This is a genomic window from Ruegeria sp. AF7 (assembly GCF_056541885.1).
On sequence record NZ_JBQFYX010000008.1, the window covers coordinates 57,672 to 112,300 of the forward strand.

Consider the following 54,629-nt stretch of genomic DNA (forward strand, 5'->3'; position numbering starts at 1 on the left):
CTGGCCGAACTGGCCCCGCTGGATCCACGCCAGATGTTCATTTGCCACAAAGAGCTGTTCTATAGCACCTATTCCAGATGGCCCGAGAGCAAGAAAGCCTATGTTGCCGACTTCCTCGCGCGCGAGTATCAGGTGGACAAGCAAGGGGCCCGTGCCGCGCTGTTCGGCCATGAGCCGGATATGAGCGGCGAAGACCGGATCAGCGATGACATAATCGCGCGGGTCGGTCCGTGGGGTTCGGTAAGGAAAGGCTGAAATGTTCGGGTTATTGCGCCTTTTGCTGATCTTGTTGGTGATCCAGACGATCGCCTATGTCGCGCTGTCTTTCTACTCGCGCGGGATACGCCGTCGTAAACTGGAAAGTTGGTGGGATGAGAAGGGCAAGACGGGCAACAAGGACGCTTTTGTCGAACGCGGATTGCATGTGTATGACAATTCGTTCCGGCGCAAACTGATCCTGGGTGTCTATATTGTGCCATGGGTGGCGATTGGCGCGCTGATCTACATCGTGAATTACATGTGAGGGTTTAGGCATGGCCTATGTGAAATGGGCGTTCATCATCATCTTCTGGGGAACGATCGCGGCGGTCCTGCAATACTCGCTGCCGCAACATGATGTTGTGCGTATCGTAAACACCTACGAAGAGCGGCAGGATTTGAACGACTGGACACGGATTTTCTGGTCCGAACCCGAAGACCAATCCACCAGCCTGTCCAACCGGGATGTGCAATTCATTCAGGCTGTGCGCGAAAATGGCAAGCCGATCGTGTACCGAAACGAAGACACCGGGTGGGGGTGGCCACCCTACTTCAAGTTCGACACGGCAAACCTTTACACCGAAGCCAATGATGCGAAATCGACCAAGGAAAATCCGAAATGGGTGGTCGTGACCCATTACGGGTGGCGCAACGAGTTCATGTCGATCTTTCCCAACGCCATTTTCATCAAACATGTGGAAGGGCCGGATGTGCAGGTCATTCCCTGGTTCAACATCATATTCCTGACAATTTTCGCCGCGCTGGTCTGGGCGGTTTGGGTGCGCTGGCGCAGGTTCCGAAAGGCCCGAATTGATCCGATGATCGAGAATGTGGAAGACGGCTTTTATGCGGCCGGTGACGCGATTGAAGAACGCCGAAACAGATTTCAGCGCTGGCTGGACAGCTGGAAATCGAAATAGGCCTTAACGTCACGGGCGTGTTTGTGGCACGCCCATTGGACCAAAGATATCGGCTACCTGACAACAAATTCTGCGTGCAAGGCGCCCGCCGCTTTGATGGTTTTCAAAATGTCGATCATATCCTGGGGTGATACCCCCAGCGCGTTCAGACCTGCGACAACCTCGGACAGGGTCGTTGCTTCGGGGATTTCGGCAAGGCCGGTTCCTTCTTCCTCTTCGATGCCTGCAATAGTGCGCGGAACGACCACTGTTTCGCCCCTGGCAAACGGATTGGGTTGCACGGCAATCGGTGCTTCCTGAACTGTCAGGGTCAGATTACCCTGAGAGACAGCCACACGCGATATCCGAACCTCTTGTCCCATAACAATGGTGCCAGACCGCTGATCGACTACCACACGCGCCTTTGCTTCCGGCTCGACCAGAATATTCTCGATACGCCCGATGGCATGGGCCGTTGACACTGCCTGAGTTGCAGCAATGTTGAGTTCAACCGTGCCTGAATCGCGCATGATTGCCACAGCTCTGTTGAACTCGGTGTTTATGGCAAACTCAATTCGCGCGGCCGTGGTGAAATCAGGCTCTCTCAATGCCAGGCGCATTTGGGTCAGAGTTGACAAGTCAAACTCAATTTCACGCTCAACACGCGCGCCGGACGGGATCACACCCGAAGTCGGCACCCCACGCACGACCGACGCGGCCTCTCCTTCAGCGGAAACGCCACCTGCAAGGATTGTACCCTGTGCAACCGCATAGATTTGCCCGTCTGCTGCGTTCAGTGGGGTCATAACCAGCGTCCCCCCCAACAGGCTGTTTGAATCGCCTATCGCCGAAACCGTTACATCAATTTGGCCGCCGACTCTGGCAAAAGGCGGCAGACTGGCTGTCACCAGAACGGCTGCCACATTCTTTGGCCGGAAATCCTCGCCCGTTACGTTGACACCCAAACGCTCCAAGATGTTGGACATGATCTCTTCGGTGAAAGGAGAGTTGCGCAATCCGTCACCGGTTCCGTTCAAACCGACAACCAGGCCATAACCAACAAGATCATTACCTCGGACACCGTCGAAATCGACGAGGTCCTTGAGGCGGATTGCCCCCGCCCAGGCCATACCGGGGAGAAGTATCAGGAGAAGTATCAGCACCCTCATCTCAGGAAATTCACCAGCGAAAGGTTCGCATTGCGAACGGTTACCGAATAGAGACTTTCCAACTGAAACTGCACCGTTTGCAATTTCGCCGCTGTTTCATAAGGATCGACCGCGATCAGTTCGTTCCGGCTGAATTCCAGACTGGTTCGGGCCATCGAATTTCGCGTAGCGGCTTGTTCGATGCGGCCCTCGGCGCTGCCGACCTGGGCCCGCAAGTTTACTGTGGCATCCTGTGCGTTCGCCAGATCGACACCCAGCTGGGTGAACAGGGCGGTGCGCTGGTCGGAAGAAAGAGCCAACGTATTGTCGGTGGCTAATGCCGCTATTGCAACATCCCTCAGGGCCGCCTTGAATGCCGGGTCGGTTGCCGTGAGTGGCAGCGTAACGCTTTCATTTTCCGAGATCTGCATAGGAGAGAGTGTGGTGCTCGCGCCCTGATAAATCATGGCGTCAAACCCCGCAGGGCTGTTGAACCATGTGTCGGCAGCCAAGCGTATGTCGGCGACGGTCACAGCCCCCGTCAGTTGTGTCTTCAACGCAGCCAACAGCGTGTCAGTCGAGGGCAGTGGCGAGACATCCGTGGCTGTACCCGAAAACAGACTGCGCCCACCAACTCGCGTGTTGAGCGCCGATACCATCGTGTCGAGCTCATTCCTGGCATGATCTGACGCCTGCGCATGATTTACCGGCTGATTGGCCGTTCCGTAGGCCAACAGAGACGCGGTCATTTCGCCAACCGAATCTCCAAATGTCTTCAGGCTCAACTGCATGGCATCCGTGAACAGGGCCGCTTCGGCTGTGGCGATGCCAAAGGCGTCAAGCCTGGCAAGCGAACGGTCCAGATCCAGGATCTGAGAGTAATCTCCGCCAAGCCGACCAGATATATCCTGCACTTTGCCGGTGGACATCTCGTAAGAGAGAGTTTCAATCTGTGTTTTGATTTCAGTGGCGCGGGTGCGAAGGGTCATACCGCGCGCCAGATCGCCGATGGCAGTCAAGTTCTTGCTCATAACCTCAGAAGCGTTTCCATAAGCTCATCGACGACCGAGATGACACGCGCGTTTGCTGCGTATGTCTGTTCGATCTGCATGAGGCGCTGTAATTCCTGATCCGTATCGACGCCTTGTTCGGCCTCAATCTGTGACATTTGTTGTTGGCTGTTGCTGGCAAAAGCCTTCCGCTGCTCCGCAGCGTGAGATTGCGCCCCGGCTTTCGACATAAGCGCCTCGGTCAACTCGGCGGCGCGCATGTTTCCAGTGCCAAACAGCCCGCCAGGTACGGCGCGCGCGTCATTCAGAATGGCACCGAAAGCACGCAGTTGCGACGCTTGCCCGGGATCGCCCGGTGTTGCGGCACCCAGCCCCGCGCGGAGCTTCCAGCTGTCGCCGCTGTTGTCGGGGTCCGCAACCGAATTCAGCGAAATGCGCGATGACAGCCCGACAAAGGTAGTCGGGTCGAACCGATTTCCGTTATCTGTGAACAGACCGGGATCTGTCGCAAGTGCTGTGGGATCCAAGCCTGGCGTTTCAAATCGTTCGAAAAGATCGCGGGCAACGGTATCAAGCTGCAACTGTGCTTCAACAGTCAATTCATCACGGACCAAAAACTGGGCTGCCAATGCGCCACCGCGGATTTGCGCAGTGTCCCCGCTGGTGCGCACCGGATTGCCGTTCATAGCCAATCCGGACAGCAGACCATTTGCGACCGTCATGTGGGGTTTCGTCTCACCGGTCGTGGAAAAGGTGAACTCGGACGCTTTGCCTTCCAGAAGTATCAACCCGCCGTCTGAATAGAGGGACACCTGATCGTTGGCACGTGGCACAACGTTGACCGGGATCAAAGTATTGACCTGATCGATCAGGACTTGCCGTTGATCCAGCAAGGCCCCGATATCGCCGCCGGAATTTTGAATGGCCGGAATCTTTGCGTTCAGAACTTCGATGTCTTTCAGAACCAGGTTCAGGCTTTCGATCTGATCGCCTATCTTGCGGTCCGCGTCCGAGCGTGCCTGTCGCACACCCTCAGAAGCCGCGTTAAGCTCTGCCGTAAGGTCGCGCGCCGCGCGCGCCACTTGATCAAGTCTTTCGATCGAGTCGGGTAGACTGGCTGCGGTGATGAAGCTGTTTTCCAAGGCAGACATACGGCTGGCAAGGGATGGCGTGCTGTCTGCTGTTCCTACAAGGTTTTCGAACCGTGAGCGGAAATCCGAAATGGAGGATTGAAAGGCAAGCTCGGCGTCTGACGACCGTCTGTTGGCCGTCAGAACCGGGTCCTGATGCCGGATTACCCCAACCGCACGCACGCCATTGCCAGATATGGGACTTGTCGCCAGTTCAAGGGACCTGCGCGCATAGCCCGGTGTCAGGGCATTCGCGATATTCCCCGAGACCACAGCCGCCCCGCGACTGGCCGCTGTCAGCCCACCCAATGCGTTATTGAGTGCCGTCGACATATTCATGAGGCCGCTCCTTTCCTTTGGTCAGCGCCTGGATCAGCGCTTCAAGTTGGTCGTTTCCTGAAGCATCTCGTCCACCGTCTGGATCACCGTGGCACTGGATGAATAGGCGCGTTGTGTCTGGATCAGAGATGTCAGCTCGGTTGCCACATCCGTGGTGGATTCTTCGCGTGCGAAGGAAACGATATCACCGGTTGGGCCTTCGCCCGCGTTCCACAGAAAGAACGTGCCGCTTTCGCGGGAAGGCGCGTAGGTTTGACTGTCCAGCGCTGTCAGGCCGTTGGGATTGGGAACATCGGCCAGCGGGATCTGGAACATTCGGCGGCTGACACCGGTATCGTAGAATGCATAGACATAGCCACTTTCATCGACCTGAACGCTGGTCATCGTACCAACGGCAGATCCATCGCGCGTGATTGAAACCGGAGCAAATGTATCGGATAGCTGAGTAATACCATCGGCATCGCCGATCAGCCCGATATTGACCTCCATCGGGCCGCCAGCGACGTTGACCATGACACTGCCGGTTGCCGGATCGTAAGCGCCGCCGGTTACAGGGGCGACGCTGGCCAGTGTGCCACCGGCTGTTCGATTGTCGGTAAACGTCAAAGAATATTCCCCGATAACCGCGCCACCGGATGCCGAATCGCGCAGAACCATGGTCCATTCATTGCTGCTGCCAGTTGCCGGAACGGTCGGGATCAGTTGAATATCAATACTTTCGGATTTCCCGAGATTGTCGAAATACTCGACTGACAAAGGTTGTGTATCGCCCGGCGCACTCGCATCTGTTGCCGTTGCGGGAAGGTTCATACGCAGGTTCATCTTTGTCGTTGGGGCACCGGACAACTGATTGACGCTCAACTGAATTGGTTCAAGCGCGGCGGGCGTGTCGCGTGGAACGGGCGGGATGGACCCGTCTGCCGCAGCACGCCATCCCAAGAGAACAAGACCGGATTCGGTCACCAGGTATCCTTCTTCGTTGGTCCGGAAGGAACCCGTGGTCGTCAACAACATCTCGTTCGAATTTGCGCCGACCTGCGAGCTGGATCGTACCGGCAACATGCCGCGTCCGCGCACTGCAAGATCGGTAGAGTTGCTGGTGGTCACCAGTGATCCGCGCTGATCAATCATGCGCTGGCTGGTCGTGCGCACGCCCCCTGCCGAGTAACTGCCACCCTGGCCAGACGTGACCATCGAATGAAAGTCAGTTTCCACTCGTTTGTATCCGTAGGTCGAAGAGTTTGCGATGTTGTCGGAAATCGTTGCCAACCTGTTGGCGTTGGCCTTCAACGCCGCCACACCGGCATTCAGCGAAGAGGAAATTGTCATTGGCGCGCCCTTCTGTTGCGTCAAGCTTCGATGCAACAGGTAACGCGCTGCCCCTTAACAGCGCGCTAACAGGTAAAATGCGTTCTATCCTTTAGGGTCGCCGCAGATAGGGTCGCCGCAGAAATATCACTTCGATTCTGTTGTTCCGAACCGCCATCGGATTGTCGGTGAAGAGTTTTCGGTCAGCATGACCTGTGACGCGATCCATCCGGCTTGCCGCTACGCCTTTGTCCTGTAACAGCTGGCGGACTGATTGCGCCCGGGAAGTGGACAGATCCCAGGTGGTATTGCGAACCTGCACAACAGGAGATGCGCTGACATGGCCTTTGACAGCAATCGGGTTGGTCACGAGATCCGAAGAACGCGCTATGATCAAAGCAAGCGCCCGCAAGATCCCGGTTGGTTTCCCGGAACCGGGGTCGAACAGTGGCTGGGTGTCCGTATCGAATAGCTCAACAACGAATCCTTCGTCGGTGACGCGTGTCACGATATGCCTGAGAAGCTTATCCGACACCTCGCTTTCACCGGTTCGCCCCAAAAGCTGAGCTTCAAGCGTCGAGAAGTCTTCGGTGTCACCTTTGCCACCACCGATGGCATCCAAACCGGTTGACCCGCGTGCCTGACGGGATTCAGTTGCGTGTTTGGTGCTGGCCCCGGCACCATCCCGCAGCAATGTCTTTTCCGACAACATACTGTCGCCGCCAAAAGCACCGTCTCCGCCGCCGGATTCGGGGCTCAGAGGGATTGTCGGGGCGAAGTAATCCGCCAACCCTTTGCGTTGCTGTTCAGTTGTCGCGTTCAGCAGCCACATCAACATGAAGAAGGCCATCATGGCCGTGACAAAGTCGGCATATGCAACTTTCCACGCACCGCCGTGGTGACCATCACCACCCGACACACGCTTCTTCTTGATGATGATTGGCGCCGCATTGGTCTGCGCACCCATCTCCACCACCTATATTATCACCCGACTTTTTGCCTAGCAGCGCAGGTCTTAAGGTGGCCTTAATACTTAAAACTGTTTGGAATTCTGCCTAGCGTGGCAAGCTGATCGATGCACGACGCAGTATCAATGACAAGCGGTTAAAGCTGTTTTCGATTCCCTCAGCTTCCGGTTTGGCAAAAAAGGCGTCCAATTCCTCGTGAACGCGAACGGCCTGATCCAGCAGCAGATCAGACCCTTCGGCGTATAGCCCGGCCTTGATCATCACTTCGGACTGCTCGTAACTGCCCACGAGTTTTCGGGTTTCTGTGATCATCTGGTTCTCGGCCTCGGATGCGGCTCCCGGCAGGCTCCGCGACACAGATCTGCTGACGTCAATGGCCGGGAAACGCCCCCGTTCGGCGATGTCGCGGCTGAGTACAATGTGCCCGTCCAAAACGCCGCGCAGAATGTCAGCGATGGGTTCATCCATGTCCGAACCGGCCACCAAAACGCTGAATACCGCAGTAATATCCCCCTGTTCCTGCGTTCCGGGACCTGCGCGTTCGCAAAGACTGGCAATCAGGGGGGTGACAGAGGGTGGATATCCCCGCAAAGACGGGGATTCCCCCATAGAAACAGCGATTTCACGATGCGCCTCAGCGAAGCGGGTCACGGAATCAGCCAGAAAAAGAATGTTCAGACCCAGATCCCGCAGATACTCGGCCGTCGACATGGCCGACCAGGCACACCGCCTGCGCGCCAATGCCGACTGGTCAGAGGTGGCGGCCACCACGATTGTGCGCTTCATGGCTTCGGGGCCAATGGCCTGCGCGACAAATTCATTCACCTCGCGTCCGCGCTCGCCAATCAGAGCGACTACGACGACATCGGACTGCATAGACCGGGCCAGAGTGGAAAGCAGGGTCGATTTACCGACACCCGACCCGGCAAACAACCCCACCCGCTGCCCGCGTACGACGGGCAACACAGTGTTGAGAACCGACAAGCCGGTGACCATCCTCTGCCCCAAAGGTTTGCGTGTCACGGCTGGTGGAGGGGCCTGCATGATATCGCGCGTCTGCGATCCGCTCAGCAGCGGTTTTCCATCCAAGGGCCTGCCAAAGGGGTCGATTACCCGTCCAAGCCAGTGCAATCCCGGTGCAAAATCTGGTGATGGGTCAAGGTAGACGCGATCCCCCAGGCTGACCCCATCGGGGGCCGCATTGGGGAGCATTTTAATATGGCCAGAACCGACATGAAGCACCTCGCCCACAAGATCGGACCCGACGCGCCGCCGCAATGTCAGCAAATCCCCGACCCGGGCATGCGTGTTCAAACCACCGATTTCGATCAGACCCTGCGCGACGCCGGTGACCAGCCCCACGTGACGGACTGCGGTCATCCTGTCGAGTTCGTGTTTCAGAAGTACCGGGTCGAGATCAGACATCGTGGAGGCTCCAACTGAGTTCTGAAAACGGTTTCTAAAGGAATCGGGGTTAAGCCTTGATTGAAATTGATCGAGGGAGAAGCCCCGATGTTCTATGACCTGAACGTCTTTAAGACAGCGTACGCAATGGCAACCCATGCCGGGCAACGGCAGGCGGTCATTGCACGCAACATGGCGAATGCCGATACGCCGGGCTATCAGCCGCGCGATATCGAGGCCTTTCAGAAAGCTTTCGAAACCACCGGGCATGACGTGACCATGGACGCCACGCGGCCGGGCCATCTGCATGGCAGTATCGGTGCGCAAAACTGGGCTGAGGTTGAAGCTGTCCCATCAGGTGATCCCAATGGCAATGGTGTGTCGCTTGAGGAAGAGATGCTTAAATCGGTCGAGGTCAAACGACAGCACGACCGAGCGCTGGCGATCTACAAATCCTCAATGGACATTCTGCGCACCAGTTTGGGTCGCGGATAAGGGGCGGCAGGTATGAGCGATTTTTCCCATTCCCTTGCTGCGTCAGCCAGTGCTTTGCGCGCGCAATCCGCGCGGTTGCGGCATGTGTCCGAAAACATCTCGAACGCGGACACGCCCGGCTATCGACGCAAAACCGTACCGTTTGAAACCGTGCAGAAAAACGGTGGGGACATGGTGCAGGCTGGCCGTGTGACGCTTGACCAGCGTTCGCTGAGCCGCATCTACGACCCCGGTCATCCGTTGGCAGATGAAAGTGGTCACTTCCAGGGCTCAAACGTCGATTTGATGATTGAAATCGCGGACGCGCGGGAAGCCCAGCGCAGTTATGAGGCCAACCTAAAGATGTTTGATCAGACGCGGCAGATGTCGTCGTCGCTGATGGAATTGCTCAGAAAATAAGGACTGCCAGAATGGATATCCGATCACTCAACGCCGCGCAGAATTATGCCGGCGCACGCTCTGCCACACAGGCCGATCCCGATCATGGCGGGGCGGCACAAGGATTGAGGGCGACCTTTCAGGACTTTGCAGCCACGCTCAGACACAGCGAACAGATGTCTCAGTCTGCGATGGTCGGTCAGGCTGATCCCCATGCACTTGTTCAGGCGCTGGCCCAGACCGAACTTGCGGTAGAAACCGCAGTGATCGTCCGCAACAAAGTGGTCGAAGCCTATCAGGAAATCCTAAGAATGCCGGTCTGACCCGATGCTCAGCGAAGGGCTTTTCTATGACATCGTTCGTCAGGCGTTGTGGGTTGCGGTCATTACATCCGTCCCGATCCTTGCCGTTGCTCTGGTTTCTGGCCTGATTGTCGGTCTGTTCCAGGCGCTGACCTCGATTCAAGAGATGACCCTGACTTTTGTTCCCAAGTTGATCGCCATTGTCGTCGTGTTCTGGATTTCGATGGGGTTCATGACTCAGACCCTTGTTACGTTTTTTACCGGAACGCTTGTTCCCTTGATTGCAGGAGGCCGCTGATGGACACGGCTTACGTCACCTTGTCACGTCAGTCCGGGCTGATGAGTGAAATGCGGCTGGTGGCAAATAACATCGCAAATGCCAACACGACCGGATATCGCCAGCAGGGGCTGGTGTTTTCGGAGTACATTCGGGACATGCCGAACAATCCGTCCCTCTCCATGAGCCGGGCCGAGGCGCGCAACACGACACTGCAACAAGGCATGCTTACGGAAACCGGAGGGCAGTTTGATTTCGCCCTCGAAGGGGACGGGTTTTTTATGGTTGAAACCCCGGATGGTAACCGGTTGACGCGTGCGGGCAGCTTCTCGCCAAATGCCGAAGGCGATCTGGTTGCGATGGATGGCGCACGCGTTCTGGATGCCAACGGTGCCCCGGTCTTTATCCCGCCCGATGCAGCTTCGATTGATGTCGGGAGTGATGGAACGTTGAGTGTCAACGGCCAATTTCTGGGCCAGTTGGGCGTTTTCAACGTCGCTGATCCGCAGAAGCTAATACGCGAAGGAAATACGTGGTTTCGTGCCAACGGTGCGATAGATCCAGTTGATGAACCCGTTGTTTTGCATCGTTTTCTCGAAGGTTCAAACGTCAACGCCATTCAGCAGGTGACCCGCTTGGTGGAAATCCAGCGCGCCTATGAGCTGGGGCAAAGCTTTCTTGACAGCGAAGACGAACGCGTTCGCGGAGCGCTCAAGGCGCTGATGCGCTGATCGGAAAAAGGAGAGTTTGTCATGCGAGCCCTGAAAATTGCCGCCACCGGAATGACCGCGCAACAGATGCGGGTCGAGACGATTTCCAACAACCTGGCAAACATGAACACCACTGGCTACAACGCCCGCCGGGCCGAATTTGCCGATCTGCATTATCAACAGATGGCGCGCGCCGGAACTGTAAACGCCTCGGACGGAACAGTATTGCCGACAGGTATTCAACTTGGTCTGGGCGTGCGGCCCGCAGCTGTTACCGTGCAACTGGAACAAGGTGCTTTGTCAGCCACCGGCAGTGATCTGGACGTGGCGATCGAGGGGCGCGGATATCTGGAAGTTACGCTGCCCAGCGGTCAGTCGGCGTATACGCGTGACGGCAGCCTCAAGCGGTCGGCAGAGGGTCTCATTGTCACCTCCGACGGTTATGCGGTTTCGCCGGAACTCACCGTTCCCGACGACGCACGGTCAATTTCGATCAATGCCGCTGGCGAGGTCTATGCATATTTCGACGACACTCCCGAGGGGCAATTGCTGGGTGAGTTTGTGCTTGCCAGCTTTTCGAATGCCAAGGGGCTGGAAGCCGTTGGCAGCAATCTGTTCAAGGAGACCGAGGCGTCGGGTGCCCCGGTGCTGGGAACTCCGGGAAGTGATGGGCTGGGTACATTGCGACAGGGTTATCTGGAAGACAGCTCGGTCGATGCAGTGCGCGAGGTAACCGAACTTATCGAGGCGCAGCGCGGCTATGAGATGAATGCCAAGGTGATCTCAGCTGTGGATCAAATGATGAGCGCGACAACGCAGGTGCGATGATGCGAGGACTCGGCATATATTTGGCACTACTGGCTCCAATCGCAGCACAGGCTGACATTGTGGTCCCAACCCGCACGATCCGGGCCAAGGAGATCATTTCTGCAACTGATTTGAAAACAAGCTCGACGGATGTCCCCGGTGCGGTGACTGACCCTAATCTTCTGATCGGGCAAGAGGCGCGGGTGGCACTGTATCCCGGCAGGCCGGTCCGAGAAATTGATGTACGCCCCCCCGCCATCGTTGACCGCAACGATCTGGTCGTCCTGATATTCGACCGCCAAGCCTTGTCGATAACTGCGGAAGGCCGCGCCTTGGGGCGTGGCGCTGCTGGGGATCGCATCCGGGTCATGAACCTGTCGTCCAGAACAACTGTAACCGGCCAAATCCGCGCGGATGGCCAAGTCGAGGTTAAGTGATGACCGGACTGTCGAAAACTCTCCTTCTCATAGCTTTGTCTTTGGCCGCGTGTGGTCGTCTGGATCATCTTGGCAAGCCCCCGAGTTTTACACCAAACGAAGAATCTCCCGAGCAGGTTGCCATGCTGTGGCCGGGTCTGCCCTTGCACACGCAACCACAACGCACCGTTGACCGCTCATCTCTCTGGAGCGGAGGGCAGCAATCGTTGCTGGGCGACCAGCGGGCGATCAAGAAAGGTGACATTCTGACAGTGGTCATCGAGCTGGATGAAAAAGCTGAGATATCAAACAACACCAGACGGTCCAGATCAGGCTCGGAAAACCTTGAGGTTCCTGGCCTCTTTGGTTTGCCCCAGCGCGTGCAAAAACACTTACCTGACGGGGCATCACTGGATGAAGCCGTGTCAATCGAAGCGGATTCCTCAAGTTCTGGGCGGGGATCTGTGAGGCGAAACGAGAAACTAACCCTGCGTGTCGCCGCGACGGTTCTGGATGTTCTGCCGAACGGGGTTCTTTCGATTTCCGGCTCGCAGGAGTTGCGGGTCAATTTTGAGCTGCGCGAGCTTTTGGTGGCCGGGTATGTCCGCCCTCAGGATATCTCGCGACAAAACGAAGTCACCTACGACAAGATCGCCTCGGCGCGGGTGTCTTATGGTGGAAGAGGTCAGATTACGGATGTCCAGCAACCCCGATACGGCCAGCAAGTTCTTGATTCACTCTTGCCGTTCTGAGGTGCGACCGTGATTGCAAAACTGGTTCCAGTCGTTTTCCTGATTGTCGGCCTGGGTGCGGGTATCGGTGCCGGGCTGTTTCTGTCACCTTCGGGCGAGCCCGACAAAACAGCCGCCGAAAAAGAAGTGGCAAAAGAAGAGAAGGCCGGTCACGAGAAGTCTGAAAAGTCCAAGGAAAAAAAGCCAGCCTATGGGTATCTAAAGTTGACCAAACATTTTGTCGTTCCGGTGGTTGGGGATGACGAAATCGAAGCGATGGTCACTTTGTCTCTCAGCATTGAGGCGAACACAGCAATTGAAGAAACGTTTTATTCCATTGAACCCAAGCTGCGGGATGCCTTTCTTCAGGTTCTGTTTGATCACGCAAATAACGGGGGTTTTGATGGGACGTTCACCGAATCCCGAAATCTGGATGTCTTGCGTAAGTCCCTGTTGGAAGAGGCAAAAAAAGAACTGGGTGAAGATGTTTCAAAAGTGCTGATCATAAGCGTGAACCGTCAAGATACCTGACGAAGTTCGCTTCACGGTACGGATCCGGCCAGCATTAACGGGTTTGTTTCCGGGCAACGGCCTGCCGGTGGTATTTCAGTTGCTGCTCCCGCAGGGTTGCGACGGCTTGTTTGCGTCCAAAAGCTATTCTGAGCGCTTCCATACCGGCGAGTTTCTGAGCGCGCGTTTGAGCAAGTCGCATGTTCAACGCGCGGCGCGTGGCAGATTCCCAGCCACGCCAAAGAATGTCTACCCCCGATATCTGATATCCTTCAGTCAAACCGCTGGCTTTGCGCATCTGGTCAAGCTGATGATCCAGTGTCGCCAATTGGTGCTGAATTCTGGCCTCGGCCTCGAGGATCGGGCGGAGTGTCTGAAATTGCTTCTGGAAAGCGACGTCGGCTATTTTTTCCAGCCCGTTTAACTGAGTGTCCTTCATCGGATCTGCTCCTTTGCACGTTTCCGCATCGCTTCGGCGAACCTGATTGCAGCGGCAACGGGGCGATAATGCTCTTCGGCGATCTCCTGCCCGATGTTGACAGTTGCGTGAAGCGCACGCGCCGTCGGAGGGTCCGAGTGTATAGGAACGCCAGCCTGACCCGCAGCAGAACGGATGGAAGAGGCCACTGCATCCGTACCCTTGGCGACACAAACAGGAGCACTGCCTGTAGCCCTCGACCATTTCAGCGCAACGGCAAAATGGGTGGGATTTACGATGACAACATCCGCGCCCGGAACATCTGCCATCATCTGGCTCGAGGCGATCTCCTGTGCACGTTGACGTCGGTGTTGCTTTACATACGGGTCGCCTTCGGCGTCCTTAGTTTCATCCTGGAGCTCTTTACGCGACATGCGGTTCTTGCGCATGTGCTCGGCGTATTGCCACAGAAAGTCGATTACGCCGATGCACAGGGCGATGGTAACCACAATGAACAGGAAGCGAAACAACAGGTTCGTCATCAGCTGTATGGATGACGTTGCCGGGGCCGCGCTGGCAGACAGAATTTCGGCCAGGTTCGACTTGATGAAAAGTGCGAGGCACAGGCTGTAGATCGCCAGTTTGGTTGTACTCTTGGCAAACTCGAACAAACCACCGCGCCCGAACTTGTTTTTGGCATTCGAAACAAGGGATATCCGCGAAAGCTTTGGCTTCAGTTTGCTGGGGGCGAACACCAGCGTGCGTTGGGCAATCAGATTTAGCAGAACGGCCACCGCTGGCAGGCAGAATAGCAAGGCAATGGGTGGCAACGCGCTACTCAGAATTTCGGCAACCGTTGCTGCCGCAGGTCCGGTTTTCAGAAGGTTCGCGATCTGGTCAGATTGGTCCATCAGAACCATGAACAGAGTTCCCAATTGCACGACCGCGTATTGCCCTGCCGCCAACAATGCGATCAGCAGTCCGGTATATGCCGCAACAACCGACAAGTCGTTGGACTTGGGAACCTCACCCTTTTCACGGGCTTTCTGGAGCTTTTGCGGCGTCGGCTCGTTTGACTTTTCGCTGTCATCATCGGCACCACTCATCGCTGGCCTCCGATCGGGTTCATGAAGAAGGCAAACAGCGCGTCCGACCAAACAGAGAGGATCAATGGTGCGCCCGCAAACAGCAGAAACAGCCCTGCAAATGTTATTGCTGGCGCGCCCACAAAGGCGACCATCAATTGCGGCATGGCCCGGTTGATGACCCCAAGTGCGAGGTTGTAGATCAACGAGGCGATGACGAATGGCGTTGCCAGCGAGAAGGCCAACACAAAGCTGCGTGAGATTTGTTGCACACCCCAATGGGACAAATCCGGCGCGCTTGGTGCCAACCCCATGGGAAATAGGGCATAACTCTGGATCAAAAACTGCGCGGCCCGAACGTGCAAGCCCATGATGACGGCAAGCGTCACCCCCGCGATCGTTAGCAGATATCCCATCGCCGGAACAGGATCAGCGGCCGCCGCGCCAAGCAATTGTGACAATGATGTGGATTGTGCGGCAATGGATCCGGCTGTTTGCAGCGCCAAAACAAACAGCCGCAACCCTGTTCCAAGCGCCAGCCCAATCAGGATTTCTGTCCCAACCAACCGCCCCAGTGTCCAAAGGCTGGGAGACAGGTCTAAATGTTGAATTGCCGGAAAAATGATCAGGGTAAAGGCGACGGAAATCCCCAGTTTCATCCGTGTTGGAATGCTGCGTTCACCGAATGCGGGCAGCAGTGAAACCAGAGCAGAGACGCGCAGAAACACCGCAACGGCCGGCCAGAGTGGTTCGGCCAGCTGCGTCAACAATTCTGGCGGCAACGCGATCACGCGGGAACAGTTCCTACCAGCGCGGGCTTGGCTTCCAACCCGATTTCCTCAAAAGAAAGGACCGGGTTTGGAACGCCGCGCGCATACATGATCGTACGCAACAATCGGCGTCGCCGGGACGAGGTCACGACCGCAGGAAACAGACCGTTATCCGCAGATCTGGCGATGCTGCTGACCATGCCGTCGGCCAGCTTGTTAAAAAGGTTCGGCGGTAGCGCGACATCCAACCCGGCGCTGGGCGCGTCGACCTGGTAGGTGGTGAACGTTTCCTCCCATTCGGGGGCCAGTTGGATTAGCGGAATCGAGCCATCCTCACGCTTCATGTCTGCGACCAGTTGAAAGCCGAGACGCTGGCGAACCAATTCGCAGATGCCTTCAGGTTGGGTGGTTGTCAGCCGCGCTTCGGCCACGCTTTCGAGGATCAGCACCATGTTCCGGATCGAAACCCGTTCCTCCAGAAGCAGTCGCAGAACGGCGTGCAATGTGTCGATTGGCACTTTGTCGGGGATCAATTCATCCAGCAACTTGCGGTTTGCCTCAGCCCGAACTGGGTCGCTCAGGCGGGTCATTTCGGTCAGCAGGCGGCGCAGGGATTTCAACGTCAGCAGGCGTGAGAAGTTCTGTTTGATGATCTCAAGCAGATGCGTGGCCAGGATCTCGGGCGGTGAGACTATGGTGGCCCCGTTCAGCGCTGCGTCCTCCTGATGTTTGGGCAGGATCCAGCGGGCAGGCGCGCCGTAAACCGGCTCGGTCACGTCATTGCCTTCGGGCAACAGATCGAACCCGTCCTGAACCAGAGCCAGAACCAGATCGGGGTTCAGAACGCCGCGTGCCTGTTCGACCCCCTGAACCTTGATCACGTAGGTCCCGGTTGGCAGGTCGGCTCGATCAGTCAAACGAATTTCGGGCAGGATCAAACCGAAGGTGGACGCCACGTAGGTGCGCATATTGGCGATGCGGGCATCCAATCCGGTTCCGGGATTCAAAACCAAGCTTACCAGATCGGGTGCGAATTCAAGGTGCACGTCATCCAGGTCCAGAATATCACCAATAGCCTGCGAGACCGGCACCTCGGTTTCGGTCGCCTGCGACTGCAATGACGGGTCTGTTTCTTTCTGCTTCTTCCGAATTCTGTAGGCCGCATAACCAAGTACAGCTGCACCGAGGATGAACGGCAGGAAAGGCAGGCCGGGCACCAGCGCAAACAGGACCATAAGAACCGCCACGGTAGACAGCGCAGCCGGATGCCGCCCGAGCTGGGAGAAAATGGCATTGTCGGTGGCACCCTGTGTTCCGCCGCGCGCCAGCAGCAATGCAGAGGCAATCGAGATGATAACCGCGGGGATCTGCGAGACCAGACCATCACCGACGGTCAGGATTGCATATGTCTCGAACGCCGAAGCCACCGGCATTCCGTGCACGATCACCCCCATGACCAAACCCATAACAAGGTTCAAAAGAGTGATCAGAAGGCCAGCAACGGCATCACCTTTGACAAATTTCGACGCACCGTCGAGCGAGCCGAAGAATGTCGTTTCCTGCTGTTCGCGTTCCCGCCGTTCCTTGGCTTGCTGATGGTCGATGGCCCCGGCTGACATGTCGCTGTCGATGGCAAGCTGCTTACCCGGCATCCCGTCCAAGGCAAAGCGCGCGCCGACCTCGGCCATACGGGCGGCCCCTTTGGTGATGACCATGAAATTCACGATCAGCAGCACGCCGAAAACCACAAGGCCCAGAAAGATGCTGCCGCCCATGACGAAATTGGCGAACCCTTCAATCACGTCACCAGCTGCGTTGGGTCCAGTATGCCCCTGACCGATGATCAGTTTGGTCGACGAGACGTTCAGCGACAGGCGCAGCATCAGCGATGCCAGCAGGATCGTTGGGAAGGACGAGAAATCCAGCGGACGTTCGATGAAAAGCGTCAGAGTGAAAATCAGGATGGCCAGCGCGAAAGAGGCGGCTAGCCCCACATCCAGCACCCAGGCAGGCATGGGCAGGATCATCATGACGATGACGGTCATCAGCGCCAGTGCCAACAGGACAGTGGGCGAAAACAGGGACCGGATGTCAATCTGGGGCACGCAGGTTTCCTAATTGAAAGGGATGAAAGCAGTTGCTGTGCTATTGGTCGGGACCAGAGAGCCCAGGGCAGTGGTGGCGGGTGCGGCCACTAGCATCGGAATCAAGGGTGTTCCGGCCCTTGTGAACGGATCGCGTGACTTGCCAGAAAACCCGTGCGAGGACGGGTTGTCCAATTGAGCCATCACCGTCTGGAATCGACCACGATAAGCCTCGGCCAGAGCATTCGTGCGGGAATGATACGCCCCGGCCGCAGCAGGCCACGAACCAAGCTCGAAATAAAGGTCTTTCAGGAAGCGGGCGGCGTAGGTTGCGTTCGCATCCGGATCAAACATCGCATCGATCGAGCGGAAGGCCTTACCATGCCAGCGATAATTGACCTGGAAACACCCGACGTCAAAGCTGCGAGAGCCCGCTTTGAAAATTTTGAAAACATAGGCCTTGGCCTCGGCCTCGGACTTGAACCAATACCCCTGACCTTCGGCATTTATTGTCCAGGGCCAGGGCTGCAACAGCCCGTCGACTGTTCGCCCGGTTTCAACGCGAGTTATGGCGCGCAGCACGTCCAGCGGAACATCTTCGGACAGTGCCGCACGGCGCGCGGCCTGATCACAAAGCCCGCCTGTCGGTGCTGCGTGCATGGCAGAACCCACCTGCGCCAACAGCACATGCAGTATTATGAAAGCAATCGGTATTCTGTGAATTGGCATTCTGCCGGTCCGGGATTCTGGTGTTCCCGTCCAAGCTAGACACTGATCGGTTTACAGAGGGTTATCGCAGCCTCAGTTTCGGTCGATCCTGCGCCCGAAAACAACGCTTGTATTGGTGCGCAGGACGCCGGGGATCTTCGCCAGATCGTCCACCAGAATGTCCAGATCCTCCAGCCTCGGGGCATCTGCGGTCAGCATCAGATCGAATTCGCCATTGATCGACAGGCACAGTTTGACCTCGGGATAAGCCTCGAGCCGTTTAAGGATCCGGTTGGTTTCCTTCTGCTGCACTTCCAGCATGACGATGACCTGCACTTTGGGCGTGTCTTCTGTGGACCCAAGGCGCACGGTGTATCCCGTGATTACGCCGCGATGTTCCAGACGACTGATCCGTTCATGCACGGTCGTGCGGGCCACACCCAGCGATGCCGCGATCTGCGTGGTCGAGGCACGTGCATTGGCTTGCAGGGCGGCGATGATGCGGCGGTCAAGCTGGTCCATTGGGGCTCCGGTTTGCGTCAAGTCCGGGTTTAGATCAGATGGACATCCTTTCTCAAGGCTCACGCGGCATGCGTGGGTGCAGGTCGTCGATAATGATCGGGTGCGCGTGCGGGCCCGCCCCGGCCAGATGCGGGTGATCTGGTGGTAGATCGGGGTGATTGTGAACAACCGGTTCCTGATCGTCACGCGGCCAAAGGCTGACTGCCACAACCACGCCTGCCATGGACAGAACAGACATACTGCCGAGCGCGACAGTCGGCCCATAGACGGTCATTATCCACCCAGCCAGCGGATACAGCACCAACCAGCAACCGTGTGACAGAGTAAACTGTGCGGCAAAGACGGCGGGGCGGTCTTCGGGATGGGCCGAACGGGTCAACAAACGACCCGAAGGCGTAAGGGTTGTAGAATACCCAAATCCGGTAAAGGCCCAAAAAACGGCAAGGACACCCAGCGTAAGTGGGATCGTCGCGGTCAGAACCGAGGCGACGGCCATAGCGCCCGACGCAAGAATAGCTCCGAACAACATAACCTTGCGATCCTCGATCCGATCCAGCACGCGGGGCAGAGTGAACGCCGCCAGCATCGACCCACCCCCAAATCCGGCCAGTGCAATGGCCACGGCGCTTTCTGACAGGCCAAGGGTGGCCCGCACGATGACCACTGTATTGACGATCACCATCGAACTCAGCGCTGCGGCGCTCCAGTTAAGCGCAAGCAGCCCGCGCAGCCGGGGGGTTTTCAGATAGATGCGAATTCCGCGTGTCGTGCGGTCATAAATCCCGCGTGGTTTGCTGGGCTTGGGCGAAGGCAGGGCGGCCGAGACTACCAGCAATGCCGAGGCAACAAACCCCAGCGCTGTGCCCCAGAACAGGCTGTTGAAGCTGACCAGCAACAGAAGTGCCGCGGCAAACATCGGGCTCAGCAGGCTTTCCATGTCGTAGGCAAGACGTGACAGTGACAAAGCGCGGGTATACTCGTTTTCGTTCGGCAAGACGTCCGGGATCGTTGCCTGAAAGGCAGGCGTAAAGCCAGCCGAGGCGGATTGGAGTAAGAAGATCAGCACATAGATTTGCCAGACCTCGGTCACGAAAGGCAGGCATACGGCGACTGCGGCGCGGATCAGGTCCAGAAAAACCAGCATCTTCCGACGGTCCAGCCGTTCGGCAAAAGCTGCCGCCAGTGGGGCCACGGTGACATAGGCCACCATCTTGATCGTCAGTGCGGTGCCCAGCACAAGGCCAGCAGCGTCTCCGGCCAGATCAAAGGCCAGCAGCCCCAGCGCGACTGTGGCCAGTCCGGTTCCGGTCAGGGCGACGATCTGGGCGGCAAACAGGTGGCGGTAGGTCCGGTTTTTTAGAATGCTCAGCATCGTTCAGAGGTATTTCGTGATGGCTTTGAAATCCTCGATCCCGCCGCTATCGCCATCAGAAGACAGGCAATGGTCGATGTGATCATGGATCAAGGCGCGCTTGGCATTGGTAACCGCTTTTTCAACGGCAAACAGCTGTTGGGCAATGTCTGAACAGGGGGCCTGACCTTCAAGCATGGCAATGACCTTTGCCAGATGCCCGTGGGCCCGTTTCAGCCTTGCCGTGATATGCGGATGCGACTCGCGGGGTACAATTGTCATGGTTTATCCCTATCCCCCCCATGGGGATATTGTCAATCCTGGTGCGGGGATTTGCCCGTGACTTTTGGACGGCGTTGAGTTTATGGACCAAACCGCCTATCTCGGAGGCGATACCGCACAAAGGAATAGTCGGGTGGCGAACCATTTGTACAAAAACGACCTGCCGGACGGGTTAGATCTGGGCCCTGTTGTGGCCATTGACTGTGAAACCATGGGCCTGAACCCGCATCGTGACCGCTTGTGCGTGATTCAGATGTCGGGTGGAGACGGCAACAGCCATATTGTGCAGGTGGAAAAAGGCCAGGCTGAGGCGCCGAACCTGTGCGCCATGCTGGAAAACCCTGACGTTCTGAAGCTGTTTCATTTCGGGCGCTTCGACATCGCCGCCATGTACCATACATTTGGCGCTCTGGCCGCGCCGGTCTATTGCACCAAGATCGCCAGCCGGCTAGTGCGGACCTATACCGACCGGCACGGGCTCAAGAACCTGTGTCAGGAACTCATCGGTGTCGATATTTCCAAACAGCAACAGATGAGCGACTGGGGCGCAGTCTCACTTACGGACGCTCAATTGGATTATGCTGCGTCAGACGTTCTCTATCTGCATCAGCTGCGCGATGCGCTAAACATCCGGCTGGCTCGCGAGGACCGGGCTGAAATGGCGCAGGCCTGTTTTGACTTCCTGCCGATGCGTGCGAAACTGGACCTCGCCGGTTGGCCCGAAACGGATATCTTTGCGCACTCATGACCGATACCGAAGCATTCCTGAAAACCGCCCGTCAGGTGGTGACTGACGAAGCCCGCGCGCTGGACGTACTTGCCGACAGTCTGGATGCGCATTTTGCCGAAGCCGTGCAGCTGATCCTTCAGGCCACCGGGCGCATCATCATCAGCGGTATCGGCAAGTCAGGCCACATAGGTCACAAGATCGCGGCCACGCTGGCCAGCACCGGAACGCCTGCCTATTTCGTGCATCCGGCCGAGGCCAGCCATGGTGATCTTGGCATGGTCTCCAAGGGTGATGTGGTTCTGGCGATTTCGAATTCGGGCGAGGCACCGGAACTTGCCAATCTGCTGGCCTTTACGCGCCGCTTTGGCATTCCGCTGATTGGATTGTCCAGCAAACCTGACAGCACATTGATGAAACAGGCCGACGTACATCTTCTGATCCCGTCGATGGGCGAGGCCTGCGGTTTTGGCATGGTGCCGTCGATTTCCACGACGTTGACCCTTGCCATGGGCGATGCATTGGCGATTGCCCTCATGAAATACCGCGATTTCCGGCCCGAGGATTTCCGTGCCTTCCATCCCGGTGGCAAACTGGGCGCTCGGCTGAGCAAAGTACAGGATCTGATGCATGTCGGAGAGGCCCTGCCTCTGGTTGCGGCACATACTCAGATGAGCGATGCGCTGATCGAAATCAGCCAGAAGGGATTTGGAGTTGCTGGCGTAACGGACCCGCAGGGTCAGTTGGCAGGGATCATTACAGACGGTGACTTGCGGCGCCATATGGATGGGCTGCTGAACAAAACGACCGAGCAGGTAATGACCCCCAACCCCACAACCATATCCCCGGATGCGTTGGCAGAAGAAGCGGTTGCGATCATGAATGACCGTAAGATCACCTCGCTCTTCGTGGTTGACGAGGCCAAGTCAGGTCAGGCTTTGGGGCTGCTTCATATCCACGACTGCCTGCGTGTCGGTCTGGGCTGAGGGAGGCTGAGGTGGACAGATATTCCCGCATGGTGCAGTTCCTGAAGGTGCTGTTGCCGCTTGCGGCTATTGTGATGTTGTCCACGGTATTCCTGCTGTCCCGCAGCATCGAAACAAACGTTTCCGTGCCCTTCGCGCAAAAAGACATTGATGAGAGACTGGCGCAACAGGTGGTAACGCGACCGGATTACCGCGGAACGACCCGCAAGGGAGAGACCGTGCATATCGAAGCTGTGCAAGCCACGCAGGGCACCGAGGCGTCAGTTCCGACAGCATCCGAGTTTCGCGGCCGCTTTGGTCTGCTCAATGGCGGAACAATTACGCTGGATTCGAATTCCGGCCTGATCCGTCCGGATAATGGAACAGCAACCTTTGTTGGTGACGTGGTCATCACCACGGCGGACGGGCTCAAGGTCACGACGGATCTGCTCAATACCTCATTGGACGAAATCCGGGGCGACACGCCGGGGCAGGTGAACGGAACCGGTCCGATCGGTGATTTTTCCGCGGGGCGCATGACCTTTGGCACTGAAAAAACGGACGGGCCGGTCCATATTGTTTTTACAGACGGTGTGAAGCTGGTATACGAGCCTGAAAAAGCAGAAAGATAACTTGTGTTCGATTTTCGATTTGTTCCTTTGTGCCTCGCCTTGATCGCGGGCGCCGTGCCCGTGACCGCGCAAGAGGCGCAGGTGGCTTTTGGGTCCGCGAATGCCGATCCGAGCCTGCCGGTCGAGGTGACATCGGAAACCCTTAACGTCAATCAAGAGGACGGATCGGCAGAATTCATCGGAAATGTCATCGTCGTTCAGGGTGAAATGCGCCTGACTGCCGAACGCGTGCTTGTTATCTACAATCAGGAACGCTCGGCGATCGAGCGAATGGAGGCGACCGAGAATGTGGTTCTGGTCAGCCCGCCGGATGCAGCGGAAGGCGACTGGGCTGAATACAAGATCAGCTCGGGTGAGATTGTCATGAAGGGCAACGTCCTGCTGACACAAGGCCCAAGCATCATCAGTGGCGATCAGATGAACGCCAACCTGACATCCGGTACGGCGACCATGACCGGGCGGGTCAAAACGATCTTGCAGCAGGGAAACAACTGATGGCGCTTCCCGACCTGAAACTGACCGAGGGCAGTTCCGGGCTGCGCATCGAGAAACTGCGGAAGTCCTATCGAAAAAAGACGGTGATCCGCGATGTCTCGATGACGCTGGGCCGGTCCGAAGTGGTGGCGCTGCTGGGGCCGAACGGGTCAGGTAAGACCACAACGTTCTATTCAGTTGCGGGGCTTGTGTTCCCCGAAGCGGGAAAAGTCACGATAGACGGCCAGAATGTAACTACGTTACCCATGTATCGGCGCGCGCGTCTCGGGATCGGGTATTTGCCACAGGAGATGTCGATCTTTCGCGGCATGAGCGTCGAGGACAACATTGCTGCCGTTCTGGATATCACGGTTTCTCATGCACATAAGCGCAAAGAGCGTTTGGAAGAGCTGTTGTCTGACTTCTCGATCGAACACTTGCGCAGGGCCCCGGCTCTGGCGTTGTCAGGCGGCGAGCGCCGCCGGGTCGAGATCGCGCGCTGTTTGGCCGCAGACCCCAAATACCTGCTGCTGGATGAACCGTTTGCAGGCGTTGACCCGATCAGTGTCGGGGATATTCGCCATCTGGTCGCGGATCTGAAAAAACGCGGTATTGGTGTGCTGATCACCGATCACAACGTCCGGGAAACGCTGGAAATTGTCGACCGGGCCTATATCCTGCATGACGGTCAGGTTTTGATGTCCGGCACACCTGATGAGGTTGTCGAAAACGAGAATGTGCGCCGCGTCTATCTGGGCGAGAATTTCCGCATTTCATAACCTTGCGCGGAGTTGTGCCAATTGCATGGTGGAAATCGCGTATATACACATCTGTTTTGATTGACTCTTCCCTCGTCTCTTGCCTCAATTGGCTTATGGCATTTACCCGGTTCCAGTCTGGATCTCGATGTCCCTTCTTCGAAGGGCTGGAAACAAGGCAACCGCGGAAAATGTCTCGACCCCCCACCCGATAAAAACAAGCCCGCCGCGTTCCGCGGCGTCAGAATGGGTGTGAATTGTGAAGGAGATCACATGCGTTACCAAATCAGCGGAAAACAGATCGACATCGGTTCGGCATTGCAGACACACGTGCAGACCGAACTGAATGAGGTCGTGGGCAAGTATGCGCAGCGGCCTACGGATGCCAACGTCGTCTTTTCCCGTTCGGCGCATGAATATGTATGCGAAACAACGGTGCACCTTTCCACTGGCCTGACGGCTCAGGCCAAGGCCCATGCAACCGAGATCTACGCGGCGTTTGAGGCGTGCTGCGGTAAAATGGAGAAACAGTTGCGTCGCTACAAGCGCCGCCTGAAGGACCACCACAAGGATCGGGTTGAACCGGTTGAACTCTTTGGGGCGTCCTCTTATATCCTCGCTTCAAACGAATCGGAGTCGGCCGATGAACCCGAATCGCTACAGCCCATGATTGTGGCCGAGATGGAAACAAAAATCCCATCTTTGAGCGTCGGTGAGGCCGTTATGCAAATGGAACTTGCCGGTGCGCCAGTGCTGGTGTTCAGAAATGAAAACAAGGACGGGTTGAATGTCGTTTATCGTCGCGAAGACGGTAACATCGGCTGGATTGATCCGTAACAGGCAAGGATACGAGGCCGCACCCGCCTATGCGGGTGCGTGCCATGGAGCGTGATCATGGAGCTTTCGAGCATACTGAAGCCCGAAGCGGTGCGTGTATTGTCCGCGGCTTCCAGCAAGAAGCGGCTGTTTCAGGAAATCGGTGACGTCGCTGCAGCGACGCTGGGTATCGATCCTCAGGAAGCGGTTGATTTCCTGCTGGAACGGGAAAGCCTTGGGCCTACCGGAGTCGGCCATGGTGTGGCGCTGCCGCACGCGCGCCTGCCCGAGCTTGATGCGGTTTCAGGTGTTTTTGTAATGCTTGAAAAGCCGATCGATTTCGGATCGGTTGATCGCCAGCCTGTGGACATTGCCTTTGCGCTGTTTGCACCGGAAGAGGCGGGCGTCGATCACCTCAAGGCATTGGCGCTGGTGTCTCGCACTTTGCGGGATACTTCGGTTTGCACCAAACTTCGGGCGAACCCCGATCCGGTAAAGCTCTATGCGATCCTGACCGAGGCGCAGTCTATGCAAGCCGCCTGATTAACAAAAAAAAGCCCCCGAAAACCGGGGGCTTTTTTCTTTTCATTTGACCGGATCAACCACCGGTTCCCATTTCCAACGTCCACCAGATTTTGCCGCCACCTTCCTGATGCCAGGCGAATCCCATTTGGGTGGCTTTGGCGTCCATTATGACAGCCCTCGGTCCAGGCTCCTGCATCCAAGCGGCAAGCGTTTCCGTCTCGGTCTCGTAGGTTTCGGAAATGGCTTCCCCCAGAAAAGTACCGAAATAGCCGACACGTGCTGCCCGGTCGATCGGCGACGAACCGTCTGACCCAAAGTGCCAGGGTCGGTTCTGTCGCGACATATCTTTCGAATGAGTCGCAGCTGCCGCGTTCAGTTGTGCGTTTAGTTGTACGGGCTGCAATCCCTGAGCCTGACGCAGGGCATTGACCGAATCAAGCATGCGGAACTGCAGCTTTTCCGGATTGCCGCGGATCTTATATACGGTCGGCAATGGGCGACCATCAGATCCCAGAGTGGTTGAGCCGGTGTTGGTACATGCCGCAAGCGCGACAAAGCAAATCAATAGTAAAGAAACGATGCGCGTCATGTTCGACCTGATTATTGTATCACAACACGGCATAGCGCGCCTGCTTGTTCTGAGCAAACGCGCAATGGTCATAACTTGCGTGATTCTGCCGGTTTGGTTTGCGACTGAAGCATTCTGGCAATAGAATACCTCTGATTTCAGACCTCACCTAAACACAGGACCCGTTGTCATGGTCAAAAAGCGCATTCATTCGCCCACACGCAGGGGTTTTCTGGCAGGGGCTACCGCCACTCTGGCTACACCGGCGCTGGCACAATATATCCCGGGCGACCCGCTGCGCCCCGCACCCGAGACCGAACCGGCGGTTCGCCGCAACGTATCCGGGTTCCGGGCATTGGATTGGCAACCGTATTTCTCGAACACCAGAAATGGCGCCATATTGGTCGACACCGTCTCAAGAGCGCTGCATTATTGGTCGGATGATCAATCAGTGTACAAATTGTACCCGTCGTCGGTTCCGCTGACCGAAGAACTCACCCGGCGCGGGCGGACCAGTGTGATCCGCAAGGTAGAAGGCCCAAGCTGGTCTCCAACGCCTTCGATGAAGAAGAGAAATCCGGAATGGCCGGACTATATTCCTCCCGGTCCGGATAACCCTTTGGGAACGCACGCTTTATATCTGAGCTGGAAGTATTATCGCATTCACGGGACGCACGATACACGCAAAATCGGCCGCAGATCTTCGAACGGCTGCATCGGCCTTTTCAACGAAGACATCGCCGAGCTGTTTTCGATGGCTAAGGTTGGCACACAAGTGTTGCTAATATGACGACATTTTCGTGTACGAACCCGCTCACCGGTCAAGTTGCAATTGCATTCCCGCTCTAATGCTGATTAGAAAAAACTACGAGGTAAGTCTTAGATGTGCGGTTCCGGACATTGGAGCCGTGCAAATTCTGGAGGTTAATATGAAGAAACTCGTTCTCGCCGCAGCTCTGACTGCAGCAGCTTCGACCGCATATGCTGGCAACCTGGAAGAGCCGGTTGTTGAAGCACCGGTTGTTGTTGAAGAAACACAGGGTTCGTCGCAGGGTCTCCTGCTGCCGCTGATCCTGCTGGTGGTCGTTGCTGCTGCTGTTGCTGCAGGCTAAGCCGACACGGAATTCATGAAAAAGGCGGTGGAGCAATCCACCGCCTTTTTTATTCCAACAGGTCTTCAAGCCTGTTGCGCGCCGGGGGATACTGACGCGCCAGTATCAAGCCGAGCTTGACGTTCTCATGAGAGATGCCGTTTTTGCTCTGGAAACGCTTTACGCCAACCACCCGCGCAGATTGTCTTCGATTACCTTTCCAAGTGCTGCGATATGGGCATCGTCATCGTTAAGGCATGGAACATAGGTAAACGTCTCGCCGCCTGCTTCTTCGAAGCTTTCTTTTATTTCTTCGTTAATCTCTTCCAGCGTTTCGATGCAGTCCGCCGAAAATGCTGGGGCAATTACAGCAATGTTCTTTTTGCCTTGTTTCGCGAGTTCGGCCACGTGATCCACAGTGTAAGGCTTCAGCCATTCTTCGGGGCCGAAGCGCGACTGGAAAGTCGATACCAGTTGATCATCCGTCCAGCCTAGTCGCTCCTTTAACAGCCTTGTCGTTTTAGCACACTGGCAGTGATAGGGATCGCCCTGCTGAAGATACCGCTCGGGCATCCCGTGATATGAGCAGACAAGAATGTCGGGTTTTGTCTCCATAGCCTCGTATGCTCGTTCAACAGACTGCGCCAGCGCATCGATATAAGCAGGTTCATCGAAATAGGCCGGAACGGTTCGCGTGGCGGGCTGCCAGGCTTCGTCCATCAGTGCGCGAAAGAACTGGTCGTTGGCGGTGGCCGTCGTTGCGCCAGCGTATTGTGGGTAAAGCGGAAAGAACAAGATGCGATCGCACCCTGCCGCTACCATCGCGCGCACTTTGGATTTGGTCGATGGGTTGCCGTAACGCATACAGAAATCGACCATGACCTGATCACCGTAACGTGCATGCATCGCCTGGCTTAGCTTGGCGGTCTGGTCCTTGGTGATGGTCATCAGCGGGCTTTCGCCTTTTTCCTGGTTCCAGATCGATTTGTATGCCTCGCCAGAACTGAAAGGTCGCTTGGTCAGGATGATCGCCTGTAGAATCGGCTGCCATTTCCACTTTGGATAATCGATGACACGCTGGTCCGACAAAAACTCATTCAGATATCGGCGCATCGGCCAATATGTGTAGTCGTCCGGCGTGCCCAGATTGGCCAGCAATATGCCGACGCGCCCCATCCTGATCTTGGGGTGATCCGTAGGAGCGTGAGCGGGTCGCGTGGCATCAAACATATGAGGCTTCCTGAATTTCTTGCGTTAGGGCCTGAAATAAGGGGATTTGGTCGCGCGTCAATCGGGCAGTTTGCCCTCGTCCGTGCGCAAGGCGTCAGCCAAACGTGCTTGCGCTGACCCAGGACGCAGTGGTTTGGGTTGACTGTCGTGGGGGGACCATCCGGTCAGGCAGATCAGTTCGAACGTGGCTGCCAGACGTCCCGATACTGTGGTGAAATGAGACGCGTAGATGTTTTGCGCGGCCTCAAATACTGCGCGTTTGGTCGGGTGTTTCAGTCGCCCGGATAACGCATTGGCCTCACCCATATGCCGCAGATCGTGCATCAGGTGCCAGATGTCACGGTACTCAGCCGTGAGCGGCATCGAGTCTGCGACTGGCAAGGCCAGACCTGCCCGCTGCAACAAACCGCCGAAGTCTCGCAACCCGGCCATCGGGGCGATGCGGGGGCTGAGGCCACCGGTAACGTCAATCTCGGCCTGACCCAACGCCGCGCGCAATTCGTGCAGCGTTTCGCCACCCAGGCAAACAACCAGCAACAACCCGTCGGGTTTCAGCGCGCGGTGGCATTGGATCAACTGGCCCACCGGATCGTTTGCGCAGTGCAGTGTCATGGCGTGGATCACAAGGTCATGTACGCCGGGTTGCAGTGCCAGCACGTCGTCATCCGCAATGATCGAGGCTTCGGGAAACGCGTCCGTCCAAAGCTGCGGGTATGCGGTCACGATCGCTGCCGCCGTAAAGGTTTTGTTAACCATGGAGAGCCGATCCTGAACCTCGTCCATCGCGGCGCGGTGCAGAAAAAGGGCGTCATCCTGCACGCGGCTGCGATGACGCAGAATGGCGGCACGGTCAAAAAGTGAGGGTGCAGTGGGTTCGGGCAGTTTCATAGCTGGCAAGTATCGCATCGCGCAACGGATTCAAACCGCACTTGCGCTGATTTATCCACCACGTTGCATGGGGTGCGGCGACCTGACCGAGTCCGATTTTGGCCTGTGTGGCCCATGCTGGCGGGAAACGCCATTCATTGGCGGCACGGTCTGTGAAAGTTGCGGTCTGCCCCTGATCGGGGGGCAGGACGAGTTTCGGACCGAGTGCGATGATTGCCTGAAGACCGCGCGCCCCTGGAGGGCAGGCCGCGCAGCGCTTTTGTATGACGGCAAGGCGCGGTCACTGATCCTGGCGTTGAAACATGGTGATCGGCCCGAACTGGCCCGCCCTGCCGCGCAGTGGATGGTGCAGGCAGGGCGCCCATTGCTGCGAGCGGGTATGGTGATTGCTCCGGTTCCTCTGCATTGGTCACGCTTGCTCAAAAGGCGATACAACCAGTCAGCTCTCTTGGCGCAGAACCTGGCGCGTGAGACAGGATTGAAATGCGTGCCCGATTTGTTGATTCGCAAAAAAAAGACGCCGGTGCTGGACGGCAAAACAGCAGCCGAGCGGGCACAGATTTTGGGCGACGCGATATGCCTTCACCCCCGAAAAGCCCGACACCTTATTGGCCGGGACATTTTGCTGGTGGACGATGTGATGACGTCCGGGGCAACACTGGCCGCATGCACTCGGGTCTGTCAGGCAGCGGGGGCAAATCATATTTTCGTGTTGGCTCTGGCGCGCGTTGCCAAGGATGCCTAATTCGCCCAAGATTGCGCGAAATCCAAAGGGAACGGAAAATGAAGTCGGTAGAGATCTATACATCGCCACTGTGCGGCTTTTGTCATGCGGCCAAACGCCTGCTGAAGCAGAAAGGTGTCGAGTTCAAGGAGATCGATGTGTTGATGCACCCCAAACGCAAACCTGAAATGATTCAACGTGCCGGGGGTAAACGCACGGTCCCACAGATTTTCATCGGCGCTACGCATGTCGGCGGTTGCGATGATTTGTACGAGTTGGAGCGTCAGGGCAAGCTTGACCCTCTGCTTGCGGCCTGATGAAAACCGCGCTGCTGCAAATCACCTCGTCGGACGATCCGGCTGAAAACCTCGGGATGGTACGAGGCATGATGGCCGAAGCGGCAGAACAGGGCGCCCGCTTTGTTCTGACACCAGAGGTTACGAATTGCGTTTCGACCAGCACCACACGGCAGCGCGCGGTTTTACAACATGAAGAAGATGACATCACCTTGGCGGGCCTGCGCGAACAGGCTGCTGATCTGGGTGTGTGGCTTCTGATCGGCTCGTTGGGGCTCAAGACCCATGAGAGTGACGGTCGCTTTGCCAATCGTTGCTTTATGATCGGACCGCAAGGTCAGATCGTGGCGCGGTATGACAAAATTCATATGTTCGATGTGCAGGTCACCGAGACCGAGACGTTCCGCGAATCGAAAAACTACCGTCCAGGTGAAAGAGCGGTCATCGCCGAGACGGATTTCGGCAAGGTTGGTCTGACCATCTGTTACGATATTCGCTTTCCATATTTGCACGCGGCACTGGCGCAGGCGGGCGCGCGCATTCTGACCGTCCCGGCCGCGTTCTCACCAGTCACGGGCGCCGCGCATTGGGAAGCCTTGCTACGCGCGCGCGCAATCGAAACCGGGTGTTGGGTGCTGGCCCCGGCCCAGACGGGGGAACACCCGAAAACCGGCGGCAAAACCCGCTATACTCACGGGCACAGCATGGTCGTCGGCCCGTGGGGAAAGGTGCTGATCGACGCAGGGACCGATCCAGGCATTCACATTTTCGATTTGGATGATAGTTCTGTGACTGAGGCACGACGACGTGTCCCTTCACTGCACCACCGCCGTTCCTTCGACGGACCCTGACAGAACGGAACAATGACAGACGACACCAATGCCCTTGCGGTCACGCTGTTCAGCGAGATCCTGACCGCCGATCAGCTATTGCGGAACCGGCTTAGCCGTGTGCTGCCCAAGGGCATGGAAATCTCGCATTTCTCGGTTCTGAACCACCTGGCTTTTGTCGCGGATGAGCGCAGCCCGGCACAGCTGGCCAACACGTTCCACGTCACCCGCGGCGCGATGACCAACACCTTGGCCAAGCTGGAGTGGGCCGGATACATCCACATCCGACCCGACTGGGACGATGCCCGCCGCAAGATGGTGGCGATCAGCCCCGCAGGGCGCCGCGCACGCGATCAGGCGATTTCTTCGATTGCCCCGTTGATCAACCGCGTGGTCGGAGAGTTGGGGGATGACCGTGTTCGTTCAACGCTGCCAGTGTTGCGCGATCTGAGAAAGCAGTTGGAAGGGGAATAACCCTCAGCCCGGCTTCACACTCGCCGTCACGTAATTCACACTCAAATCCCGGTCCGAGATCGACCAGCTCCAGAGGATCGGGTTGAAGACAAACCCCTTGCGGTCCACCGGGTCCAGCCCGGCCTGACGCAGCAGGTCGAACAACTCATCAGGGGTGATGAACTTGTTCCACTCATGCGTGCCGCGCGGCAGCCAGCGCATGACGACCTCGGCCCCGAAAATCGCCATCGCATAGGATTTCGGGTTGCGGTTTATGGTTGAGCAGATCAGCAGCCCGCCCGGCTTGAGCAACTGCTGCGAGGCGGTCAGGAAACCCGCCGGGTCGGCCACATGCTCGACCACTTCCATGTTCAGCACCACGTCGAACTGCTCACCTGCAGCGGCCATGTCTTCGGCTGTGGTGAGGCGATAGTCGATCTGCAAACCGGACTGCTCGGCATGGATGCGCGCAACAGGCAGGTTGCCTCCGGCGGCATCGGCCCCAACGACCTCGGCCCCCAGACGCGCCATGGGTTCGCTCAGCAGCCCACCGCCACAACCGATATCCAGCAGGCGCAGCCCTTCGAACGGATTTCGCGCTTTCAGATCGCGGTCGAATTCACCGGCGATCTGCTGTGTGATATAATCCAAACGGCAAGGATTCAGCATGTGCAAGGGTTTGAATTTCCCATGAGGATCCCACCATTCCGCCGCCATCGCTTCGAATTTTGCGATCTCGGATGGATCCACCGTGTTCGGATGCGCTTGCATTCCTGTCTCCGTATGCTCTTTTACGCTTAAGGACTATATAGGGCCATAATGGACAAGTACCCGGACCAAAAGCGCGCAGTTCAATATCTGTACCCGCCGATCGATCCGTTCGATCAGCGTATGGTCGATATGGGCGACGGGCACCGTATCTATGTGGAACAATGCGGCAACCCCGAAGGCATACCGGTGGTGATCCTGCATGGCGGTCCAGGCGGTGGCTGTAGCCCCGCAATGCGGCGTTATTTTGATCCACAGGCCTACAGGGTGATTCTATTTGATCAGCGTGGGTGTGGCCGGTCTCGCCCCACGGCTTCGGTTGAAAACAACACGACTTGGCATTTGGTGGCCGACATTGAACGGTTGCGCGACCTGTTCGAGATTGATGAATGGATAGCTTTTGGCGGCAGCTGGGGCGCGACGCTTGCGCTGATCTACGCGCAGTCGCATCCCGACAGGGTCAGCCGTTTGGTGCTGCGGGGTGTGTTTCTGGCAACTCAGGCTGAACTTGACTGGTTTTATGGCGGCGGAGTGGGGCGTTTCTGGCCGGAGCAGTGGCAGAAGTTCACCGCGCTTTTGCCCGAGGCCGAGCTGAAGGACACCATCACCGCCTATAACAAACGCCTGTTCTCGGGGGACCGCGCGACCGAGACCCTGTATGCGCGGGCATGGTCGCACTGGGAAAATGCGCTGGCATCGATCCACACGAACGGATCAGTGGGCGAAAGCCCCGGTGAATACGCACGTACATTTGCCCGGCTCGAGAATCATTATTTCTACAATAAGGTTTTTCTGGAAAAGGATGGGCAGATCCTAGATCAAATGGACCGGATCGCTCATATTCCGGGACACATCGTGCAGGGGCGATACGACATGATTTGCCCGCCGCAGGCCGCCTGGTCGCTGAGCGAACGCTGGCCGAATGCCGAGATCAAGATGGTACGTCAGGCCGGTCATGCGCTTTCTGAACCCGGGATCAGCGCAGAACTCATCCGGATCATGGATCGCGTAGCAGAGGGTTTGGCATGACACGCATCGACCGCCGTGCCTTGTTTGCCTCGGGTGCCGCCGCCGCGCTGCTTGCCGCGACAGGCGCGTCCCTGGCGGACAGACCTGAGAAAGGCGGCACGCTGCGATTGGCCGTACCGCGCGACGACAGTCTTGAGCAGGTGGCGCGCGGTGCGGTTTTCGACACGCTGACCGAGATCGCCCCGGATGGCACTTTGCGGGGCGAGCTTGCGACGGGCTGGCAAACCGACGCCGATGCGAGGGTCTGGAGCTTTGATCTGCGCAACGATGCGGTGTTCCACGACGGCGCGTTTTTGGACATCGCAGATGTTGCGGCCGTATTGGCCGAGGTCGGGCATACCGAGGCATTGACTGCCAACCGTTTGCGGCTGGAACTGGCCGAGGCAAATCCGGGCCTTCCATTCCTTTTGGCGGACAGTCGTTTTATCATTGCCCGCAATGGCGAAGGCGTCACGCCGCTACACAACGCCAATGGCACGGGTTGCTACCGTGTCGAACGCGCCGAAGACGGGCGGCATTTCCTGGGTCGCCGTGTTTTGGGGCATTACAAGGACGGTCAGGCCGGTTGGGTCGATGCATTCGAAGTGATCGTTATTCCCGATGCCCGTGTCCGCGCCGAGGCATTGCGTGATGGCTATGTCGATGTCGCCGCCTTCCCCGATTCGTCAGAGATCCGCGGTACGCGCGGTCTTCGCTACTATCCTTCCGAGACCGATATGGCACTGGCCGTCTCTGGGGCGGTGGGATTGCCGCGGCAGATTGCCGGACGCACGGTTCTGGACGACGGTCGTATCGCTGAACGGTGGTGGATCGTGTAATTTCGGGTGACACTTCTGTCGGGGGTTGCAGACTCGGATCATCCTGCGTATATGCAGTTTCAACAGCGGTGCGTTGGACTTCCGGTCCAAGGCTCCACCGGAAAATTCGACGGGCCGCGCGCCCGTTTTTTTGTGCCCGACTGACAGGGTAGAGAACCTGATGACAAACGACCTGATAGCCAAAGCTGCCATCGACCGGCGACTTGCCGAGATCATCACCCCGGTGATCGAAGACTTGGGGTATGAGCTGGTCCGTGTCCGGCTGATGAGTGGCAAGCAGACCACGCTGCAAATCATGGCTGACAAACCCGAAGGCGGCATCGAAGTGGATGACTGCGCCGAGATTTCGAATGCGGTCAGCGCCACCCTGGATGTCGAGGACCCGATCCTTGACGCCTATACGCTTGAGGTGTCCAGCCCCGGTATCGACCGCCCCCTGACCCGCCTCAAGGATTTTGAGACTTTCGAGGGGTATGAGGCCAAGATCGAAACCTCTGAACTGATCGATGGCCGCCGCCGGTTCAAAGGGGAACTGGCCGGGATTGAAGGGGAAGAGGTTCTGATCAATATCCCCGAAGGGTCCGAGACGATCACCATCGGCCTGCAATTCGACTGGCTGAGTGATGCCAAGCTGGTCCTGACCGATGACCTGATCAAGGAAATGCTGCGCCAGCGCAAGGACGCCGGTGCCCTGAACGAAAACGCTTTCGACGAGATTGAGACCGAAGGGTCCGAAGAGGAGACGAACTGATGGCAATTACCTCAGCCAACCAGCTGGAGCTGCTGCAGACTGCCGAGGCCGTGGCCCGCGAAAAGATGATCGACCCCGGTCTGGTTGTCGAAGCGATGGAGGAATCGCTCGCCCGCGCCGCCAAGAGTCGCTACGGCGCCGAGATGGACATCCGCGTGTCCATCGACCGCAAGACCGGCAAGGCGACCTTCACCCGTGTGCGCACCGTGGTCGAGGATGAGGAGCTTGAGAACTATCAGGCCGAGTTCACCGTCGAACAAGCCAAGCAGTACATGGAAGATCCGCAGGTCGGTGACGTTTTCGTTGAAGAAGTGCCGCCGGTCGAAATGGGTCGGATCGCGGCGCAGTCGGCCAAGCAAGTGATCCTGCAAAAGGTCCGCGAAGCCGAGCGGGATCGTCAGTATGAAGAATTCAAGGATCGTGCGGGCACCATCATCAACGGTGCCGTCAAGCGCGAGGAATTCGGCAATGTTATCGTCGATCTCGGCGGTGCCGAGGCTGTTCTGCGCCGCAATGACAAGATCGGTCGCGAAAGCTATCGTCCGAATGATCGTGTGCGCGCGTATATCAAGGAAGTCCGCCGCGAAGTGCGTGGCCACCAGATCTTCCTGTCGCGTACCGCACCAGAATTCATGGCCGAGCTGTTCAAGATGGAAGTGCCGGAAATCTATGACGGTATCATCGAGGTCAAGGCCGTGGCCCGTGACCCCGGTTCACGCGCCAAAATCGCCGTGATCTCGTATGACGGCTCGATCGACCCTGTTGGCGCCTGCGTTGGTATGCGCGGCAGCCGCGTGCAGGCCGTTGTGAACGAACTGCAGGGAGAGAAGATTGACATCATCCCGTGGAACGAAGACCAACCGACCTTCCTGGTGAACGCGCTGCAACCTGCCGAGGTTTCGAAGGTTGTTCTGGACGAAGAAGCAGGCAAGATCGAGGTTGTCGTTCCGGAAGAGCAGTTGTCTCTTGCAATCGGTCGTCGCGGTCAGAACGTGCGTCTGGCAAGCCAGCTGACCGGGCTGGATATCGACATCATGACCGAAGCTGAAGAATCGGCGCGTCGTCAGAAGGAATTCGAATCTCGTACCAAACTGTTCATGGACAGTCTGGATCTGGACGAGTTCTTTGCGCAATTGCTGGTTTCCGAAGGCTTCACCAACCTCGAAGAAGTTGCCTATGTCGAGATTGATGAACTTCTGGTCATTGACGGCGTCGACGAAGGCACTGCGCAGGAACTTCAGACCCGGGCGCGCGAGTTCCTGGAAGCCCAGGCCAAAGCCGCTCTGGATGCGGCGCGCGCACTGGGTGCCGAGGACAGCCTCATTGAATTCGAAGGCCTGACCCCCCAGATGGTAGAGGCGCTGGCCAAGGACGATGTGAAGACGCTGGAAGATTTCGCAACCTGTGCAGACTGGGAACTGGCCGGTGGCTGGACCACGGTCGACGGTGAACGCGTCAAGGATGATGGCGTGCTGGAGCCCTTTGGCGTCACGCTCGAAGAAGCACAAGACATGGTCATGACTGCGCGTATCCTGTTGGGTTGGGTTGATCCGGCCGAGTTGGAGCAGGCGGAAGAAGACATCGACGGCGACGCAGCAGACGAGGAGGTCGAGGCCTGATCTCAGGTCTCGGGTGGCGCGTATGGGTCGCGGTGGCGTCCATAAGGATCGGTCTGACGGACCCGAACGCAAGTGCATCGCCACAGGCGAGGTTCAGCCTAAATATGGCTTGATCCGCTTTGTGACGGGCCCGGACGGTCAGGTCTTTCCGGATGTCGCGGCAAAGTTGCCGGGACGGGGCGTTTATGTGGCGGCGGATCGTGCTGCGCTGGACAAGGCCATTGGTAAGAAACTGTTTGCGCGGGGGTTCAAGGCACAGGTGACTGTGCCTCAGAACCTCGCGACAGAAGTTGAAAAGCAGATCGCGCGCCGTGTGATTGAGTTGCTCAGTCTGGCGCGCAAGTCCGGCGACGCGGTTGCCGGGTATGAAAAGGTCAAGTCGTGGCTGGACCGGGAAGAGGCTCAGGTGCTGATTCAGGCCACTGATGGATCGGGGCGCGGCAAGTCGAAGCTCAGTACGCCGCACTTCGGAAAATACATCGGTTGGCTGACGGCAGACGAATTAGGGCAGGCATTTGGGCGCCAAACGGTGATTCATGCGGCCTTGGCCTCTGGCGGACTCGCCAAACGTGTTGTAGAGGAAGCGCAGCGCCTGCGTGGCTTGCGCGAAACGGATGACGGCGGCAAGGGCCGCGCGGAAGGGTAAGAAGCTTTATGAGCGATAGTGACGGCAAAAAGACATTGGGTCTTCGTGGCGGGGCACGCCCCGGAAATGTGAAACAGAGTTTCAGCCACGGACGCACCAAGAATGTCGTGGTGGAAACCAAACGCAAGCGCGTGGTGGTCCCCAAGCCGGGCGCGGCAAAGCCGGGTGGCGGTGCCGCCCCTTCGGGTGATCCGTCGCGTCGTCCCGCAGGTATTTCCGACGCGGAAATGGCGCGCCGTATGAAGGCTTTGCAGGCTGCCAAGGCCCGCGAGGTCGAAGAGGCCGCTGAACGCGAAGCCGCTGAAAAGGCACGCGAAGAAGAGCGCGTGCGCCGCCGTGCGGAACAGGAAGCGAAAGAGCGCGAGCAGCGTGAAGCCGAAGAGCGCGCGCGTCAGAAAGCCGAAGATGAAGAGCGCAAGCGCGTGGAGGCTGAAGAAGAAGCCAAGCGTGCCGCTGTTGCTGCTGCCGCTTCGCCGGCCCCTGAAGAAGCCAAAGCTGCACGCAGCCCGGCCAGCAAACCTGCGCCTGCTGCCGCACCTCGCAAGCAGGATCGCGAACGCGAACAGCGCGGTCGTGGCAAGGGTCGTGAAGACAACCGTCGTTCGGGTAAGCTGACATTGGGTCAGGCCACCGGTGACGAAGGCAGCCGCCAGCGGTCGATGGCAGCGATGAAGCGCAAGCAGGAACGCGCCCGTCAGAAAGCCATGGGCGGTTCGGTCGAGCGGGAAAAGGTGATCCGCGACGTACAACTGCCTGAGGCGATCATGGTCTCGGAACTGGCCAACCGTATGGCCGAGCGCGTGGCTGACGTGGTCAAATCACTGATGCAGATGGGCATGATGGTCACGCAGAACCAGACCATCGACGCTGATACTGCCGAGCTGATTATCGAAGAGTTTGGCCATAAGGTCACCCGCGTCTCTGATTCGGATGTTGAGGACGTCATCAAAGAGGTCGAAGACAGCGAAGCCGATCTGAAGCCTCGTCCGCCCGTCATCACCATCATGGGTCACGTCGACCACGGGAAAACATCGCTGCTGGATGCAATCCGCGATGCGCGTGTTGTGGCTGGTGAGGCCGGTGGCATCACCCAGCATATCGGCGCCTATCAGGTGAAAACCGATGGCGGCTCGACGCTGACCTTCCTGGATACTCCCGGACACGCGGCCTTCACCTCGATGCGCTCGCGTGGTGCCCAGGTGACCGACATCGTGGTTCTGGTCGTCGCTGCCGATGACGCGGTCATGCCGCAGACAATTGAGGCGATCAATCACGCGAAGGCAGCCAAGGTGCCGATGATCGTGGCGATCAACAAGATCGACAAGCATGATGCAAATCCGGACAAGGTGCGCACCGATCTGCTGCAACACGAAGTGATCGTCGAGAAAATGTCGGGTGAGGTTCAGGACGTAGAAGTGTCTGCCATCACCGGTCAGGGTCTGGACGAGTTGCTGGAAGCCATCGCATTGCAGGCCGAGATTCTGGAACTGAAAGCCAACCCTGATCGCGCTGCCCAAGGTGCCGTGATCGAGGCACAGCTGGACGTGGGCCGCGGCCCGGTCGCAACGGTTCTGGTTCAGAACGGTACATTGCGTCAGGGCGATATCTTTGTCGTGGGTGAGCAGTATGGTAAGGTCCGTGCTCTGATCAACGACAAGGGTGAGCGCGTCAAGGAAGCTGGACCGTCGGTTCCCGTTGAGGTTCTTGGTCTGAACGGTACGCCTGAAGCAGGCGATGTTCTGAACGTGACCGAGACCGAAGCACAAGCCCGTGAAATCGCCGCCTACCGTGAACAGGCTGCCAAGGACAAACGCGCTGCCGCTGGTGCCGCAACGACCCTTGAACAGTTGATGCAGAAGGCCAAGGAAGACGAAAATGTCACCGAGTTGCCCATTCTGATGAAAGCAGACGTTCAGGGTTCGGCGGAAGCCATCGTTCAGGCAATGGAGAAGATCGGCAACGAAGAAGTACGCGTGCGCGTTCTGCATTCGGGTGTTGGTGCCATTACCGAAACGGATGTCGGTCTGGCCGAAGCGTCTGGAGCTCCGATCTTTGGCTTCAACGTTCGGGCAAATGCCTCGGCACGGAATACCGCAAACCAGAAGGGCGTCGAGATTCGCTATTACTCGGTGATCTATGACCTCGTAGACGACGTGAAAGCAGCCGCATCCGGCCTGTTGAGCGCCGAAATTCGCGAGAAGTTCATCGGCTACGCCGAAATCCGTGAAGTCTTTAAGGTCACCGGCGTTGGCAAGGTTGCTGGCTGTCTGGTCACCGAAGGCGTGGCGCGTCGTTCCGCTGGTGTCCGCTTGCTGCGCGACAACGTGGTGATTCACGAAGGAACGCTGAAGACGCTGAAGCGTTTCAAGGATGAAGTGGCCGAGGTTCAGTCGGGTCAGGAATGTGGTATGGCATTCGAGAACTACGATGACATTCGCGCAGGCGACGTGATCGAAATCTTCGAGCGCGAAGAAGTCACCCGCACGCTGGACTAGCCCGGCAAAGGATGAAAACGAAAAACAGCGGCCCCCTTAGGCCGCTGTTTTCTTTTACCGAAGCGCTTATTTTGCCTGGGGCAGAAACGCATCTGAATGCATGATGATATCGAAATGATGCATTCCTTGCGCGAGCATAAAGCTGACAGAGTGTCCGGCCTTTCGCAGCCTTTCAGCATAGTCGCGGCTTTGGCGAATGAACTCACCCGTATCCCGTTCGGCTACCGAAACGTGGTATCGAGGACCGGGCCGGGGCAGATTGCGGAAAGGTGACAGATCGTTGACCTCGACCGGCGTCAATTGCAGCGGATCGTTCACCGACATCAGGCTGATCGGTTCCAGGTCGTATATACCGCTGATCAGAATCACATCCCGCACCCGAAGCCCCGCTTTGGCAAGTGCATCTGATGAGGTTGCCATTACCATCGCCGCCAGATGCGCGCCTGCGCTGTGACCTGACAAGGTGATCCGCGACGGATCGAACCCCAGCTCCTCCGCCTGGGCCGCCAGCCACAGCAACGCGTCACGGCATTCGTCGATCATGTCACCAATCCGGGCATCGGGTGCCAGCGTATAGTTCACAGTCGCAAAAGCTTGCCCGTTTTCTACCAGACCCGGTGCCATCAGAGACGATTCATTCTGGCTGAGCGCCTGCCAGTACCCGCCGTGAATGAAAACGTGAAGAGGTGCCTTGTCATCGCGAGCGGGAAAGAAATCCAGAACTTGTAGGGGGCTATCACCATAAGCCAGATTTTCCCGTACCGGAAAGTCGGCCCGCGCCTGAGCGCTCAGTGCTTTATAACTGGCAAGATAAGGGCTCAGGTCGCCACCGATCATTGTGCTGGGGGAATACTCCCGCTCCAGATCGGATTGCGAAAATCCTCGATACAGCATGTCTTAGGTCTGCCCGCTATACATCAATTCCGTACGCACGTCGTAAAGGTCGTGAAAGAACCGCAGCTCTAGCGCCTTTCGCAAAAAGGCCACGCCGCTTGAGCCACCAGTGCCGGGTTGCATCCCGATCACGCGCTCAACTGCGGTGGCATGATCAAAGCGCCAGCGTTGAAACAGGCTTTCCACATCCATCAGTTTTTCGGCCAAAGCATAAAGATCCCAGTATTTTTCAGTGTTGCGGAATACCTCGACCCAGATTTGTACCACGCGCGAATCGCCGCAATAGGGTTGGGCGTAATCGCGTTCGATCAGATCCTTGGGCACGTCGAACCCTTGACGGGCCAGCATGTGCAACACTTCGTCATAAAGCGACGGTTTGGTCAGAGCGGCATTCAGCATCTCCATCACCTCTGGGTCATGCGCATGGACCTTCAGTGTTGACGCATCCTTGTTGCCGAGAATGAACTCAATCTGCCGATACCCGTAGCTCTGAAACCCTGACGAGCTGCCCAGTGCCTGCCGAAACGTTAAATAGTCGGCAGGCGTCATGGTCAGAAGGGTTTCCCAGGCCGCAATCAGCTGCCGCTGAATGGCCTTGATGCGGTCGAGGTTTTTCATCGCTGGGCCAAATTCATCCTGTTGCAAAAAACGGCGCACCTCGACCAGTTGGTGATGCATCAGTTTCAGCCACAGTTCGCTGACCTGATGGATGATAATGAACAGCATCTCGTCCGGCTGCGCGGGGTCCTGAAAGGTCTTTTGCAGGTTCAGCAGCGTTTTGAGTTGCAGAAAATCTCCATAGCTTTTGCGATGTGTCTCGGCGAAATCAGTGACCAGAGTGTCTTCGACACCTCTTTGCAACAGACGATCGTCTTTGTTCTCGCCCATCTCATGCCTCCCTTGTGCTATCCTTGCACCTGTCTAGGCGTTGAGTTCGTAACTTTCCAGCGGGTTAGGTCCAGTCAAGGACAACCTTGCCAGAGAGGCCTGATTTCATCGCGGCAAAACCATCCGAGAAATCATCAACCGCAAAGCGATGCGTGATCACGCGGGACACATCCAAACCGTTTTGCAGCATGGCGATCATCTTGTACCAGGTCTCGAACATCTCGCGACCATAGACGCCCTTGATTGTGATCGCCTTGAAAACGATGCGCGACCAGTCGACCGGAGATTTCCCCGGCGGTATCCCCAGCAAGGCGATTTTCCCACCCATCACAAGCGCTTCGACCATCTGGTCCAGCGCGGCTTGTGAGCCGGACATTTCAAGTCCCACATCAAAGCCTTCTTTCATTCCAAGCTGTGCGATGATGTCGTGCAAATCTTGTTTGGAAACATCAACGGTCCGCACCGACGGCACCACATGTTCAGCCAGTTTCAATCGTTCAGCGTTAATGTCCGTAATCACAACATTGCGGGCACCTGCATGGCGGGCAACGGCGGCCGCCATGATGCCGATGGGTCCTGCGCCGGTGATCAGGACGTCCTCGCCCAGAAGGTCAAAGCTGAGCGCGGTGTGTACAGCATTGCCCAGCGGATCAAGGATTGCCCCGATCTCATCCGGGATATCGTCCGGCAGGGGAACAACGTTGAAGGCAGGCAATTTCAGGTATTGCGCAAACGCGCCCTGTTCGTTCACCCCGATCCCGCGCGTGCCGGGGTCGAGGTGAAACTTGCCGGCTCGGCTTTGACGGCTTTCAGTGCCGATCAGATGCCCTTCGCCGGAACAGCGCTGCCCAACATCCAGGCCGGTGACGTTGCGCCCAATCTCGACGATTTCTCCGGCGAACTCATGACCAGTGATCATCGGAACCGGAACGGTGTGAGAGGCCCACTCATCCCAGTTCCAGATGTGAATGTCGGTACCGCAAATTCCGGTCTTGTTGATCTTGATCAGCACCTCATCAGGCCCGATTTCAGGAACCGGGGCCTGTACCATCCACAACCCTTCTTCGGGTTTTGACTTTTCCAGCGCTTTCATCGTGTTGGGTCGCATCAGATCACCCCCAGTTCCTTGCCGACCTTGCCAAAGGCCGCCAGCGCGCGGTCCAGTTCGTCCCGCGTCAGGGCGGCGTTCATCTGCGTTCTGATCCGCGCCTGTCCGCGGGGAACAACAGGAAAGAAGAAGCCCGAGACATACACGCCCTCGTCAAATAGCTTGGCGGCCATCTCTTGTGCCAGCGTTGCATCGCCCAGCATGACAGGGATGATCGGATGTTCACCGGGCAAAAGGTCAAAGCCAAGCTTTTCCAGACCGGCACGCCAGTACTTTGCGTTTCCGAATAACTGCGCGCGTAGAATGTCGCCTTCTTCGACCAGGCGGATTGCCTCAAGCCCTGCGGTGACGATGGATGGCGGCAGCGAGTTCGAGAACAGATAGGGCCGCGCCCGCTGCCGCAGCAGGTCGATCACTGGCTGCGGCCCGGCGATGTAGCCGCCGATTGCCCCCCCAAGTGCCTTGCCCAAAGTTCCTGTCAGAATGTCGACATCAACACCAAAGTGATCCGGTGTTCCAGCGCCGCGCGGGCCCATGAAGCCGGTTGCATGGCAATCATCGACCATGACGATGGCATCGTATTTATCAGCCAGTTCGCGAATTTTCGGCAAGTTGGCCAAATAGCCATCCATCGAGAACACGCCATCGGTTGCGATCATGATATGACGCGCGCCATCCTCGCGCGCCTGCTTCAGCCACGCTTCCAAGTCGTTCATGTCATTGTTCAGATAGCGATAGCGCTTGGCCTTGCACAGCCGCACCCCGTCAATGATAGAGGCGTGGTTCAGACTGTCCGAAATGATGGCATCTTCAGGCCCCAGCAACGGTTCGAACAGCCCGCCATTGGCATCAAAACAGGCCGCGAACAGGATCGCATCGTCCTTGTTTAGGAACTTGGCCAACCGCTGTTCCAGTTCACGGTGAATATCCTGTGTTCCGCAAATGAACCGGACCGAGGCCATGCCGAAACCTTTCGGACCCATCGCATTGGTTGCGGCCTCGATCAGCGCGGGGTGATCCGCAAGACCCAGATAGTTGTTGGCGCACAGGTTGATCACCCGTTTGCCGCCCACCGTAATCTCACCGCCCTGAGGCGAAGTGATCATTCGTTCGCGCTTGTACAGCCCTTCGGATTCGATTTGTGCGAGTGTGTCCGTGATGTGGGACAGGAATGCATCTGCCATGGCGACCTCCGTTCAACTGAGTCGCACATCTAACATAGCGGATGAATTTCCCAAATAGGGGAATTTCAATATACAGGAAAAATTTCCGTGAAGGCGGAAAGTTGCTGATGTCAGGCGTTCTTTACGATCAAGAACACCCGCGCTGATTCTTTGGCCGAGATGGAATGCACGATATCCGCGGCATAGCGGGCGGTGTCCCCTTGGCTCAGTTCCGAAACGGCACTGCCCGATGTAACCTTGACGGTGCCTTCCAGCACTGTCAGCTGTTCGTGCGCGCCACGCGCATGGGGCTGACTGTTCAAGGCCCCGCCTGTGTCGAACTCGATATCATAAACCTCATGACCTCCGGCCTCTTCCGGTGGGGACAGGATGCGAATGCGACAGTTCTGCCCCATATTGTCGATGCTGGGCACCTCGGACGCGCGCAGCACCTCGATTTGATCGCTGGCTTTTGAACCTTCCAGAAGACCGGCAAAATCCACCTGTAGCGCACGTGTCAGGTTCCAGAGGGTCGAGATCGTTGGGCTGCTTTCCCCGCGTTCGATCTGGCTAACCATGGATCTGGATACGCCACTGAGGTTTGCGACTGCTTCCAGCGACAGTCCTTTGGCCCGGCGTGCTTCTTTCAGGCGGGCGGGCAAAAGGTTCAGGATATCGTCTGTGTTCTCCGTCATGACGGAATCCATGCGTATTGGGACCCCGCTTGTCAATTCCATCCGTGACGGCACGTCCTATAGGACAGAATAATGCTGCGTGTGCATACTGACGACGATTCCAAGAGGAGAAAGACATGACAGACATCGTATTGCTGGATGGTGCGCGCACCGCGATTGGAACTTTCGGTGGCGCACTTGCGTCAACCGCGCCCATTGATCTGGCGACGGTGGTCACCGAAGCCGCCTTGGAGCGGTCTGGGGTAGAAGGTGCTCAGATCGGGCATGTTGTATTTGGCCATGTCATCAACACCGAACCTCGGGACATGTACCTGTCGCGCGTGGCCGCGATGCAGGCCGGAATTCCGAACGGCACCCCTGCGATGAATGTAAATCGGCTGTGCGGTTCGGGGGCACAGGCGATCGTGTCAGCAGTGCAATCCTTGATGCTTGGCGATGCCGATTTCGCCGTGGCAGGTGGCGCAGAAAGCATGTCGCGCAGCCCTTACATTGTTCCACAGGCACGCTGGGGCGCGAAAATGGGTGATGTCACATCGCTGGACATGATGCTGGGTGCATTGAACTGCCCCTTTGGCACGGGGCACATGGGCGTGACGGCCGAGAACGTTGCCGATGAACACCAGATCAGTCGTGAACAGATGGACGACTTCGCCCTGACTAGCCAGACCCGCGCGGCAGCTGCAATTGAAGCCGGATATTTCGAAAGCCAGATCGTGCCCGTTCAGGTGAAGGTCAAGCGTGACATGGTGGATTTCAAAGTTGATGAGCATCCAAAGGCGACGACAGCCGATGCGCTGGCCGGGTTGCGACCGGTGTTCAAAAAAGATGGGCGTGTGACGGCGGGCAATGCCTCGGGCATCAACGACGGCGCGGCGGCGATGGTTCTGGCAACGGCGGACGCGGCGGAAAAGGCCGGATTGAAGCCAAAAGCGCGCGTGATCGGATATGCACATGCTGGCGTGCGCCCCGAAGTCATGGGTATTGGCCCGGTACCGGCCGTGCAAAACCTGCTCAGGAAGACGGGTCTTTCGGCGGAAGATTTCGATGTGATCGAAAGCAACGAAGCATTTGCCGCGCAGGCGCTGGCCGTCAACCAGGAACTTGGGTTCGATGCGGCGAAGGTGAACCCGAATGGAGGCGCGATAGCGCTGGGGCACCCTGTAGGCGCGACGGGCGCCATCATTACCATGAAGACGCTTTACGAGTTGGAGCGCACAGGCGGATCAAAAGGGTTGATCACCATGTGTATTGGTGGCGGTCAGGGGATTGCCATTGCCATCGAGCGGCTCTGATCCGGACCTGGGCAAGGGGGGCTGTCTGCCCCCCATCGCGCAAGGCGCGATTCCCCCCGAGGATATTTTTAGCCAGATGAAGCTGCGGATCACAATCAGCCGAGTGTAGTGATCAACAGAACTACGGCTGCGCCGGCAACCGCACCGAGAGCGGCGGGCAGGAATTTTGGCAACAGACCCGAGTTTTCCGGTTCTTCTTTGTGCGTCTGTGCAATCAACGCGTTTTCGACCAATGTCGGCAGGCGCGGACCAAAGCGTGCCAGAACCATAGCGGTTTTGGCAAAGTCACGAAGCGCGGCGCGCGGGCCGATGGATTGTTTGATGTAATCTTCGACCACGGGGCGGGCAACTTCCCAGATATTGATGTGGTCGTCCAGTGACCGGGCAACGCCTTCAACCACGACCATCGTGCGCTGTAGAAGGATCAGCTCGGTTCGGGTTTCCATGCCAAAACGCTCTGTCACTTCGAACAGATAGCTTAGCAAACGGCCCATCGAAATATGCGAGGCATCCATACCGAAGATCGGTTCGCCAACCGCACGCAGGGCGCGGGCGAATTCATCGACGTCCTGGTGTGCAGGAACGTAACCGGCTTCGAAATGCACTTCGGCCACGCGCTTGTAGTCGCGGCGGATGAAACCGAACAGAATCTCGGCATAGACCCGGCGCGTGTATTCGTCGATATGGCCCATGATACCGTAATCATAAGCGATGATATCACCGTTGGCGGCGACCTTGAGGTTGCCCTGATGCATATCGGCGTGGAAATAGCCGTCGCGCAGGGCGTGAAGAAGGAACAGGCGCAGCACACGTTCCGCCAGATCACGGCGGTTGTGGCCGGCGGCATCGAGCGCGTCGTTTTCACCCAATGGAATACCGTCGGCCCAGCTGAGTGTCATCACGCGTCGTGCCGACAGTGACCACAATACGGGCGGCAGCCAGAACCCTGTGTCGTCTTTTGTGTTGGCCGCGTATTCCGAGGCAGCAGCGCTTTCCAGACGCAGATCCAGTTCACCCCGTACAACGCCATCGAAATGTTCAATGACCTCCATCGGGCGCAATCGGCGGGCTCCGGGCGCAAACAAATCGACGATGCGGGCGGCGAAGTAGAACGCATCTACATCCTTGCGAAAGGCGCGTTCGATATTGGGACGCAGGACTTTGACGGCCACGTCTTCTCCGGTGCTCGCAAGCTTGGCCTTGTGGACCTGTGCGATCGAGGCGGCAGCTATGGGTTCACTGAATTCGCTGAATATCTCGGCAACAGGTTGCCCCAGTTCCCTTTCTACTTCGGCCAAAGCCTCGGCTTTTGAGAACGGTGGCAGTTTGTCTTGCAAAACACGAAGCTGCACAGCCAGTTCATCGCCTACAACATCCGGGCGTGTCGAAAGCACCTGACCAAACTTGATGTAGGCCGGGCCCAGGGCGGTGAGCGCACGTGTTGCAGGCGGCATCTTTGGGTCGCCCTTGTAACCCAGCCACCAAAACGGTTTGCCTAGAGCGTGGGCAAGAAATCGGATAGCCCGTGGTGCCTCGAACGCGTCGAGGACCACATTCATGGCGCCGGTGCGCTCAAGCGTGGCGCCCGTTCGGATCAGGCGGATGATGTTGTGGGGACCGCGCATGCGTCAGATCTTCCAGCCGGAATGCAGCGCGGCGATACCCATGCTGAGATTGCGGAATTTCGCGTTTTCGAAGCCAGCGGTTCGGACCATGTTCAGGAAGGTTTCCTGGTCGGGGAACTTGCGGATCGACTCCACCAGATACTGATAGCTGTCGTAATCATTCGCGATCAGCTTTCCCATGCGTGGAATGACATTGAAGCTGTAGAGGTCATAGAGCTTTTGCAGCCCGTCATTGGGAAGCTGACTGAACTCCAGCACCATCAGGCGGCCACCAGGTTTCAGAACGCGAAAGGCTTCGTTCAGGGCCTCTTGCGGGCGGGTCACGTTCCGGATGCCGAACGAGATCGTGTAGACATCAAAGGTGTTGTCTTCGAACGGCAGGGCCATAGCGTCGCCCACCACCCAGTTCAGGCTGTCGGCCATCTGGTCGGCTTCGGCGCGTTGCCGTCCTTCGACCAGCATGGGTTCTGTCAGATCAAGAACCGTGGCATGGCCATAGCCTGCGCGTTTCAGAAAGCGAAAGGAAATGTCACCGGTTCCGCCTGCAACATCCAGCAAACGCTGATCGGGGCGTGGCGCCAACCAGTCCATCATCGCATCTTTCCAGACCCGGTGGATACCCATCGACATGACATCGTTCATCACGTCATATTTCGAGGCGACCGAGTTGAACACGCCCTGCACGCGCCCGGCCTTGTCAGCCTCGCGTACGGTTTCGAACCCGAAATGAGTGGTGTTGTCGCTGTTGTCGGACATAAGCCTTGCCGTTTGTCGAATTTCGCTTCTGTTATAGGGCTCTGGAAGCGGGGCACAATGCGGCCCTTTGGAATAGGAGCCCTGTAATGCCAGAATTGCCCGAGGTCGAGACTGTAAGACGCGGCCTGAGCCTTGCGATGGAGGGGGTCGAGATTGAAAGGGCGGATGTGAATCGCCCGGATCTGCGCTGGCCATTTCCCGAACGCATGGCAGAACGGCTGACCGGGCAGCGGGTGGATCGGTTGCGGCGGCGGTCAAAATACATCCTGGCCGACCTCAGCAGTGGCGAGACCTTGTTGATCCATCTGGGGATGTCGGGGCGAATGACGGTGTCAGGCGATCCACTAGGTCATTTCCTGCGCGAACATCCGGCCGCTGAGAAACATGACCATGTTGTTTTTCACATGGCCAACGGGGCGCGTATCACCTTTAACGATCCACGCCGGTTCGGGGCGATGGACCTTCTGCCCACAGCCACGGCCGAGGATCACAAGCTTCTGGCGGTTCTGGGACCGGAGCCCTTGGGCAATGATTTCCATGAGCAACACCTGATTGAAGCGTTCAAAGGCAGGAATACCCCTGTCAAATCAGCCCTGCTGGATCAGGGAATCGTTGCTGGGTTGGGCAATATCTATGTTTGCGAAGCGCTTTATCGCGGCAAGGTGTCGCCACGTCGTAAAGCAGGGCAAATATCTGAGGCACGTGTATCGTCGCTGGTTCCGATCATTCGGAAGGTGTTGCAGGACGCGATCGAAGCAGGCGGATCATCCCTGCGGGATTTCCGCCAAGCTGATGGAGAACTTGGATATTTTCAGCACAGCTTTGATGTCTACGGTCGCGAAGGAAAGCCCTGCCGCACCGAAGGTTGCACTGGTCTGATCCAGAGAATCACCCAGTCCGGTCGCTCATCCTTCTACTGTGCGCAATGCCAAAGATAGCTTGATCCAGAGAATTCGCGTGGTAAGGACTCGTAACTGAACGGAACAACCGGAAGCTTTTTTCTCATGGCTTTTGAGACGATCATCGTCGAAATCGAAGACCACGTCGCCTTAATCAAACTCGACAGACCGGATGCGTTGAATGCGCTGAACTCCCAGTTGCTGGGTGAGTTGTGTACCGCGCTGGAAGAGGCGGACAGCAACGACAAGGTGCGTTGCATCGTCATCACCGGATCGGACAAGGCCTTTGCCGCAGGCGCGGACATCAGGGAAATGTCCGAGATGAGCTTTGTCGATGTCTACACCACCAACCTTTTTGCTGATGCAAACAACCGGGTTTTGGCGATTCGCAAACCGATCATCGCCGCGGTTGCGGGCTATGCTCTGGGTGGGGGATGCGAGTTGGCAATGCTTTGCGATTTCATCATTGCGGCGGACACTGCAAAATTCGGCCAGCCTGAAATCAACCTTGGCGTCATAGCCGGGTTGGGCGGCACCCAGCGTTTGACGCGCTTTGTCGGCAAGTCCAAGGCGATGGACATGAACCTGACTGGTCGGTTTATGGACGCGGACGAAGCCGAGCGCGCTGGTTTGGTCAGCCGGGTCGTACCGGCCAAGAAGCTGATCGAGGAAGCCGTCGGTGCGGCGCAAAAAATAGCCGAGAAATCGGCACTGACGGCAGCGGCGGCAAAAGAAGCGGTCAATCGCAGTTACGAGCTTCCGCTGAGTGAAGGAATGCTGTTTGAGCGTCGCGTCTTCCATTCCATGTTTGCCACCGAGGACCAGAAAGAGGGCATGGCGGCGTTTCTTGAAAAGCGGGCTGCGCAGTTTCGCGACAAGTAAAACGCAAGAGACTAATGAAAGGCGGGCTATGCCCGCCTTTTCTTTACCCGATTTGTGAGCCCCAAGAATCGGCTTGGCAATCCTTGAAATGTTCGGTATTGAGCGCCGCAATACATGCGCGTGCGGCCCGCTTGGCCCGACTCACACTCGTGATTTCTGATCCGGTGCGGATATATCCGTGGCGCGCAACCCTTGATAACCGTACCGAACGAAGGTCAGAGACACATGGCAAATTCGCCCCAGGCAAAGAAACGCGCCCGTCAGAACGAAAAGCGTTTCGCTGTTAACAAAGCGCGTCGTTCGCGCATCCGCACCTATCTGCGTAAAGTCGAAGAAGCGATTGCATCCGGTGACAAAGATGCGGCAACCGCAGCACTGCGCGCCGCCCAGCCTGAGCTGATGCGCGGCGTCACCAAAGGCGTGTTCCACAAGAACACTGCCGCGCGTAAAATGTCGCGCCTGTCGGCCCGGGTCAAAGCTCTGGGCTAAAGCCTGAGGGTTACCTTAGGTCAAGTCAGCAAGGCTGAACTAATGTCAAAGGCGCTGCGCATTGCGGCGCCTTTTTTCGTGTTGCCGGAATACCGCGCCTTCACGAAACCGAGAGATTCTTTCGACCAAAGACCCGAGTCAATATCAGAGTTTCGTTGCCGCGCCCCATTTCAAGTTGCTACCACTGATGTCAGCGATTCACTCGCTTGGGGGGACAGGCTGTTTACTCGATCGGACTGACGGGCATCAGATCGATCAGGAAACATTCGTCGACGACTGGCGCAAGCTGGGCTGCCGATTTGCCGCGAAGTCCGGGTTATCCGGGATTCTCGGCCCTGTCTGAAAATTGAGATTGTGACGTGCAGCCCGAGTTTCGGGACGCTCATTTATTGTTGAGCGTCGAAAATCCGGGTGCACCGAACTTTCAGGGGCAATCCCGCCAAACCATTGGGTTTGGCGATAGGTTCCCTTTGGGCGTGTGAATACAAGACCGGGCAACCGGCTTCGTATGATAAGGCCGACAGGCCAATAAGAATGGGATGCGTGAGGCGCTGAATGACACAAGAGAAATGGGGACTACTGCGTAACAAATTGCTGAAGGCTGTCGGTCGGAATAATTTCACCACATGGATCGAGCCTCTGGAATTTAAAGAGCTGCAGGATGGTGTGGCGGTTTTTTCCGTGCCAACGAACTTTATGGGGAACTACGTCAGCCAGAATTTTGCGGACCTTATCTTGTACGAGCTCAATACGGCAGGGGAAACCGTTCAGCGTCTGGACTTTCGTGTTGCCGCCAACTCGCCCGCGCGTCCCAAGCCCGCAGCCAAGGTGGTCACCGAACCTCAGCCAGAGCCGGTACCCTTGGCAGCGACGGATAGTCCGCAGAACGCTTTGGAGTCGTTGCAGGCCGCGCCGCTGGATTCGCGTTTCACCTTTGACAGTTTTGTGGTGGGCAAACCCAACGAGTTGGCCCATGCTGCCGCGCGCCGCGTGTCCGAAGGTGGCCCGGTAACATTCAACCCGCTTGTTCTGTATGGTGGAGTGGGTCTGGGTAAGACCCACTTGATGCACGCTATTGCCTGGGAGCTGAAAACCAAGCATCCGGAACTGAATGTCCTGTACCTGTCAGCCGAACAGTTCATGTATCGCTTCGTGCAGGCCCTGCGGGAACGCCGGATGATGGATTTCAAGCATTTGTTCCGTTCGGTCGATGTGCTGATGGTTGACGACGTGCAGTTCATTGCCGGAAAGGATTCTACTCAGGAAGAGTTTTTCCATACGTTCAATGCGCTGGTGGATCAGAACAAGCAGATCATCATTTCGGCCGACCGCGCCCCGGGCGAAATCAAGGACCTGGAAGATCGTGTAAAGTCCCGCCTGCAATGTGGTCTGGTCGTTGACCTGCATCCGACCGACTATGAATTGCGCCTGGGCATTCTGCAAAACAAGGTCCAGCAATACAGCAGCTCCTATCCTGATCTGACGATTGCGGATGGCGTTCTTGAATTTCTGGCCCATCGAATCTCAACCAATGTCCGCGTGCTGGAAGGTGCTCTGACACGTCTGTTTGCCTTTGCCTCGCTGGTTGGGCGCGAGATTGACATGGAGCTGACGCAGGATTGTCTGGCAGATGTCCTGCGCGCATCCGAGCGCAAGATCACGGTTGAAGAAATCCAGCGGAAAGTATCCGAATACTACAATATCCGCATGTCCGATATCATCGGTCCCAAGCGCCTGCGATCCTACGCGCGCCCCCGTCAGGTGGCGATGTATCTGTGCAAGCAGCTGACCAGCCGATCACTGCCAGAGATCGGTCGTCGGTTCGGCGGGCGCGACCACACCACGGTCATGCATGGCGTCAAGCGCATTGAAGAGCTGAAGCTGACCGACGGTCAGATCGCTGAAGACGTGGAAATGTTGCGCCGGTCTCTCGAAGCCTGAACCGGGCCAATAGTGCCAAGAAACGCTCCGGGCTCCTGCGTCGGGGCGTTTTTTGTGCGTAATAATCCACGGTTGCACCAGAACTGAGGCCCGTGTGTCACGCCGCACTTGACGGTTGGCGCATTCCAACCCAGAAATCCGTAAAAAATCCTTGTGCCTCGGGGTGGAACCGCTAACGTGCCAGTCCCGCCCAAGTCGGTACGCAAGTCAGAGGAATTGAGGGTATGAAGATCAGCATTGAACGCGGCACCCTACTAAAGGCCGTTTCGCAGGCCCAGTCTGTTGTAGAACGTCGCAATACCATTCCCATACTTGCCAATGTCCTGATCGAGGCCGAAGGCGATCAGGTCCAGTTCCGTGCCACCGATCTGGATATCGAAGTGGTCGATAAGGCACCCGCACAGGTCGAAAAGGCAGGCGCGACAACCGTCGCGGCAACAACCCTGCATGAGATTGTGCGCAAACTGCCCGACGGTGCGCTGGTGACATTGACCGCCGACAGCGCTGCTGGACGGCTGACAGTTGAAGCGGGTCGGTCGAATTTTTCGCTGGCGACGCTGCCAAAAGAAGATTTCCCGGTGATGGCATCGTCTGAGTATCAATCGAATTTCACTGCTTCGGCGGCATTGCTGCGCCGGTTGTTCGACAAGTCGAAATTCGCCATCTCGACGGAAGAGACCCGGTACTATCTGAACGGTGTCTACATGCATGTGGCAGATGGGTCCGAAGGTGGAAAAATGTTGCGTTGTGTGGCCACCGATGGCCACCGGCTTGCGAGGATCGACGCAGATTTACCGGATGGTGCGGCGGATATGCCGGGCGTGATCGTACCCCGCAAAACAGTCGGCGAGTTGCGCAAGTTGCTGGATGACGACGAGATGGATATCGCCGTTTCGGTCAGTGAAACCAAGGTGCGCTTTGCTACGCCGGATATCACGCTGACGTCGAAGGTTATTGACGGCACTTTCCCCGACTACACACGTGTTATCCCACAAGGAAACACTCGCAAGCTTGAAGTGGATGCCGCTGAGTTCGCGCAGGCTGTGGATCGCGTTGCGACTGTTTCGTCGGAACGGTCGCGGGCAGTGAAATTGCAATTGGAAGGTGACAAGCTGATCCTGTCGGTAAACGCTCCCGACAGCGGTGCCGCCGAGGAAGAACTGGCCGTCGCTTACGGGGATGAGCGGTTGGAGATCGGATTCAACGCCAAATACCTGTTGGAGATTGCGTCCCAGGTGGATCGTGAGAATGCAGTTTTCCTGTTCAACTCGGCTGGTGACCCGACATTGATGCGCGAAGGCAACGACCTGAGCGCCGTATACGTCGTCATGCCGATGCGCGTCTGATCGCGCGGACGCGCGATGCCTCCGGCGGGAGTATTTTTGAAAAGATGAAGGGAGGGGTCATGGGATTGGCCCTGACCGAGCTTACGGTCTCGCATTTTCGATCTCATAAGCTGGCGCGGTTGTCTCTGGACGGGCGACCCGTTGCCATTCACGGGCCTAACGGTGCGGGGAAGACCAACATTCTTGAAGCGGTGTCGTTGTTTTCACCCGGTCGCGGGATGCGGCGGGCGAGCGCGGCCGAGATGACCCGGCGGCCCGAAGCGTTGGGTTGGAAACTGTCCGGGTTGCTGGACGCTCAGGGGCAGCGTTTTGAAATCGAAACCTGGTCCGAGGGCGGCGCAGCGCGACAGGTGCGAATTGATGGCAAGTCGGCGACCCAGATCGAACTGGGAAAACTTGCGCGGGTTGTCTGGCTGACCCCGTCCATGGACCGTCTGTGGATTGAAGGGGCTGAAGGGCGCCGTCGGTTTCTGGACCGTATTGCGCTGAGTTTTGACCCAGCCCACGCTGAAACATCGCTGATCTATGAAAAAGCGATGCGCGAGCGTAACCGTCTGCTGAAAGAGCAGGTCAGGGACGCGCATTGGTATGCCGCGCTTGAAGGGCAGTTGGCCGAGACGGGGCACCGCATCCATACCGCGCGGTTGAGGTCGCTGGATCTTCTGCGGGCGGCGCAGGACCGGGCGGAAACCGTGTTCCCTTCGGCTGAACTTGAATTGGTGCAAACCGAAGGCGCAATTCCCGAGACGGTGGAAGATTTGCGAGACGCGTTGAGCGAGAGCCGGTTCAGGGATCTGGCAGCGGGCCGGACCCTGGTGGGGCCGCATCGGTCCGACCTGTACGGTGTGTTCGCGGCCAAGGGCGTGCCGGCAAGGGAGTGTTCCACTGGTGAGCAGAAAGCGCTTTTGGTGTCGCTGATCCTGTCCAATGCGCGGGCGCTGGCGGAGATCTTGGGCGCACCTCCGATCGTTCTGCTGGATGAAGTGGCCGCGCATCTGGATGCTGGGCGGTGCGCAGCGCTTTATGACGAGGTTTGCGCGCTGGGCGCTCAGGCCTGGATGACGGGCACCGGACCTGAACTGTTTGCGGAATTGGGCGACCGGGCCCAGACGCTGATCGTGACCGAAAGCGATGAGGGTTCGGTCGTGGCGGCTTAGGCCGGTTCGCTGACTTTACGTTCCCACAGAAAGCCGCGCATAACTTCGTCCACTGGGGTTTTGGCCATGTGGTTGACGTAG

Annotated in this window: 64 protein-coding genes (2 of these 64 cut by a window edge); 38 read left to right on the forward strand and 26 right to left on the reverse strand. The window is 57.4% G+C overall.

The genetic code is table 11. The features are described 5' to 3' along the window. The 3 genes in view from ACR0AP_RS13740 to ACR0AP_RS13750 are tightly spaced (at most 10 nt apart) and all read left to right on the forward strand, a layout consistent with a single transcriptional unit that may run on beyond the window. Positions 1-255, forward strand: partial view of a DUF6638 family protein gene (locus ACR0AP_RS13740; protein WP_480507168.1) — the final stretch only. The gene continues 1,083 nt to the left of window position 1, outside the view; 255 of the gene's 1,338 nt are visible here — the last part of the coding sequence; the start codon falls outside the window, past its left edge; its stop codon occupies positions 253-255. A gap of 1 nt (position 256) precedes the next feature. Then, positions 257-523, forward strand: a complete 267-nt coding sequence (locus ACR0AP_RS13745) for a hypothetical protein (protein WP_209599214.1) — start codon at positions 257-259, stop codon at positions 521-523. Positions 524-533: 10 nt separating this feature from the next. Then, positions 534-1,178, forward strand: coding sequence for a DUF1523 family protein (locus ACR0AP_RS13750; protein ID WP_480488151.1), 645 nt, complete (start codon positions 534-536; stop codon positions 1,176-1,178). Positions 1,179-1,231: 53 nt separating this feature from the next. Here ACR0AP_RS13750 and ACR0AP_RS13755 read toward each other — a convergent pair whose 3' ends face one another. The 6 genes from ACR0AP_RS13755 to ACR0AP_RS13780 all read right to left on the reverse strand — a co-directional run bounded on the left by ACR0AP_RS13755 (position 1,232) and on the right by ACR0AP_RS13780 (position 8,485). Continuing rightward, the gene (locus ACR0AP_RS13755) at positions 1,232-2,326 is read right to left on the reverse strand and encodes a flagellar basal body P-ring protein FlgI (protein ID WP_480507170.1); all 1,095 of its coding nucleotides are present in this window, start codon (positions 2,324-2,326) and stop codon (positions 1,232-1,234) included. Further along, the gene (locus ACR0AP_RS13760) at positions 2,323-3,336 is read right to left on the reverse strand and encodes a flagellin (RefSeq protein WP_480507172.1); all 1,014 of its coding nucleotides are present in this window, start codon (positions 3,334-3,336) and stop codon (positions 2,323-2,325) included. Before ACR0AP_RS13760 ends, ACR0AP_RS13755 begins: the two co-directional genes overlap by 4 nt. Beyond that, complete coding sequence (gene flgK / locus ACR0AP_RS13765) at positions 3,333-4,784, reverse strand: flagellar hook-associated protein FlgK (protein ID WP_480507174.1); 1,452 nt, start codon at positions 4,782-4,784, stop codon at positions 3,333-3,335. The genes ACR0AP_RS13760 and flgK overlap by 4 nt, the downstream gene beginning before the upstream one ends. A 33-nt stretch (positions 4,785-4,817) precedes the next feature. Further along, positions 4,818-6,113, reverse strand: a complete 1,296-nt coding sequence (locus ACR0AP_RS13770; protein WP_480507176.1) for a flagellar hook protein FlgE — start codon at positions 6,111-6,113, stop codon at positions 4,818-4,820. Positions 6,114-6,204: 91 nt separating this feature from the next. Then, complete coding sequence (locus ACR0AP_RS13775) at positions 6,205-7,059, reverse strand: flagellar motor protein MotB (RefSeq protein ID WP_480507178.1); 855 nt, start codon at positions 7,057-7,059, stop codon at positions 6,205-6,207. Between the two features lie 88 nt (positions 7,060-7,147). Next, positions 7,148-8,485: a FliI/YscN family ATPase gene (locus ACR0AP_RS13780; protein ID WP_480507180.1), complete on the reverse strand. Its 1,338-nt coding sequence runs from the start codon at positions 8,483-8,485 to the stop codon at positions 7,148-7,150. Between the two features lie 87 nt (positions 8,486-8,572). Between ACR0AP_RS13780 and ACR0AP_RS13785 the strand changes: the two genes are divergently transcribed. The 9 genes from ACR0AP_RS13785 to ACR0AP_RS13825 are packed head-to-tail and all read left to right on the forward strand — an operon-like array spanning position 8,573 to position 13,111. Then, positions 8,573-8,959, forward strand: coding sequence for a FlgB family protein (locus tag ACR0AP_RS13785; RefSeq protein ID WP_480488145.1), 387 nt, complete (start codon positions 8,573-8,575; stop codon positions 8,957-8,959). A gap of 12 nt (positions 8,960-8,971) precedes the next feature. Beyond that, entirely contained in the window at positions 8,972-9,358 is a 387-nt protein-coding gene (gene flgC, locus ACR0AP_RS13790; protein WP_480507182.1) for a flagellar basal body rod protein FlgC, read from the forward strand. 11 nt (positions 9,359-9,369) lie between these two features. Further along, positions 9,370-9,660, forward strand: a complete 291-nt coding sequence (gene fliE / locus ACR0AP_RS13795) for a flagellar hook-basal body complex protein FliE (RefSeq protein WP_480483912.1) — start codon at positions 9,370-9,372, stop codon at positions 9,658-9,660. A gap of 4 nt (positions 9,661-9,664) precedes the next feature. Then, the gene (locus ACR0AP_RS13800; protein ID WP_171621143.1) at positions 9,665-9,937 is read left to right on the forward strand and encodes a flagellar biosynthetic protein FliQ; all 273 of its coding nucleotides are present in this window, start codon (positions 9,665-9,667) and stop codon (positions 9,935-9,937) included. Next, a complete protein-coding gene (locus tag ACR0AP_RS13805) occupies positions 9,937-10,647 on the forward strand; it encodes a flagellar hook-basal body complex protein (protein ID WP_480507185.1) in 711 nt (236 codons plus the stop codon). The genes ACR0AP_RS13800 and ACR0AP_RS13805 overlap by 1 nt, the downstream gene beginning before the upstream one ends. A 21-nt stretch (positions 10,648-10,668) precedes the next feature. Beyond that, on the forward strand, positions 10,669-11,454 hold the full coding sequence (flgG, locus tag ACR0AP_RS13810; RefSeq protein ID WP_480507187.1) for a flagellar basal-body rod protein FlgG: 786 nt from the start codon (positions 10,669-10,671) through the stop codon (positions 11,452-11,454). Beyond that, on the forward strand, positions 11,454-11,870 hold the full coding sequence (gene flgA / locus ACR0AP_RS13815; RefSeq protein WP_480507276.1) for a flagellar basal body P-ring formation chaperone FlgA: 417 nt from the start codon (positions 11,454-11,456) through the stop codon (positions 11,868-11,870). Before flgG ends, flgA begins: the two co-directional genes overlap by 1 nt. Beyond that, positions 11,870-12,601: a flagellar basal body L-ring protein FlgH gene (gene flgH / locus ACR0AP_RS13820; protein WP_480488139.1), complete on the forward strand. Its 732-nt coding sequence runs from the start codon at positions 11,870-11,872 to the stop codon at positions 12,599-12,601. The genes flgA and flgH overlap by 1 nt, the downstream gene beginning before the upstream one ends. A 9-nt stretch (positions 12,602-12,610) precedes the next feature. Beyond that, the gene (locus ACR0AP_RS13825) at positions 12,611-13,111 is read left to right on the forward strand and encodes a flagellar basal body-associated protein FliL (protein ID WP_480507189.1); all 501 of its coding nucleotides are present in this window, start codon (positions 12,611-12,613) and stop codon (positions 13,109-13,111) included. A 34-nt stretch (positions 13,112-13,145) separates the two neighbouring features. Here the strand turns inward: ACR0AP_RS13825 and ACR0AP_RS13830 are convergent, their stop codons facing one another. From ACR0AP_RS13830 to ACR0AP_RS13865, 8 genes are all read right to left on the reverse strand, one after another. Further along, the gene (locus tag ACR0AP_RS13830) at positions 13,146-13,529 is read right to left on the reverse strand and encodes a hypothetical protein (protein WP_480507191.1); all 384 of its coding nucleotides are present in this window, start codon (positions 13,527-13,529) and stop codon (positions 13,146-13,148) included. After that, positions 13,526-14,614 (reverse strand): EscU/YscU/HrcU family type III secretion system export apparatus switch protein, encoded by a 1,089-nt coding sequence (locus ACR0AP_RS13835; protein WP_480507193.1) that lies wholly within the window; start codon positions 14,612-14,614, stop codon positions 13,526-13,528. The genes ACR0AP_RS13830 and ACR0AP_RS13835 overlap by 4 nt, the downstream gene beginning before the upstream one ends. Further along, positions 14,611-15,384: a flagellar biosynthetic protein FliR gene (locus ACR0AP_RS13840; protein WP_480507195.1), complete on the reverse strand. Its 774-nt coding sequence runs from the start codon at positions 15,382-15,384 to the stop codon at positions 14,611-14,613. Before ACR0AP_RS13840 ends, ACR0AP_RS13835 begins: the two co-directional genes overlap by 4 nt. Further along, positions 15,381-17,468 carry a flagellar biosynthesis protein FlhA gene (gene flhA, locus ACR0AP_RS13845; RefSeq protein WP_480507197.1) on the reverse strand — a complete coding sequence of 696 codons (2,088 nt, stop codon included), beginning with the start codon at positions 17,466-17,468 and terminating at the stop codon, positions 15,381-15,383. Before flhA ends, ACR0AP_RS13840 begins: the two co-directional genes overlap by 4 nt. A gap of 9 nt (positions 17,469-17,477) precedes the next feature. After that, entirely contained in the window at positions 17,478-18,176 is a 699-nt protein-coding gene (locus tag ACR0AP_RS13850) for a transglycosylase SLT domain-containing protein (RefSeq protein WP_480507199.1), read from the reverse strand. 72 nt (positions 18,177-18,248) lie between these two features. After that, a complete protein-coding gene (locus tag ACR0AP_RS13855; RefSeq protein WP_480474766.1) occupies positions 18,249-18,677 on the reverse strand; it encodes an Lrp/AsnC family transcriptional regulator in 429 nt (142 codons plus the stop codon). Positions 18,678-18,729: 52 nt separating this feature from the next. Next, positions 18,730-20,049 carry an MFS transporter gene (locus ACR0AP_RS13860; protein ID WP_480507201.1) on the reverse strand — a complete coding sequence of 440 codons (1,320 nt, stop codon included), beginning with the start codon at positions 20,047-20,049 and terminating at the stop codon, positions 18,730-18,732. A gap of 3 nt (positions 20,050-20,052) precedes the next feature. Beyond that, positions 20,053-20,310 (reverse strand): metal-sensing transcriptional repressor, encoded by a 258-nt coding sequence (locus ACR0AP_RS13865; protein WP_209599209.1) that lies wholly within the window; start codon positions 20,308-20,310, stop codon positions 20,053-20,055. A 133-nt stretch (positions 20,311-20,443) separates the two neighbouring features. Between ACR0AP_RS13865 and ACR0AP_RS13870 the strand changes: the two genes are divergently transcribed. The 7 genes from ACR0AP_RS13870 to ACR0AP_RS13900 all read left to right on the forward strand — a co-directional run bounded on the left by ACR0AP_RS13870 (position 20,444) and on the right by ACR0AP_RS13900 (position 25,225). Further along, a complete protein-coding gene (locus ACR0AP_RS13870) occupies positions 20,444-21,058 on the forward strand; it encodes a ribonuclease D (protein WP_480507203.1) in 615 nt (204 codons plus the stop codon). Continuing rightward, positions 21,055-22,023, forward strand: coding sequence for a KpsF/GutQ family sugar-phosphate isomerase (locus ACR0AP_RS13875; protein WP_209507209.1), 969 nt, complete (start codon positions 21,055-21,057; stop codon positions 22,021-22,023). The genes ACR0AP_RS13870 and ACR0AP_RS13875 overlap by 4 nt, the downstream gene beginning before the upstream one ends. 11 nt (positions 22,024-22,034) lie before the next feature. Further along, complete coding sequence (locus ACR0AP_RS13880; protein ID WP_480507206.1) at positions 22,035-22,634, forward strand: LPS export ABC transporter periplasmic protein LptC; 600 nt, start codon at positions 22,035-22,037, stop codon at positions 22,632-22,634. Positions 22,635-22,637: 3 nt separating this feature from the next. Then, positions 22,638-23,129 carry an LptA/OstA family protein gene (locus tag ACR0AP_RS13885; RefSeq protein ID WP_480507208.1) on the forward strand — a complete coding sequence of 164 codons (492 nt, stop codon included), beginning with the start codon at positions 22,638-22,640 and terminating at the stop codon, positions 23,127-23,129. Then, a complete protein-coding gene (gene lptB / locus ACR0AP_RS13890; RefSeq protein WP_480507210.1) occupies positions 23,129-23,887 on the forward strand; it encodes an LPS export ABC transporter ATP-binding protein in 759 nt (252 codons plus the stop codon). The genes ACR0AP_RS13885 and lptB overlap by 1 nt, the downstream gene beginning before the upstream one ends. A gap of 252 nt (positions 23,888-24,139) precedes the next feature. Next, positions 24,140-24,703 (forward strand): ribosome hibernation-promoting factor, HPF/YfiA family, encoded by a 564-nt coding sequence (hpf, locus tag ACR0AP_RS13895; protein WP_209507274.1) that lies wholly within the window; start codon positions 24,140-24,142, stop codon positions 24,701-24,703. Positions 24,704-24,760: 57 nt separating this feature from the next. After that, positions 24,761-25,225, forward strand: a complete 465-nt coding sequence (locus ACR0AP_RS13900; protein ID WP_209507205.1) for a PTS sugar transporter subunit IIA — start codon at positions 24,761-24,763, stop codon at positions 25,223-25,225. Positions 25,226-25,280: 55 nt separating this feature from the next. Here ACR0AP_RS13900 and dalA read toward each other — a convergent pair whose 3' ends face one another. Then, entirely contained in the window at positions 25,281-25,796 is a 516-nt protein-coding gene (gene dalA, locus ACR0AP_RS13905; protein ID WP_209507204.1) for a divisome-associated lipoprotein DalA, read from the reverse strand. Positions 25,797-25,965: 169 nt separating this feature from the next. Between dalA and ACR0AP_RS13910 the strand changes: the two genes are divergently transcribed. Then, complete coding sequence (locus ACR0AP_RS13910) at positions 25,966-26,565, forward strand: L,D-transpeptidase (RefSeq protein ID WP_480507212.1); 600 nt, start codon at positions 25,966-25,968, stop codon at positions 26,563-26,565. Positions 26,566-26,704: 139 nt separating this feature from the next. Next, on the forward strand, positions 26,705-26,887 hold the full coding sequence (locus ACR0AP_RS13915) for a hypothetical protein (protein ID WP_480507214.1): 183 nt from the start codon (positions 26,705-26,707) through the stop codon (positions 26,885-26,887). A 159-nt stretch (positions 26,888-27,046) separates the two neighbouring features. Here the strand turns inward: ACR0AP_RS13915 and hemH are convergent, their stop codons facing one another. Then, positions 27,047-28,096 carry a ferrochelatase gene (gene hemH / locus ACR0AP_RS13920; protein WP_480507216.1) on the reverse strand — a complete coding sequence of 350 codons (1,050 nt, stop codon included), beginning with the start codon at positions 28,094-28,096 and terminating at the stop codon, positions 27,047-27,049. Between the two features lie 57 nt (positions 28,097-28,153). Next, the gene (locus ACR0AP_RS13925) at positions 28,154-28,984 is read right to left on the reverse strand and encodes a methyltransferase domain-containing protein (RefSeq protein ID WP_480507218.1); all 831 of its coding nucleotides are present in this window, start codon (positions 28,982-28,984) and stop codon (positions 28,154-28,156) included. Here ACR0AP_RS13925 and ACR0AP_RS13930 point away from each other — a divergent pair. From ACR0AP_RS13930 to ACR0AP_RS13945, 4 genes are read left to right on the forward strand one after another with little or no spacing between them, the layout of a single operon-like run. Next, entirely contained in the window at positions 28,965-29,729 is a 765-nt protein-coding gene (locus ACR0AP_RS13930) for a double zinc ribbon domain-containing protein (protein WP_480507220.1), read from the forward strand. The genes ACR0AP_RS13925 and ACR0AP_RS13930 overlap by 20 nt on opposite strands. A 38-nt stretch (positions 29,730-29,767) precedes the next feature. After that, complete coding sequence (gene grxC, locus ACR0AP_RS13935) at positions 29,768-30,025, forward strand: glutaredoxin 3 (RefSeq protein ID WP_209507200.1); 258 nt, start codon at positions 29,768-29,770, stop codon at positions 30,023-30,025. Continuing rightward, complete coding sequence (locus ACR0AP_RS13940) at positions 30,025-30,855, forward strand: carbon-nitrogen hydrolase family protein (protein WP_480507222.1); 831 nt, start codon at positions 30,025-30,027, stop codon at positions 30,853-30,855. The genes grxC and ACR0AP_RS13940 overlap by 1 nt, the downstream gene beginning before the upstream one ends. Before the next feature lie 12 nt (positions 30,856-30,867). Further along, the gene (locus ACR0AP_RS13945; RefSeq protein ID WP_209507198.1) at positions 30,868-31,308 is read left to right on the forward strand and encodes a MarR family winged helix-turn-helix transcriptional regulator; all 441 of its coding nucleotides are present in this window, start codon (positions 30,868-30,870) and stop codon (positions 31,306-31,308) included. Positions 31,309-31,311: 3 nt separating this feature from the next. On the opposite strand, the gene ubiG is transcribed toward ACR0AP_RS13945, so the two are convergent. Next, positions 31,312-32,058 carry a bifunctional 2-polyprenyl-6-hydroxyphenol methylase/3-demethylubiquinol 3-O-methyltransferase UbiG gene (ubiG, locus tag ACR0AP_RS13950; protein WP_480507224.1) on the reverse strand — a complete coding sequence of 249 codons (747 nt, stop codon included), beginning with the start codon at positions 32,056-32,058 and terminating at the stop codon, positions 31,312-31,314. Between the two features lie 48 nt (positions 32,059-32,106). On the opposite strand from ubiG, the gene pip reads away from it, so the two are divergent. From pip to infB, 6 genes are all read left to right on the forward strand, one after another. Beyond that, the gene (gene pip / locus ACR0AP_RS13955) at positions 32,107-33,084 is read left to right on the forward strand and encodes a prolyl aminopeptidase (RefSeq protein WP_480507226.1); all 978 of its coding nucleotides are present in this window, start codon (positions 32,107-32,109) and stop codon (positions 33,082-33,084) included. Beyond that, positions 33,081-33,902 carry an ABC transporter substrate-binding protein gene (locus ACR0AP_RS13960; protein WP_267363110.1) on the forward strand — a complete coding sequence of 274 codons (822 nt, stop codon included), beginning with the start codon at positions 33,081-33,083 and terminating at the stop codon, positions 33,900-33,902. The genes pip and ACR0AP_RS13960 overlap by 4 nt, the downstream gene beginning before the upstream one ends. 160 nt (positions 33,903-34,062) lie before the next feature. Continuing rightward, positions 34,063-34,653, forward strand: coding sequence for a ribosome maturation factor RimP (gene rimP, locus ACR0AP_RS13965; protein WP_267363111.1), 591 nt, complete (start codon positions 34,063-34,065; stop codon positions 34,651-34,653). After that, positions 34,653-36,272, forward strand: a complete 1,620-nt coding sequence (gene nusA / locus ACR0AP_RS13970) for a transcription termination factor NusA (protein ID WP_480488115.1) — start codon at positions 34,653-34,655, stop codon at positions 36,270-36,272. Before rimP ends, nusA begins: the two co-directional genes overlap by 1 nt. A gap of 22 nt (positions 36,273-36,294) precedes the next feature. Beyond that, entirely contained in the window at positions 36,295-36,918 is a 624-nt protein-coding gene (locus ACR0AP_RS13975; RefSeq protein ID WP_480488113.1) for an RNA-binding protein, read from the forward strand. A gap of 8 nt (positions 36,919-36,926) precedes the next feature. Next, complete coding sequence (infB, locus tag ACR0AP_RS13980; protein ID WP_480488111.1) at positions 36,927-39,413, forward strand: translation initiation factor IF-2; 2,487 nt, start codon at positions 36,927-36,929, stop codon at positions 39,411-39,413. A 66-nt stretch (positions 39,414-39,479) separates the two neighbouring features. Here infB and ACR0AP_RS13985 read toward each other — a convergent pair whose 3' ends face one another. The 5 genes from ACR0AP_RS13985 to ACR0AP_RS14005 all read right to left on the reverse strand — a co-directional run bounded on the left by ACR0AP_RS13985 (position 39,480) and on the right by ACR0AP_RS14005 (position 44,161). Beyond that, positions 39,480-40,307: an alpha/beta hydrolase gene (locus ACR0AP_RS13985; protein WP_480507228.1), complete on the reverse strand. Its 828-nt coding sequence runs from the start codon at positions 40,305-40,307 to the stop codon at positions 39,480-39,482. 3 nt (positions 40,308-40,310) lie between these two features. Then, on the reverse strand, positions 40,311-41,195 hold the full coding sequence (locus tag ACR0AP_RS13990) for a tryptophan 2,3-dioxygenase (RefSeq protein ID WP_209507189.1): 885 nt from the start codon (positions 41,193-41,195) through the stop codon (positions 40,311-40,313). Positions 41,196-41,259: 64 nt separating this feature from the next. Beyond that, complete coding sequence (tdh, locus tag ACR0AP_RS13995) at positions 41,260-42,288, reverse strand: L-threonine 3-dehydrogenase (RefSeq protein ID WP_209507272.1); 1,029 nt, start codon at positions 42,286-42,288, stop codon at positions 41,260-41,262. 14 nt (positions 42,289-42,302) lie between these two features. Further along, positions 42,303-43,487, reverse strand: coding sequence for a glycine C-acetyltransferase (locus ACR0AP_RS14000; RefSeq protein WP_480507231.1), 1,185 nt, complete (start codon positions 43,485-43,487; stop codon positions 42,303-42,305). 110 nt (positions 43,488-43,597) lie between these two features. Continuing rightward, on the reverse strand, positions 43,598-44,161 hold the full coding sequence (locus ACR0AP_RS14005) for a helix-turn-helix domain-containing protein (RefSeq protein ID WP_480507233.1): 564 nt from the start codon (positions 44,159-44,161) through the stop codon (positions 43,598-43,600). Positions 44,162-44,277: 116 nt separating this feature from the next. On the opposite strand from ACR0AP_RS14005, the gene ACR0AP_RS14010 reads away from it, so the two are divergent. Further along, positions 44,278-45,453, forward strand: coding sequence for an acetyl-CoA C-acyltransferase family protein (locus ACR0AP_RS14010; protein WP_209599197.1), 1,176 nt, complete (start codon positions 44,278-44,280; stop codon positions 45,451-45,453). Between the two features lie 95 nt (positions 45,454-45,548). Here ACR0AP_RS14010 and ubiB read toward each other — a convergent pair whose 3' ends face one another. Together ubiB and ubiE are read right to left on the reverse strand one after the other, a co-directional pair. Next, on the reverse strand, positions 45,549-47,078 hold the full coding sequence (ubiB, locus tag ACR0AP_RS14015; protein WP_480507235.1) for a 2-polyprenylphenol 6-hydroxylase: 1,530 nt from the start codon (positions 47,076-47,078) through the stop codon (positions 45,549-45,551). Between the two features lie 3 nt (positions 47,079-47,081). Then, the gene (ubiE, locus tag ACR0AP_RS14020; protein ID WP_209507184.1) at positions 47,082-47,834 is read right to left on the reverse strand and encodes a bifunctional demethylmenaquinone methyltransferase/2-methoxy-6-polyprenyl-1,4-benzoquinol methylase UbiE; all 753 of its coding nucleotides are present in this window, start codon (positions 47,832-47,834) and stop codon (positions 47,082-47,084) included. An 86-nt stretch (positions 47,835-47,920) separates the two neighbouring features. Between ubiE and mutM the strand changes: the two genes are divergently transcribed. The 6 genes from mutM to recF all read left to right on the forward strand — a co-directional run bounded on the left by mutM (position 47,921) and on the right by recF (position 54,548). After that, complete coding sequence (gene mutM, locus ACR0AP_RS14025) at positions 47,921-48,772, forward strand: bifunctional DNA-formamidopyrimidine glycosylase/DNA-(apurinic or apyrimidinic site) lyase (protein ID WP_480507238.1); 852 nt, start codon at positions 47,921-47,923, stop codon at positions 48,770-48,772. Positions 48,773-48,838: 66 nt separating this feature from the next. Then, on the forward strand, positions 48,839-49,615 hold the full coding sequence (locus ACR0AP_RS14030) for an enoyl-CoA hydratase (protein ID WP_267363125.1): 777 nt from the start codon (positions 48,839-48,841) through the stop codon (positions 49,613-49,615). Between the two features lie 225 nt (positions 49,616-49,840). Beyond that, positions 49,841-50,104: a 30S ribosomal protein S20 gene (gene rpsT, locus ACR0AP_RS14035; RefSeq protein ID WP_039541017.1), complete on the forward strand. Its 264-nt coding sequence runs from the start codon at positions 49,841-49,843 to the stop codon at positions 50,102-50,104. A 555-nt stretch (positions 50,105-50,659) separates the two neighbouring features. Further along, complete coding sequence (gene dnaA / locus ACR0AP_RS14040) at positions 50,660-52,045, forward strand: chromosomal replication initiator protein DnaA (protein ID WP_480507240.1); 1,386 nt, start codon at positions 50,660-50,662, stop codon at positions 52,043-52,045. A 224-nt stretch (positions 52,046-52,269) separates the two neighbouring features. Further along, positions 52,270-53,391: a DNA polymerase III subunit beta gene (dnaN, locus tag ACR0AP_RS14045; RefSeq protein WP_209507180.1), complete on the forward strand. Its 1,122-nt coding sequence runs from the start codon at positions 52,270-52,272 to the stop codon at positions 53,389-53,391. Between the two features lie 59 nt (positions 53,392-53,450). Then, positions 53,451-54,548 carry a DNA replication/repair protein RecF gene (gene recF / locus ACR0AP_RS14050; protein WP_209507179.1) on the forward strand — a complete coding sequence of 366 codons (1,098 nt, stop codon included), beginning with the start codon at positions 53,451-53,453 and terminating at the stop codon, positions 54,546-54,548. Here recF and ACR0AP_RS14055 read toward each other — a convergent pair. Beyond that, on the reverse strand, positions 54,545-54,629 hold the end of the coding sequence (locus ACR0AP_RS14055; RefSeq protein WP_209507178.1) for a carboxymuconolactone decarboxylase family protein. The gene runs 482 nt beyond the window's last position; the window shows 85 of its 567 coding nt (coding positions 483-567); its start codon lies beyond the right edge, outside the window; it ends in the stop codon at positions 54,545-54,547. The two genes, recF and ACR0AP_RS14055, sit on opposite strands and share 4 nt — an antisense overlap.

Bases quoted from the DNA above. Each gene is read 5' to 3' on its own strand.
- ACR0AP_RS13775 (WP_480507178.1), bottom strand. From the start codon at position 7,059: ATGGGTGCGCAGACCAATGCGGCGCCAATCATCATCAAGAAGAAGCGT.
- ACR0AP_RS14010 (WP_209599197.1), top strand. From the start codon at position 44,278: ATGACAGACATCGTATTGCTGGATGGTGCGCGCACCGCGATTGGAACT.
- rpsT (WP_039541017.1), top strand. From the start codon at position 49,841: ATGGCAAATTCGCCCCAGGCAAAGAAACGCGCCCGTCAGAACGAAAAG.
- recF (WP_209507179.1), top strand. From the start codon at position 53,451: ATGGGATTGGCCCTGACCGAGCTTACGGTCTCGCATTTTCGATCTCAT.
- ubiB (WP_480507235.1), bottom strand. From the start codon at position 47,078: ATGCGCGGTCCCCACAACATCATCCGCCTGATCCGAACGGGCGCCACG.
- ACR0AP_RS14005 (WP_480507233.1), bottom strand. From the start codon at position 44,161: ATGACGGAGAACACAGACGATATCCTGAACCTTTTGCCCGCCCGCCTG.
- ACR0AP_RS13745 (WP_209599214.1), top strand. From the start codon at position 257: ATGTTCGGGTTATTGCGCCTTTTGCTGATCTTGTTGGTGATCCAGACG.
- infB (WP_480488111.1), top strand. From the start codon at position 36,927: ATGAGCGATAGTGACGGCAAAAAGACATTGGGTCTTCGTGGCGGGGCA.
- ACR0AP_RS13750 (WP_480488151.1), top strand. From the start codon at position 534: ATGGCCTATGTGAAATGGGCGTTCATCATCATCTTCTGGGGAACGATC.
- lptB (WP_480507210.1), top strand. From the start codon at position 23,129: ATGGCGCTTCCCGACCTGAAACTGACCGAGGGCAGTTCCGGGCTGCGC.
- ACR0AP_RS13915 (WP_480507214.1), top strand. From the start codon at position 26,705: ATGAAGAAACTCGTTCTCGCCGCAGCTCTGACTGCAGCAGCTTCGACC.
- ACR0AP_RS13780 (WP_480507180.1), bottom strand. From the start codon at position 8,485: ATGTCTGATCTCGACCCGGTACTTCTGAAACACGAACTCGACAGGATG.
- ACR0AP_RS13805 (WP_480507185.1), top strand. From the start codon at position 9,937: ATGGACACGGCTTACGTCACCTTGTCACGTCAGTCCGGGCTGATGAGT.
- ACR0AP_RS13830 (WP_480507191.1), bottom strand. From the start codon at position 13,529: ATGAAGGACACTCAGTTAAACGGGCTGGAAAAAATAGCCGACGTCGCT.
- hemH (WP_480507216.1), bottom strand. From the start codon at position 28,096: ATGTTTGATGCCACGCGACCCGCTCACGCTCCTACGGATCACCCCAAG.
- flgC (WP_480507182.1), top strand. From the start codon at position 8,972: ATGAGCGATTTTTCCCATTCCCTTGCTGCGTCAGCCAGTGCTTTGCGC.
- ACR0AP_RS13875 (WP_209507209.1), top strand. From the start codon at position 21,055: ATGACCGATACCGAAGCATTCCTGAAAACCGCCCGTCAGGTGGTGACT.
- ACR0AP_RS13860 (WP_480507201.1), bottom strand. From the start codon at position 20,049: ATGCTGAGCATTCTAAAAAACCGGACCTACCGCCACCTGTTTGCCGCC.
- ACR0AP_RS13770 (WP_480507176.1), bottom strand. From the start codon at position 6,113: ATGACAATTTCCTCTTCGCTGAATGCCGGTGTGGCGGCGTTGAAGGCC.
- fliE (WP_480483912.1), top strand. From the start codon at position 9,370: ATGGATATCCGATCACTCAACGCCGCGCAGAATTATGCCGGCGCACGC.
- ACR0AP_RS13900 (WP_209507205.1), top strand. From the start codon at position 24,761: ATGGAGCTTTCGAGCATACTGAAGCCCGAAGCGGTGCGTGTATTGTCC.
- flgG (WP_480507187.1), top strand. From the start codon at position 10,669: ATGCGAGCCCTGAAAATTGCCGCCACCGGAATGACCGCGCAACAGATG.
- ACR0AP_RS13975 (WP_480488113.1), top strand. From the start codon at position 36,295: ATGGGTCGCGGTGGCGTCCATAAGGATCGGTCTGACGGACCCGAACGC.
- grxC (WP_209507200.1), top strand. From the start codon at position 29,768: ATGAAGTCGGTAGAGATCTATACATCGCCACTGTGCGGCTTTTGTCAT.
- nusA (WP_480488115.1), top strand. From the start codon at position 34,653: ATGGCAATTACCTCAGCCAACCAGCTGGAGCTGCTGCAGACTGCCGAG.
- ACR0AP_RS13760 (WP_480507172.1), bottom strand. From the start codon at position 3,336: ATGAGCAAGAACTTGACTGCCATCGGCGATCTGGCGCGCGGTATGACC.
- ACR0AP_RS13855 (WP_480474766.1), bottom strand. From the start codon at position 18,677: ATGGACCAGCTTGACCGCCGCATCATCGCCGCCCTGCAAGCCAATGCA.
- ACR0AP_RS14030 (WP_267363125.1), top strand. From the start codon at position 48,839: ATGGCTTTTGAGACGATCATCGTCGAAATCGAAGACCACGTCGCCTTA.
- ACR0AP_RS14000 (WP_480507231.1), bottom strand. From the start codon at position 43,487: ATGGCAGATGCATTCCTGTCCCACATCACGGACACACTCGCACAAATC.
- ACR0AP_RS13755 (WP_480507170.1), bottom strand. From the start codon at position 2,326: ATGAGGGTGCTGATACTTCTCCTGATACTTCTCCCCGGTATGGCCTGG.
- hpf (WP_209507274.1), top strand. From the start codon at position 24,140: ATGCGTTACCAAATCAGCGGAAAACAGATCGACATCGGTTCGGCATTG.
- dnaA (WP_480507240.1), top strand. From the start codon at position 50,660: ATGACACAAGAGAAATGGGGACTACTGCGTAACAAATTGCTGAAGGCT.
- rimP (WP_267363111.1), top strand. From the start codon at position 34,063: ATGACAAACGACCTGATAGCCAAAGCTGCCATCGACCGGCGACTTGCC.
- ubiG (WP_480507224.1), bottom strand. From the start codon at position 32,058: ATGCAAGCGCATCCGAACACGGTGGATCCATCCGAGATCGCAAAATTC.
- ACR0AP_RS13990 (WP_209507189.1), bottom strand. From the start codon at position 41,195: ATGGGCGAGAACAAAGACGATCGTCTGTTGCAAAGAGGTGTCGAAGAC.
- ACR0AP_RS13800 (WP_171621143.1), top strand. From the start codon at position 9,665: ATGCTCAGCGAAGGGCTTTTCTATGACATCGTTCGTCAGGCGTTGTGG.
- dalA (WP_209507204.1), bottom strand. From the start codon at position 25,796: ATGACGCGCATCGTTTCTTTACTATTGATTTGCTTTGTCGCGCTTGCG.
- flgH (WP_480488139.1), top strand. From the start codon at position 11,870: ATGACCGGACTGTCGAAAACTCTCCTTCTCATAGCTTTGTCTTTGGCC.
- ACR0AP_RS13925 (WP_480507218.1), bottom strand. From the start codon at position 28,984: ATGAAACTGCCCGAACCCACTGCACCCTCACTTTTTGACCGTGCCGCC.
- tdh (WP_209507272.1), bottom strand. From the start codon at position 42,288: ATGAAAGCGCTGGAAAAGTCAAAACCCGAAGAAGGGTTGTGGATGGTA.
- ACR0AP_RS13850 (WP_480507199.1), bottom strand. From the start codon at position 18,176: ATGCCAATTCACAGAATACCGATTGCTTTCATAATACTGCATGTGCTG.
- flgK (WP_480507174.1), bottom strand. From the start codon at position 4,784: ATGAATATGTCGACGGCACTCAATAACGCATTGGGTGGGCTGACAGCG.
- ACR0AP_RS13945 (WP_209507198.1), top strand. From the start codon at position 30,868: ATGACAGACGACACCAATGCCCTTGCGGTCACGCTGTTCAGCGAGATC.
- ubiE (WP_209507184.1), bottom strand. From the start codon at position 47,834: ATGTCCGACAACAGCGACAACACCACTCATTTCGGGTTCGAAACCGTA.
- pip (WP_480507226.1), top strand. From the start codon at position 32,107: ATGGACAAGTACCCGGACCAAAAGCGCGCAGTTCAATATCTGTACCCG.
- ACR0AP_RS13960 (WP_267363110.1), top strand. From the start codon at position 33,081: ATGACACGCATCGACCGCCGTGCCTTGTTTGCCTCGGGTGCCGCCGCC.
- dnaN (WP_209507180.1), top strand. From the start codon at position 52,270: ATGAAGATCAGCATTGAACGCGGCACCCTACTAAAGGCCGTTTCGCAG.
- ACR0AP_RS13910 (WP_480507212.1), top strand. From the start codon at position 25,966: ATGGTCAAAAAGCGCATTCATTCGCCCACACGCAGGGGTTTTCTGGCA.
- ACR0AP_RS13865 (WP_209599209.1), bottom strand. From the start codon at position 20,310: ATGACAATTGTACCCCGCGAGTCGCATCCGCATATCACGGCAAGGCTG.
- ACR0AP_RS13835 (WP_480507193.1), bottom strand. From the start codon at position 14,614: ATGAGTGGTGCCGATGATGACAGCGAAAAGTCAAACGAGCCGACGCCG.
- ACR0AP_RS13940 (WP_480507222.1), top strand. From the start codon at position 30,025: ATGAAAACCGCGCTGCTGCAAATCACCTCGTCGGACGATCCGGCTGAA.
- ACR0AP_RS13785 (WP_480488145.1), top strand. From the start codon at position 8,573: ATGTTCTATGACCTGAACGTCTTTAAGACAGCGTACGCAATGGCAACC.
- flgA (WP_480507276.1), top strand. From the start codon at position 11,454: ATGCGAGGACTCGGCATATATTTGGCACTACTGGCTCCAATCGCAGCA.
- mutM (WP_480507238.1), top strand. From the start codon at position 47,921: ATGCCAGAATTGCCCGAGGTCGAGACTGTAAGACGCGGCCTGAGCCTT.
- ACR0AP_RS13985 (WP_480507228.1), bottom strand. From the start codon at position 40,307: ATGCTGTATCGAGGATTTTCGCAATCCGATCTGGAGCGGGAGTATTCC.